Here is a 57,671-nt window from a genome sequence, read left to right on the forward strand (position 1 = left end):
GAATTTAAACAGAAAGTGAATGCGTTTTTCGTATCACAAGGGCTAGAGGGTATAAGCGGTTGGTCATTGGCTGCAACCAATGACCAACCTAAACCCCAGCAAGAAGAAATCAATCAGGACATCGAACTGGAGAACCAAATGCTAACACAAGAAGCCATGAAACACTTCAAGCTATTCAGAAACCCGTTTATCAACGACATTCGCGCGGTTCGTGACATCTTCATGAACGAAGATACCCGTTACGTACTGGCAGCAATGAAAGACGTGTCGCGTAATCAGGGCATTCTAGCGGTTGTGGGCGACTCAGGCGCTGGGAAAAGTGTTCTACGCCGCCTATTGCTGGATGAATTGCACAATGACGGAGATATCTCTGTTATTCAGCCCAAAATCATTGATAAAACGCGTGCCACGGCAGCGGGTATCTGTGATGCCATCATTAACGATATCAGCAGCGAGACACCGAAACGCAGCATGGAAGCCAAAGCACGACAGGTTGAACGCCTCTTAATGACGGCCTCGAAAGGTGGTCAACGACATGTACTGATTATTGAAGAAGCGCACGATTTGACTATCCCTGTGATGAAGTACCTTAAGCGTTTCTGGGAGTTAGAGGACGGATTTTCTAAACTCCTTGGGATTTTACTTGTGGGTCAAACAGAGCTGTTTCACCGCCTTGACGAACGCCGCCATTATGAGCTTCGAGAGTTTATCCGCCGTTGTATGGTGGTCGAAGTCCCACCACTGGAACATGATATTGAAGCCTACCTAAGACATAAGTTTGAACGTGCTGGCTGCGACTATAACAAGATCATGGACAGCAGCTCAGCCCCTGCCTTAAAAGAGCGCTTAAAGACTCGACGCACCAACTCAGGGAGCCTTGTGTACCCTCAGATTATCAACAACCTCATCACCAAGGCGATGAACCTTTGTGCTTCTTTAGGTGAAGACAAAGTGACTGACGATATCATTAAGGAGCTATAAGCATGAACATTCAAAATCAAGAAGGTGTAAGAGCAGTCTTGCTCACTGAGTGGAACGCTGTAGACATTGAAGAGTATGCGTTCGGTAACATTGAACTCGTGACTCAACTCATCAATAAATGCGAAGACCTGCATGAAATTGATGCAAAAGACTTAGGCCACGCTTTGTCTGCGAGCCTAGAAATCATCAACGCAGTACGTCTGACTAAGGAGCAATAAGTATGGATACGCAATCAAACAAAACAAACGTTGATATAGACCTCAGTTGGACGCAGCTTCACCAATATTCAGACGAGCTGCTATTGGGAAGTCCTACATCGATGATTGAGGATGGAACGGCAATACTGACTTTGTTACAGGATTACTTATTGCACGTTCATGCTGCAAATCAACTCCAACACACCCCTATCGAAGGGCTGACAGGCTGCTTGCAAGTCGCTGAAGGTTTGATTCGTATGGGGAATGAAATTCGATGCTATCAAGACCGCACGGGAGAGGTTTAAAATGAAAAAGCCACTTCTTAGCGCCGCTGAAAGTCACGAACTTGCTTGTCGTGTGTCCGCTCTGGGAGCTAAGCAAGTGCTTGAGCTTTTGCGCGAACTACAAAATCAAGCATTCGACCATGAAAATAAGACAAAGCAATCATTGACACATTAAATTAGCTCAAGGAGATATGATGAGTAATCCAAATGCTAAGCTCCACTCTTTAGGTACGGCTGAATATTCATTTAACGAAGCGGATTTAATTGAAGCAAAAGCTAGCTTTGATAGAGCTAAGTTGGCTTTTACTCGCGCACGGAGTGCATTTAAGAATGCTTCAATCGCTCTTGAGCGTTCATCTGCAACTCTGGCTCTAGTTGGCTCAGAAGGAACAAAAGCTATGCGAGAGCAACAAGCCGCCGCTAAAGTTGAACTTGTAAAAGAATTGCTCGTTAGTGACCGAGCGATATCAGTACCAATCGATTTGCTTAAAGAGCTTGAACGATTTCTCAGGGAGAAAGTCGCCCTGAAATATCGTCACCCCAAAAAAACTCAGCAACCAAGTACTTGTGATTTTGAGATCCTGTATGCCAAATTTGAATCGATGTATGGTGAAGATTTAACTTAGTGCTAAATCTTCACTGATTACACCATCATGCCCTTTTCTCAAAAGGGCATTTCTCCCTCTACCGCGTTCTAAGCGTTTTTAAGCAACAATAAGAACATTCCCTCATCTAGAGTCACTTAAGCTAACAGTAGGCCATTTGAGCTGTGTTAAAATGCTATTCCTCGTCATTCGTTGGCTTTGATTATCTCCCTTTCGCCTTGAATTCAATATTCCCTACTTAGCCAATATAAAAAACCCGCGTTATTTTCACTCATTCACCAAAGCGCATTATTGTGAATGTGTTGGTACATGAGGAGACAGAGTCTCCTTTGGTAACTGAGGGTGGATTCCTCTTATCTCTTCCCTCAGTTACCCATTATTAACGTAATAAGACAGCGGCAAACCACTGTATTCAATGCCGTATTTTAGAGAGGTAATCATGATATCTGTTGAGAAAGCAATGCCGCACATTGCAAAAGCTTTAACTGAAAACCCTGATCTATTTAGCTTTGATGAACTCGACGGGGGTGATGTGTCTTATCCCGAGTTGCTTGAAGGGCTTCATGATGTTTTTGAACATGTTCTACAAAAACACGGCATCGATAACTCTGGGCTTACTTTTCAACTTGTTTTTGAGTTGATGCAATACGGTGGTGGTGTCCAGCTGTATATCCCAAAACCAGATTCCATTGTGAAGACCATCCTGAATAAGCTGATCGCAAAGGAGTTCGATGGGAGTAACTTTAGTGCACTTGCTCGACGCTATTCATGCTCAACAAACCAAGTAAGGAGAATCGTCAATGCAACTAACCAATGAACAACACCAACATGCCGTGTCTTTATTATCACCAAGTTCTAGAGTGATGCTTCAGTGTTTGGAAGAAGCTATCAACAACAAGAAAAATAAGCCTGATGCACTGAGCATCTTAATAGATATAACCGAAAAAGTAGGTGGTTCAATTGATTACGTGGCTAGAGGTAGGAAGTTACAAGCTTACTTAAGAAATATCGCTTTAGTTAACGACTACCAATCAGGTATGACCGTCAATCAACTTTCGAAGAAATACAATCTAGCCTACAACACCGTGTACACAGCAATTCGAAAGTCTAATATCAAAAAAGGATAATAAGTGATGTCATTACAAGAACTGAAAACCGCTTTGCAAGAAGCCAAAAATGCATACACAGCGAAAGAGTCTGAAATTAAAGGTCACATCGATGAAAAGCGAACTCAAGAGTCACGCCTCAAAACACTAGGTTCTCAACTTCATTCAAAACAAACAGAGCTGCGTAACGCACTCTCTCAATCGAGTGCAGAAACGCTGACCACAGAACTCAATGCACTCGAATCACAAAAGCAAGCTTGTGAAACGTTGATCAACAACATTTCTAACTACCTAAAAGGTCAGGCTAATAATGAGAAAACTCAAGCGTCCGAGCGTATCGAAAGCGCAGAGAAGGCTTTATTACTTTTTGTCTACAAAGACATTAAAAGCCAATTAAATATCCTATCTGATGAGCAAAAAGAGCTACTGAAAGACTTTGTCGTGATAAGCACAACGCTTTCAAGCTCTCTTCCTGGCAGTCCTCGCCCATCCTACTACTTAGGTTCAGCTTTTGATGCTCTATATGGTCAATTAAAAGGCCCTGAATTTAGAGCGCATCAAGCCAAGATGTTAGCGAAATACGCGCTATAACTCGCCTCATTGTATGTTCACTTTGCTCTAAACCAAGGAGCGTACCATGAGAACCGAGTCAACAATAGAAAGCTTAAGTTACCACCATCAAGTCGGTAACCTATACACAATCAATAAGGCCGCAACATGAAGCATGAATTTCAACTTATAGATGGCATTATGTGGAACGAGAATAACTGTAAGCAAGTAACCTTACGCCCACTCGATGAGAACACACACAAGCAGATTCTTGACTTGGTAGATAACCAGCTCAGCCACTTAGAAACACAACCTGATTTTCACTTGGTTAATGATAGCCATCGCCAAGGTTTAAAAGGTTACATGACGTTAAATGAGTGCGCCGCCACTTCTATCTCGCATATTGGTAATGATGCGGTACAGATGACGTTTGGCGAGTTATGCCAACTCAACATCAGTGCGCAAGATTGGAATCGTATTTTGACTGCTAACCTTGCATTGGCTGAATTTTATGGTGAGGACGAAATCGACACCATGATGGCATAAGGGTTGAAGCTCAATGCGAGATTCAACCATTGACCATGACGTCCGTTTTAACTAGCTATTACTAGTTCGAGGCTTTTATGACCCAGAAACTGAAAACCGAAATTACGATAGACCTTGCAGGTAACTTATCGGATAAAGCAAAGCGATATGGTAACTCTATGTCCGACTTTGCAAAAAAAAGCGACAAGGCCATGGCTATGATGAATCAATCTGTTAGGGCTGCGAGTAAAGGTATAGATTCATTAGGTAATAGAACGATTATCGGCCTTGGTGCTGCGGGTTTTGCATTTGAGCGTACATTCATTAAGACAGCCGCTAATTTTGAAACCCTAGCCGCTTCAATGCAAAGCATTATGGGTTCAGAAAGTGGTGCTGCTAGTGCTCTAGATTGGATTGAAGACTTTACACAATCAACCCCCTACGCATTAGATGAAGTTACCCAATCTTTTATTCGACTAAAAGCGTACGGACTTGACCCAATGGACGGGACAATGCAGGCGATCGCTGACCAAGCCTCTAAAATGGGGGGAAGTGCTGAACAGGTCGAGGGTATCGCAACGGCATTAGGTCAAGCGTGGACAAAGGGGAAACTCCAAGCTGAAGAAATGAACCAGATGCTTGAGCGAGGTGTACCCGTTTATGAGTATTTGCAAAAAGCGAGCAAAGACCTAGGTAAAAATTTTGGGAAAGGCTTTAGTACCGCCCAAATTCAAGAGATGGCTAGCAAAGGCCAATTAACAAGGTCTGCAATTCAAGACTTGATACATGTCATGGGAGAAGAGACAAAAGGTTCAGCAGAACTACAAATGAAAACATGGAGCGGCATGATTTCAAACATGGGTGATCATTGGTCTCTATTTCAAAAAGATGTCATGAATAGCGGTACATTTGACTTGCTCAAAGATGAACTTGGGGAGTTCTTAGGTATGCTTGATCAAATGAAATCTACAGGGGAATATGACAAGCTTGTAGAAACAGTTGGTCAAAACCTAGTTGACTCGTTTAGAACTGCCGCAGAGGCCGCTAAGGGGTTAAAAGACGTAGGTGATGGTTTGTTACCAATATTAAAAGCCGTAGGGACAGGCGCACAAGCAATAAGTGATGCTGTAGGTGGTTACGGGAATTTAGCGAAAATCTTAGCGTCAGTATACGCGTTGAATAAGGCTATCTCGATAAGTGCACCAATCATCAAAGGTGGAGCTGCCGCAGGAGGTTGGATCTATGATAAAGCATCAGGTAAGAAAAAAGGCCAAGGGGTTTTAGCTAGTGGATTATCTAGTTTGAGTGCTACGCCAGTATTCGTTACAAATTGGCCTGGTGGTGGCGGCTATGGTACGCCTCTGATTCCAGATTTAAGTCCTGATTCTAATGACACTAAAAATACCAAAACAAATAAGTTTGGTAAGTTAATCGATGTGGCTGGTAAGGTTTTTATCACGGGCTATGTAATGGAAGAACTTTTCGGTGACACCGAAGTTGCCCAGAAAATGAAGAAAACCACTCTTGCTGATGTTTTTCCCAGTGTGTTCGATTCCAATACAAAAGAGCGAGAAACAACAGGTGATAAGGTAAGGAAGCAAATTGAGCAACAGTTACCTTCTTATGTAACGGGTAATTATAATCAATTCCAGCCTCAATCTAACTATCCAATGGGAGGAGATCTAAGAGTTAAAGTTGATGTGAGTGATGACCGTGTTAATACATCAATAGAATCTAGTTCTCCGTCAATTAAGATTGACCCTGATACTGGTACTAACTAAAGATACTAACGTCTTACATGGTGGGATTTACGTTTCACGCGGTAGGATTGTGGAAAATTCATTTATCTTGAAATTTTACGAGTATTATCTCGGCTCCGCACATCATGCACATTCGGCAGGTAACTGGTATGGGCCGTATACTATAAGCAGTGTTGGTAAAGTGATTGAAGGAATACACAAAGTTACCATTACCGTTAATGAACCTGTAAATACTGGTTGTGCTATCAACGATAGTACTAAAACGATGAAAAATGCATCCGATAACTATGTACACGTAGACGGAATGCTCTCTGTCTCTTTAGCTGCGCAGGCTCAAAAAAAGAAAGTGATGGTTTATTTTCCGAATTCCATCTGTTACCAATCAGGTTTAGATTTATGGGGAATTAAAGTTTTAACCGATTGAGTAAAAAATAAGACATGTCCCTCAGATTATATGTCTGAACTGTGGATTCTTTCTTAAATAATTAAGGCTTCGGTTAGAATCGAAGCCTCCCCGTATCCCAGGCGGGATTCGGGATTGTTGCAAAACCAGATTTTCTAATCCACTGCAGTACTAATTACGTGACAGTGCGACAACCTCTAGCTTCTTCCTGTATATGCTTATTGAATGGTCAGAGAGGAACTTTTTATAAGGAAGCTTACCTATTAAAACAGCTTTGAGCCTAAACAAGAAGGAAACTGAGTAAAGTAATTGTACATCTTCATATTCCCCTTTCTTGCAATTTGTCAGATAACGCATATTTCCACCGTGAATATATCCACTAAACTTAGCTAGCAAAAACTCTTTTGCTTTGGTACCTATCCATGGGATAAAACCAATTCCTGTACTCAATGCTCCAATTGCTACTCCATTAGGCGGCAACATTGTCACTGAATCCGCTGCATTAACAACACGATAAATAGGTGTTTTTATTGTGGAAATCCATTCTTTGTCTCCAACTCTCGGGGCTCCAAATGTATAACAGGCAGCAATACCATGGTTGAATTCTAATCTCTTTGCTGCGATGGTTGCTAGTGCTCCTCCCAGGCTATGGCCTGTAATAAAGAGAGGTTTATTGTCAGTTAGATTAAGAAGACCTGTATTGATTTCATCTTTTACAGATTCAAAAGCTTTATGAAAGCCTTCATGAACTCTACCTAAAGTCTTGCATTTTGTTATCTTGGCGTTGGCATCAGATTTTATATCGTTGAGGCTTGTTGCTTCGGTTCCTCTGAATGCTAATACATAAGAGATAGGAGTTTCTACCAGGATAGCTTGGGTTCCTAGCTTAGTATCAAATGTTTGTATTAGTTTTGATTCATTTAAAGTGTTTAACTCATTTACTAATCTGTTTTTTTCTTCCTCATGATCCCAAAGTAGTCCTTCCATTATAGATATTGCTTTTACTAAATTCGTATTTTTTGATTCATTAACAATATTCTTCAGAGCTTCCTCTAATCCCAACTTTTGTAACTTGCTTGGAAGGGCTGGATTAAACCTTATATATGCTAGCTCAGAAAAAGTAGCCATCAACCAAGCGGTTCGGTCACTGTACGCTTGGCGATAACTTGGTAAATTTAGACTCAATAAAGTAGCTTTTGTGTCTACTTCATTATTGACGTTGTTTAATATACTCATACTCAACCACCTGCTTTGCAATTACATTTACATTTGAGTAACATTTAACCAGTCATTAGGTGCTCTTGCAATTAATGAAGTAAATTAATCATTTAATATATGGAAGTAAATAAATGCGCATATTTTTAGCAATAGTCGTTGTGCTTCTCGTTGGCTGCGTTCAAGCACCTACTCAGTCCGTGGAACTTGCTGTAACGGTAGGACGTGATATTGAAAAAATGCATAGTGCTCATACACAGACTATCAGTATTTTGTATTCCCGAATGAGAGCTGATGTGAACGAGTTTATAGATGATGTTTATATGCCTTATGCCATCAAAGAAGCGATTAAGAAAGACCGTATTCGTCAGGCCAGTGGAAAAACGTCATTTATAGATATGATATCTAAGGGACTATCTGCATCTTCAAGCTCTAAACAACAAGAACTTGCTATTGGAGCAATGGAAGTGCTCGTCTCTCAAGTAACTCAGTCTGTTGATAGGCAGCGTAAGCTATTACTTGATAATCTTAATGGGCAAGAAAGAGATCTGTTGGCCTCAACTAATCGATCTTATTTAGCAATTCATCAAGCCAATTCAATTGTAACCGGCCATTTATCTTCTATAGCTAAAGTTCATGAAACTCAAAATGAGTTATTGAGCGAAATAGGGATTGAAACAGATGTAAATAACTTTATCGCAACCAAGCTGGCTATCGCTTCTGATGAAATAGCAGAGCTGACTAATAAAAGTCAGAAAGAACTAGATGATATTGGCGGTGTTGAAGGCGCAAAAGAAAAGCTTCAAAACGCTATCGAAAAACTAAATATCAAATAATAAAAGGTTTTAACATGAGTAAATTAGAAGAATTAGAAAGGTTACTTAGTGATGATTTCTCAGCTATAGAAGAAACGTTCAATGGAACATATGGCTCTGAACTTACCAAGTTATCTGGGCTTTCAATTTCAGATTTAAAAAAAATCAATCCAGAGATTAATGTTGTTGAATATGAAAAGCTAAAAGCGGTTGTGCTCAGAGCATCACAACAAAACCTGAGTCAGGCAGAGTTAAAAATGCGTATACAAGCTTTAGGGGAAACTGCAGTAAAGATAGCGAATATTGCTGACATCATTATCTAACTGTATTGAAATGTATGAAAAGTTGCAGCTAGAAGGTAATTAGTCATCGGATAAGGTCCCTTTCTCCAGCTATGTTTAAGAGTCTTTGTCGTTCTTAAACACAAAAAAACGCCTCACATTTGAGGCGTTTCACAGCTAATAAATAAACTGAGGGTTTATTTGAGTTTTATATGTTTGTAGGTCTACCCGCAATTCTTAACTTGAAATGTAAGGCTGAGTATTGATGGCATTTTGAACGTCTTTTCTTGTGATAATTACGGGGAAAAACCCCCCTTTTTTTTATGTCCCTTTGCCATGAACCCTTATGATAAAAGGGGCGATGACACTTTTTACTTTTGGGGAGGTTTCAACTGTTTTTACTCAGTTTTTGCCTGATGTACGACTCTATATCCTCGGTTAGTTCTTTCGGTAAGCGGGAAAATTCAAATGATTTTTTACGCCCGTCAGCACTGGTTTTTAATCGAGCATAAGTATTCTTGTTTCCGTAAATCGCTAACTCCTCAACCTTCTGTTGAGGCTTAGACTCATCATCAACCAAATGTTCTAATTTCGTCTCGTAATACTCAAGTAACTTAGCTTGAATATCAGAAACATCGGTAGCTTTGGTATTGAATGAGGCCAGTTCATTCTCAACAAAGGTTTCAACGCTGAGTTTCGTTTTGGCGAGGGTTCGTTCAATCTTTCCAAGTCTTGTATAGAACGTAGTCGGAATACCTTCGCAATCAGGGAATGATTCGATTAGTGCTTTGTTTAGTTTTGCAGCATTGAGTTTTTTTCGAATAGTGACAATGCTGACACCAAACTCTTTTCCGATTTGAACCAAATCATCAGAACTAATACCTTGTTCTTCTGCATAATTTAGGTATTTCATACCTACCTCACGCCATGAAAAAAATCTAACCTTTTGCGTTAGTTCAACATAGGCCGCAATGTCTTTCGCACTTGGCAGTTCATCCAGGACCCATAGTGGTAAATCTCGTCCTGCCTTGATTCCACAAAAACGACGACGTGTAGCATCAAAAAGTTCATACCGTTCTAGTTCTTTGTTGAAGTACGCTACACCCTCTTGTTTGATACCCTCTGCTAATACTTCTGGGTAAATGTCTCTTACGGCCTCCAATGTCAAAGACTCTTGGTGGCGGGTATTTAGAGGGTGAGCTATGGTCTTACTCTCAAGCTCTGCGGACGGAATGATTACATGACGAGCCTTATAGTCAGTCTGGCCAAACTTAATTGTTTTTATCATTGGTGCATTTTTATTCGATAAACTTAAACCAGAACCGATCGATAAATTGCCTTTCTTATTTGGACGTTTCATAGCTCTGCCTATTTAATTGCTAATTGAATCAATTCATTCTTGAACTGTTTATAAAATAAATTCACTGAGCTCACTGCCACATCAAATTGCTTGCTGGTACAGACTTCTTCTGACTTTTTTATATCTAAGACAGTTCGTCCAATGTTAGCTGTAGCGGTAAACGCATCACTGTGTGCAATGGTCGACGTCATCAGGTTGTTACGCACAGATCGCATGAGTTTTTGGAACGTGTCGTATTCGGGTTTGCTTGATTCTTGATAGTTTACTGCTGCCAGTTTATACCACTGTAAATTACTACCCATAGATGGGAGTGACTCTAGACGATCTGAAAGGTTGCTCATGAAATTCGTGGTTGAAGCATAGTCATAGTAGCGAGGTGTCACCGGAACAAGCAGCATTTCGGCTGCTTCTAATGCTGACCATGTGATAGGGCTATCTTGGGGTGGCATATCTACAAAGATAACATCAAATACTTCTTTTAGGATTGGCAGTACAACCTCTGAAAACTTACGTAATAAGCGTACTTGCTCATTTTCATCAAGCTGCCAATAAGTATCTACAAAGCGTTCATCGCTTGGGAAAGCGGTAATCACAGATAAATTACTAAGGTGTGTAGAAAACGCGCACTGCTTAATTATCTCTTCAATCGTATAACCATTTTTCAATAGTGCATTCACAGCATTATCTTCATTGTCTGGCTCAAACTCTGCTAGAAGAATATCTGTCATGGTAACGTAAATACTGTCTTCTGCGATTTGCATTGTGCCTTGTCCCGCAGAGCCTTGGGGATCAAGATCAAGTATTAATACGCGAGCATTTAGATCTAAATCCAATGCGGTGGCCGTTGCTAAGGCTAAAGTCGTACTCGTTTTACCGGTACCGCCTTTGTGGTTCGTGACAACGATTAGTTTACTGTCGTGGTGCTCGTGAAATTTAGGAACGCCAAAGTGTTCCATGAGTATGTGTACTTGATCATTAGTGTAAAGGTGTGCTTTTCCTTGTGATGTGTGCTCTCCAATTAATCCAAGTTCTTCTGCCTCAGTCAGCTTCTTTTTGAACGTCGGTTTAGTGGTGCGAAGCTGCTTTATAACTTCTGTTTTATTCAAACTGTGGTTGTAAATTAGACGGTCAACACCATCCACCAAGTCCTCATCTGTCACGTTAATTCTTAGTTGCGTTTTAAGCGCTTCTTCTAAGTGCGATTGCTCTTGGTTCATGTTTATTGCGGTTTGTCTAATTGACTGTAGGACGACGTTCATATCTATAACTCCATGAAAGATAAATCTATATACATACTAACAGTGTCTTTACCAATGTAAAGGTTGTTTTACCATTTTTGGGTAAATTATTTCTTTTGGTGTTTGTGGGGAAAAACCCCCCTTTTTTTATTTTTTAGCAATTCACTATCTTAAAAACTGTGGTGGACCTGGGCGTTACCCTTTGGGCAAGGCTTTTCGCTGGTATCTTTCACCTATGGCCTAAGAGTGGCATCACCCTGATGAGTCACTGCGTGCCGCCCCAGAATGTGCCTCTCTACAGACCCTAGCTAAAAGGATATCGCTGCAATCCTGAACGCCTGCGCCTCGTCATTCTTCCTCGTTGCCGCTTGTCGTGCCTCCTCACTCCTTTCACTGACATCCATTAAGTTCGAGTAAGGACTTGTTGTCTTATGTGCCGATTTTCCTTTCGACTCGCATCATTTGATGGGGCTCGCAGGCTGTTGACTCTCCTCAATCAGAACCTTCTCTGCAAGGGTAAATGAACGCTTCGCGCCCCTGCAGAGAAGAACCCTGTTTGAGGTAGGGACAGCCAAGCGGCTCCATAAAAGTGATACTCAAACAGAAAGGAAACTCCTCATGGCACAACGACATTCAAGCCCAACTCTCCCTAAATTGATGTTCAGCGACCAGCGTTTCGCCGCTGGGCACGAAAGCTCACCAAAAAATGATATCTCAAGTCCGATCGTTGAACGTACAGTTCGTTCGACCGTTTCAGCGACGGTTTCAAAAAGACTTATCTGGGTAAATTCCACTGACTTTAATTCGACTGTTCGAGCGGTCAAAGTGCATGAGATTTTACTTAAGGAGTTTGGTTATACCGACTCTTTGATCTTGGAGGAAAGCCAGAAAGGAAAAGGCGTGAGCATTAGCGTATGTGACCGAGTGACGACTGTGAAACAGATGCGAGAAGATTATGCCTACGCGAAAAAAGAAGAGAGAAACGTTGAAACGACCGCTAAGCATCAAGCCATAGCGACGGATCTTTTAACTAGCTTGTATGGCCAATAACACCAATTTGACGCCGCTCACCACGACTTTAAATTTTAAAAGGAAACGATTATGTCTGTACTTGCTAACTACTCTAATCACAGCCTCTTCTCAGTCGAAGAAAAAGATATCTTGAACCATGCCGCGAGCATTTTAAAATCTAAGTTGTTTGTGTCAGAGCAGACGCCACTCAATTCCCCTGAATTGGTGAAGTCATTTTGTCAGACTTCACTCGCTTCCAATGAAAGCGAAGTGTTTGGGGTGATCTTTCTTGATAGTCAGCATCGAGTTTTACGCACAAAAGAGATGTTTAACGGCACCATTGACGCCGCCTCCGTTTACCCGCGTGAAGTGGTCAAGGAGTCACTGGCCACAAATGCAAGTGCAGTCATTTTTTATCATAACCATCCCAGCGGTGATGCCACACCCAGTCAGGCCGATCGACGTATTACTCGACGATTGACCGACGCGTTAGCCTTGGTTGATATTCGAGTACTCGATCACTTCGTTGTGTCTTTTGAAGATGTGGTGTCGTTTGCGGAGCGTGGTTGGATATAGCCATTAGTTGGTGAAAAATGTTTCTCATTCACGCCTATTCTGGCGTGAATGACTTCGGTAACGTAATGCAGTAAACTAAAGACAATTAAATAAGGTTTCTATTATGTCTGAATCAAGCAAAGTCACATTAAGCGTTGAAGAGCTGATCAACCTAACCGCTCATGCTGCCACTCAAGAGCAGTTAAATGATACGCGTAAAGAACTCGATCAGAAGATCGAAGTGGTTCGGAATGAGGTCCTGGGGGTTCGTAATGAAGTGAGTTCCCTTAAAAACCTCATTATTGCAACAGCCTTCGCGATGATTGCGACGGTAGCCGGTGCCGCGTTTTGGGTTGGCAGTCATATCAATGTTTAATGTTCAAATATGTTTTCTGAAATGCCTCTTATCCTAGAGGCATTTTTTTTTGTCCTCGTTATGTCCTTCGATCGCTTCAACGCTCGCGCTAAAAGACGTTGAGCCAAAGGCTCGACCGCAAGCGGTCGCCAAACTGGCTCTCAGGAGGACTGTAGACCCATTAAATTGATGTTTGATTGTATTACAGTGTATTGATGTCAATTTGTGGTTGCGTGGCTGATAGAGCTTAATTGGCAAGTTTTTTATGATGATCGTTTAAAGCGGATTTTGAAGCACCGCGTCATGGTAAGGGGTTGGATTGGGCGTTACCCCTACGGGGCAAGGCTTTTCGCTTGTATCTTTCATCTATGGCCTAAGAGTGGCATCACCCTGGTGAGTCACTGCGTGCCGCTCCAGAATGTGTCTCTCTACAGTCCCTATCTAAAAGGATATCGCTGCAATCCTGAACGCACTTCTCTCACTGCGTTCGTTGCGCCTCGTCGTGCCTCCTCGTTGCTCTCCCTGCCTTTGAATAAGTTCGAGTAAGGCTTGTTTTCTTATGCGCCGATTTCCTTTCACTCGCATCATTTACGGGCTCGCAGGCTGTTAACCGTCTCTCCCCACAACCTGATTTGCAAGGGTAAATGAACGCTGCGCGCCCTTGCAAAGCAGAACGATGGTGAGAGAGCGGACAGCCAAGCGGCTCCGAAAAGTGATACTCAAACAAAAGGAAAATCCTCATGGCGCAACAAAATTCAAACCTAACTCTCTCTAATTCAAATTCAGTGACCAGCGTTTCGCCGCTGGAGCACGAAAGCTCACCAAAAAATGATATCTCTAAGCGCGTGCAACCAGTAGGGCTAAGTCGTGATATTGCCCTATCAGAATTAAAGTCTGTGGAAGATATAGTCGTGATTGCCGCTCATGTAAAAGCAAGAGCAAGACATTCAAGTGTTTGGCAAGAACTGACGGTTTTGTTCCCAGAAACAGAACTCAATAAGCCGTACTGGGGGCAAGGCATCGCGAGAGGTCATGTGATTACTGAGACGAATAAAGTAGGGCTGAATAGTCGTGCTGTCGTCATGGGGTGGGTGACAGATAGCCATCAATATATCGAAGTATAAAGAGTTGATACCCCCTAATTATAAAATGGAGACTTAAATAATGAAATATCTCTCACACTATATTCAAGACAAACAAACTCAGGCTTTTAATGCGGCAGGGGCGTTCTTTGCTTTTTCTAATCAACAGTTCGATGAGGGAAAAAAAGAGGGCGTGAAATACGCGTCGCTAGGTATGGGGTTAATTTGCCCCACCGATAACGCGAAGCAATTAATGACCCGTTTAGATTCTATCGCTCAAGAAGGGATCGCCGAAGATATCAAGGAGAACGGGAAAAAGGCGATCATTCGCCGTGAGTTATTTAATCATGAGTGTTTCTACACCAATGATATTTGTGATTGTGTGGAAAAGCTCGAAGGGTATGGCATCACTTACGATGAAATTCATGAAGTGTTTAATCATATTCGTAAAACGGAAGACGTTTATTAAGCGTGAAAATTAAAGCGCCTTGATATTTGCTGTCTCAAATATCAAGGCATGTTTAATTACATCGGAGTTAGATTTAATGAACATTCTGAATGCTACACAAGATAGAGAAGAAACGAAAGCAAAATGTTACTTTTGTACGGCCGTGCCGTTTTCGTTGGGTAAAGTGGTCTATACGCAAGGTATTGAGCAGTTATTAGATAATAATGTCGGTGCTAACTTGTCGATTTATTTGCAGCGTCACCAAAGTGGCGATTGGGGAGAGACTTGCATTGAAGATAAAATCACCAATGACGAAGCAACCAAAACAGGCGAGAGAGTGATATCGAATTATACGATTTGTGATCAATCGGTTTGGATAATAACTGAACGTGACCGCAGCGTGACCACAATTTTATTACCTTGTGAATATTGATATCTCAATGGGATGGCATAAAATGAGAGTCCTATTATTAGGGCTCTTTTTTATGATGAAACCATTACTTTATCTTTCGTTGTTATCGCCGTGTTTCAGTCGGGCTTTTTGCTTTGATGAGGCAGGACGATTTTATAATGTCGATCCACAGCTTTTAAAATCCATTGCAACGGTAGAGAGCAGCTTAAAACCGAACGCGTACAATGAAAATAAAAATAGAGTCGGTGAGGTGGTTAGTCGTGACTTTGGATTGATGCAAATTAATTCCCATTGGTTTGATCGACTATCCGAATTTAATGTGAATGAAACAAACATCTATAATCCTTGCTTTAATGTTCATCTTGGCGCGTGGGTATTAAGTTCTAATTTTTCTAGTCATGGTTATAACTGGAACAGCGTCGGCGCGTATAATGCGGGTTTTTCCAAACGCACCGAGAACGCCAGAAAAATATACATCCAAAAAGTCCAATCGGTTTATTTTAAGATGAACGTTCAATAAAAGACCTTGCACCATAACGGTGCAAGGTCTTCAGCTTTTCCTCTCGCTTTCTTCCTTCAATTTCCAGAACCCCCGCATCCCTCGTTCGTCAGATTCATTCGCCACCTGGTCGGCTTTTGTCTTTCGCTGTCAGTTTTTCCCGTCGCTTTGATTAAGGAACTCAGATCATTCGTTCTGAGTTGTTGGTTAGTTGAGTTGGTTACCACACACCACGGCACATTGATTTCAATGTGAATGGTTGTCTGTGAGAAATATAAAGACAATAAAAACAATAGCTTACAGTTGGTATTGGAGGCAAAGTAGAGCGTGAAAAAATTTTCAAAATCTCAACTAATTAGCCGCTAAAATCCCAGTGTAAAAATATGTAATCACATTGAATTGTCATTGACGCCTTTCTGTGTAAGGGATTGTGGTGATTTCAATCTAAATTCAATGAGATTTAATTGAATTGTTATTTAACCCTTTAGCAGTAAGGTTGTAGCGGTTTTTTTGAAACTAAGTACAATGGGTTTACATTAAGAATTTATTGGATTTCATTGGGGCTTAAAGGTGGGCTTCATTGACATTCATTGAGGAGGAAAAGCTAAATTATGTCACGTTCTTACCCTTTACAAAGCTCCCTTCGAGGGAAGCTAGAGCAAGATTTTAAGAAATTCAGAGACAGAGAAAAGCTAAGTGATGCCGAGGCAACTCGTCAGCTTTTTACCTTGGCGTTGCGCATCAAACTGAATGACAGTGACGATGAGCGGCCGTCGAACCGTGAGTTGATGGAAGAAACGTATCGTAGGGTTAGGCAGGTACAAGGCGTGCTAAATTTAAATTTGGCGCATAGCTTTGATGGGGAGGGATATTATAAGAATAAAGCGGATTCGATTGAGCAAAGAAAATCCAACACCGCTTTGGTTGATAAAAGCGTCGACGAGTATCTTGAAGGCGAAAAAAAAGGGTAGCCACTGGCTACCCTTATATTATCGCTCTAACTCTCTGTCGATTTCTCTGTCTTCCCAATGGCTCTCTTTCTCTGAGTGATTCAATGCCATCTCTTGTTGAGGTGAATATTCTTTTGGCTCAAAGTGGTCGAGTGATTGGCTGTCGGTTTCTTTTTTCTCATTATAGTTGAGGGTGTCTAATTCGCTCTCTTGATGAGAAGTGTACGTCTCACTTAATTCAAGGCTATGTGCGCTGTTATCTCGCTCTAGTTTATCAATACACGATTTAATGTCCTCTTTAAGATTATCATCTGACATGAATTGAATGTCTCGACCATTAAAGTTCTCGACGATTTTTTCAATGTTGTTCGGGTTTAAATCGTGGTTGCCGTGATTTAATACAATAATGATGTTCTGTCTCAGTTCATCGGTAGAGATGTTTTGAATATCGTTCTTATGATTGACGTTGATAATATCAATTTGTCCTTGGGTTTGGTCTCGAATTAAGAAAGAGTTCTCAATCGAGGTACTGATGATGGTGGTGTTTAAATTCTCTCCTTGATGGAATTGGGTTAATTGTTTGGACTTTGTGCCTAGGGTTCTTGGGTTAATATCTAGGGAGGTGTCTTTATTTCCTTGAGTGTCTAAATAGGTCACTTCAATGGCTTTAGTTTCACCTTCTTTATTGTGGATGTTGGTTAACATCGCAGGATGAAGAGATCTATCTTCGGATGAATAGACCGCTGGGTGGAACTTAACCTGGTTATTTTCAATGTTATTGACACCGAGCTTGTTTAAGTACGTTTGGGCCAACGTGTTATCCATCGGTAAGCTTTGATTGATATAATCTTTAGCCCGTTCTTCAAACTGCGCAATATGCCTTGGGGTGGTGCTCAGTAATTTGTCGTGTTTATTGTTTTCCTCCAATTGATATTTATCTGGCTCATTGAGCATCTTGTGCGCTTCATTCATCGCGGCTTTATAATTCATTTCCTTATGACTCATAATAAGGTTAATCAATGCGCCTTTTTCGCCTGTGGTGTAGTCTTTGAAATACCCACGATGCTCTCCGGTTAAGGTGACTTTAATGGCGGATTTTCCAATGCCAAAGGTTAAATAATCCCGGTCTGATTTGGATTGATTCGGCTGGCCTAATAACTGAATGGCGAGGCTTTCGGTGTATTTGGGTAGTTGCGTATTAATGTGCTCCCTAAATGTGTTGTAGTCAAAGTCACCGCTTTTATTTTGGAATCGGACGTCCTCATGAGGCAGAGCATTACGGTTAAAGTAGGTGGTGTCTTTGGGGGGCGTTTGGTTGAGGGTTTCTATCGCACTGGCTTTATGGCTCTCTTTAGAAAGCCAGCTTTTGACCAATTGTTTGGTGTTGTCGGTATAGAGCCGAATGTGCTGACTGGCACGAGTCACATCGATACCGGCGCGTCTTAAGTTGGTCAGTGCGCCTTTGCTTTGTATCGCGCTAATGACGTGTTGATAGGTGGACCCTTGCGCCATGTCTGCGGTCCGACTGTAAGCGTAGTCCCAGTGCCCGTCTTTAAGCGCATTAGGGTTAAGGTTGAGTGTTTGTCCTGTCTTAGATTGAGCGATAACATTGTCTGTAGTCGCTTGCGTGATGCGGTACTCCACGTTGGCTTTAATGCCGCGCTCTTTATCGGTAAAACGGGTGATGATTTTATCGCCGGTTGAAAGTGGCTTTTCTGACGTAGAGAACAGGGTGGTGAAACGGTGGTCACGGTTACGCGGTAAGAACGGCCTTGTCTTACCTGTACTCGCGTCTTGAAGTGTTACTACGCCATGCTCTGAATCTACGTGAGTAATGGTGGCGTACTCACCGGGCTTGGTGCTCAGTATCAAGCCTTTTTGATACGGCATCATGGTGGTGAGCTCTTCCCCGGTCGCGCCGATTGAGCGTAGCCTCGTTGCGATGACGTTCTCTTTGCCTAACTCACTCTTTTTCATCAAACCGACACGGATGTGTTCGGTGATGGTGTCTCGCTCCTGGTTGGTGTACGCGATAATCAGTGTGTTGTCTCGCGTGTCGGGCGTGCGCTCTAAATAGTCTTTGGCGACCACATAGGGCAGTTTCTCTGTGGCGGTGAGCTGCGCTCTGCGTCGGTCTTTGTCGTTTTCATCCAGCGTAGAAATGACATGTTGACTGTTGCCTTGGGTATCAGGGGTTTGCTGCTGGAGCTTATCCAGGGCGCTCTGTGGCTGCTTATCAATGGTGTTTTGCGCTGCATTAAGTAAGGTGTCGTTTTGCTGACGGATGATGTCGGTCATGTAAGCGGTATCGATGCGGCCTTGGCTCATGGCCAGCTCAAAGGGTTTGCCGGCACTGAGCGATAAAAGCTGCTCTTTATCGCCCAATTTGGCTGTTTTGGACTGACTGTCATTGACCAGCTTTGTGAACTCATCGGCTTGCTTGTTGCTGACCATGGAGCTTTCATCGAGAAAGAACAAAGTGTGTTGGTAGTCGTTGGCATCGCGGTTTCCTTGTCGGATGTCAGAGAGCAAACTTTCCAGGGTTTGCGCTTTCACGCCTTTGCTTTCGAGCTCTGCTACCGCTGCGTGTGTGGGCGCAAGACCGATGACACTTTGCTCTGGTTGCTGGCTGGCTTCTTTCACTAACTGGATAAGTTCAATGTTGGATTCAAGCATGGTGGACTTACCTGTACCGGCTAACCCTTGGATGGCCACAAAGCTGTCTTTGGTGGTTGAGATAAGGGTGATGGCGTCCTTTTGCCCTTGAGTTAGGCGAGGCTTGGTGTCGAGAAAGTCTTGCACCTGCTTAGGCGTTGCAAAAGGTTGATGTTGGCCTTTACCATCATCGATGTTTTGCAGGATACGCTTTTCAGTTTCTAGCGCGGCGTGCGTCGTCCAGCGTGTGCCGTCACTGTACTCTGCAGAGAGGGTGTCGCTGCGTTTAGTCAGCTCTGTTTCAACCAGCTCTTTGGTAATAGAGCCACCGGCTTCTTCAAAGGCGTAACGCACCGCTTCCACCACTAAGGCTTTTTGGCTAAACGCCGCTTCTCGCTCTGAGAGGTGGTTCAGGGCAAAGCTGACCGATTTTTCGATGAGTGGGGCGTTTTGCGCGTTGGCCAGTGCTGACAGCGCTTGACTGACATCCTGCTTTAGTAAATCTTGGGTGGCATCGTTTAGGTAGCGGTCGTTGACGTTTTGCGTCTGCAGTACACGCTCAATGGCTGACGGGGAAACCTGCTCTTTTTCAAGTGCGCTTTGGGCTTTGTCTGGTTTGTCGGTGAAGATATCAAGGCGCTCTGTTTTTTCAGTCAGGTCGTTTATCAGGGGCTTAGATAGGGTAAACGCTTTGCCAGACAGTAAAGTATGGGCTTTTGGCTCAATATGGTGGGCGCCGTGAACGTAGTCGTATTGCAGCGGCGCGTCTTTTAGGCTCTCTAAGTTGACGCGCTGCGTTTCCCCTTTGCTCTCAAGCGTGAGGCTTTCTTTGTCAATGTGAGTGACAAGGTAGCTTTGGTTCGCGTCCAAGCCAGCAGGGAAGTGTTTGCCTAACGTTCGAAGGCGTTCGCCTTGGGCGATGTTGAGACTTTGCGGTTTATTGATTTGCATCTTCATGAGCTTAAAGGCGCGACTGGACGGGTCAAAGGTGTGTGACTGTCCATCGCGTTTACTGAGTGCGGTCATGGTGTTGCTCTCTTTATCGATACTGGCGATGACAAAACTCTGAGGTTTGTTTTTCTCCCAATGGGTGAGTGTCATGCCAGGTTTGTAGTGTTGAACGAGGGGTTGCTGCGCTTTAGAGAGGTGGTGAGGGGTTTGAGTGAATAGGGTGGTTTCGTATCTGGCGAGGGCGCCGGTATTTTTGAGCTGGCCCCGTATCGCTTCGGTTAACCGCCGCTGCTCGACGCTGGAGGTGGCAATCACTTGCGTGTTGGCTTTATCGGGGAGGTCTGAGTACACCCGCGCTATCCTATCGGTATCATTGTCATGCAGTTTTACGCTGGTATGACTGGCTCGCTTGCCAACCCAAGAATGACTCTCCACATTGCCTTTTTGATACAGCGAGATAGCGTTATTGGCTTTAAATCCCTGACGGCTTGATACGCGGTTAAGCATCACTACTTTACTGCTCGATTGTTTGGCTTTATCGGTGAGGGCCAACAATTCATTGGCGCTCATCTTATTGGCGTCATCGATGAGCAAGACGTCTTTATTGGTCAGCGGCGTATCGCTTTGCAATAAGCTGTGGGTGGTGTGGCGCTGCTCTGGTGAAAAGAGCTGACCGACCCAGGCGCTGAGAGTTTGACTCTTACGCTGGACGCTCTCCATACCCTCTGTCTTGGCTTTCACGCTTTGGGAGACCAATTGGACACGTTTACCACTGTGATTGCCTACATTGAGTAGCTGCTGTGCAATATCTTGTGATGAGCCATGTACATTCACCACATGGAACTGTTTGGTGGAGTGGTACAGGTCGGTCAGTATACGCTGCTGGTTTTCAGGGATAGCGAGCTTGTTGAGCGTGCTGGATTCAACGTGGGTGCGCATGTGATGCACCCGGCCTTGGGTGCTGTCGATAAGCGCTTGTTCGTTATCAATTAAGCCTTTGGTGGTGTATTGCCCTTTGTGATTGAGTCCTATCAAGTCGCCTTGTTTAATCATTTCATCCGCGACTTTTTTGATATCAAGGGCGTTGAGTTGCACGCCGCCTTTGGTGAACTCTGAGGCGGTGAGTTCAATGATTTTTTCTAGGTGTAACGCTGTGCTGTATTGCCCTAGATGGTCAATGGCTCTACTGATGGCGGCTTGGGTTTCACCAAGTGGTGGGGTGTTTTGCGCTTCTTTCACTTGTTGCGCCATGGTGACAAGCTCTGCGGGCTCATACCCTTGCTCTTTTACGGTGCTTTGCCACTGTTTGTTGAGGCTGTCACTGCTCTGGTAGGTTTTGCTTTTACGAGTATCGAGGTTTGCTACGTCTTTCGCCGCGCGCGAGTCAAAGCCTAAATCGAGTGTGCGTTGGTCAATTTGTTGTTTGCGAGTGGACGACGCATCAAGAATAGGCTGAGGGACACCGCTGATTTCGAACTGACCGTTACCGACGCCTCGCGTGGAATAACCGAGGGTTTCTGCCTCTTTAGCTAATTGGCTCTGGTACAAGATACCGTAGTATTTTTGGAAGTTGTAAATGCGCTCACCAGTGCCGTTAATCACGCCCCCTTTTTGTTTTAGGCTGGATGCAAGCGTGCGAAGTTTTCCTTCTTGATCGCGCGTCATGTTAGCGGCTAGCGCGTGAGAGTGGACCTGTGGGTCGTTTTCACGGCTGGTCTTATGGCGCACGACTGCGAATATCATCGAGTCGGTGTTGTGAAACTCGCGTGCTCCCTCTTTGTTGATGGTAGTGAATTGTGCCACGTCTTTTTCGAGCTCTGTTAAGGCGAACTTCACTGCGTTATTGTGCGCTTCAATAAGTCGATGGTCGCCACTGACAAGCGCAAGAACGCTGACGGTTTTAGGTGCAGAAAAGGTCAGGTCGAAGCCCGATTTATGATCATTTCGTTTCCCTTTAATGGTTTCACCACCCAGGTTGCCAGAGAGCACCGACTCTAGGGTGGCTTGCTCTACGGGCTTTCCCGCCAGTCCCGCTTCGATGGCCAGCTTGCCATGCCAGAAGGTGTTTTCTCCCTGGCCTTTTTCCTTGAGGTAATAGTTATCGCCCACGTCTTTTTCTAAAGAGACGTCAGGTAGGTCTTTGGGGTTTTCTTCGGTGAGGTAATATTTGGCCGCGCCAGAAGCGGATTTCAATGGGCTAATAGAAAGCATGAGTATTTTCCTTGTGCAACGCAAATCGCCGCTAGCAGCAAAACTGAGCGGTGGTAATAACGGGAGACGGAATTACAAAGCCTTGCCATGCAAGGCTTTGAATAGTGATGATTCGAGATGATAAGGCTCTATGTATGTTTATAGTGCACTATAACTAAATGTTTAGTAGTAACTAAGATTGAGTCAGTGCACTTTTTGACACGATGAGTGCCAAGTATAGGCAAGTCAGGCCTATCGAATGCAATAAACCAAATAACGAGTACTCCATGCTGATGCTCAGGAGTAAAGCGAATCCTGCAGAGGTGAGTACAATGTAGTGAGGCGTGTTTTAACAAAAACCACCACGAGGCGCTTCAAACCATACAGTAATAAAGAGCCCGTGGTCGCGATGAAAAGTTGCGTCCATTGAAATGGACTCTCGGTGATCTGCATAAGACAAAGTGCGGAAAATAAGAGCGAGACGACCAAGGTCTCGAAGATAAATCTAGACAAACTCGGTAACATGAAAATATCTAATAGACTTGGGATGCAATGACCTATTTCTGTCTTGTGTGGCTATCGACTATTTGGTGCGCTATTCAACCATATCGCCCGCTTCCATCTCTATTTCCGGCGAGATGGCTTGCTCTTCAATGGTGCGTTGCGCTTGCTCCTGGTACTCGTGATTGTCTTGAGCCTTTGACTCGACCATCGCTTGCACGGTGTCACTTTGCATCGCTTCTTTCATTTGGCTTGCCTCGTTGAGCATCTCTTCTTTTGAATCGAACTTGGCTTGTTGCAGGTCGAGAAGGGGTTGCTGCTCTTCTTTAGATAGGTGAAGGCTCGGTGCGACGCTTTCGTAGTAGGTGGCTTGGGCATAGGCCTCCTGCATAGGCTGTGACAATGTCACGCTTCTTTTGTTGAATGATGGGCAGATGTCTTTCATGACATCGAACTCCAAGTCCAGTTTGGTGATGAGGTCAACGCCTGGTGTGCGTAGGTAACACTGCAAATCGTCCAGGGCTTGTATCTCACTCGGCGAGACCACCGGTCTTGTAACCGTTTGGTGGCCCAGAGAGACGCCATCACGCAGCGTGTTCGCGCCATACGACACGTTTTCTTTAGAAATATCGACTTCTTGCTCCCCCAAGTCTTTGGAAGAGATTTGCGCCATTTGTGCGGAAGGAGCACGAAAGAAAAAGCGCGTGTTCAACAAATCAAACATCTCATCGGCGGCGTTCTTGCCATAGGTTTTCACCAACTGCGCGTACGATTGGATACCAATTAAGTAGCACCCGCCAAATTTTCGCACTTCGGCTATGATGGAACCCAATTCTGGCAGTTTGTGAAGGCTGGGCATTTCATCCATCAAGACCCAAATGCGGCGGTCTTCATCGGCTTCTAATCCTAAAATGGCGTTGGACGCGATAGCCAACCACATGGAGATGAGCGGCCTAAGTGACGCATGCTGCTGCGCGTTACTCGATAAGAACAAAAAACCGGTCTGCTTATCGTCTTGTACCCAGTCTGTAATAGAAAACTTCTTCTGCAGCGCTTGGTCTCGATGCTCATCATCAAGACCGTCTAAAAAACGCATGCTTTTCATGTAGGTGGCCAACACCGATTTGATGGAAATCGCGGTTTTCTTGATGTCCTTCGATGCCAAGGCCGCCGCCTCGGTGCCTTCAAGAAAATTACCCAACGCTTCAAGCTCACTGGTCAAAATTAAACTCAATAGGCGTGCGGTCGTCGCGGGTTTATTGTCCTGGCTCATGCGAAAGGCGGTGGATGAAAAAATGGTGCGCGCTGAGTCAACCCAAAATGGATCGCCATCGCCGTGTTGTGGGATGAGGGCCGCCGCCATGTTCTCAAAGTCAGGGGCGTCTTTCGCGTCGCACCACACGTCCCAATTCGCGCATCGAGCATCAAACGGATTCAATATGACGTCGGTCTCAGGGCGGTAGAATTTACTGGTGAACACACACCCTTTGTCGTAAATGATGGCTTTGTCGCCACGCGCTCGTATCCATCGCACCAGTTTGCGGATCATCACTGATTTACCCGCGCCCGTGGTGCCATCAATGAGCAGATGTTGCACCTCAAACGATTGTTTGAGCAGCGCATGGCCATCAATCTTAAATTTAGAAATGGTGCCATCGCCATAACCGCGTTTACGGTTCACTTTCGCACGCTTAATTTGCATCTTAGTTAAGACTTGTGGCTCAACCAGGCGAAAACCACGCACATGAAAGTCTTCACTCTGTTTCTCGCCTTGCTCTTTGAAAAAACGCTGCAGCAGATAAAAGATGAAGAATCCGACCAACATCGAAATGAGGTAATAGACTTGGAAGTTTCGCCACACCTCGGCGTGAATATCGAGAAGCACGACATTTTCAAGCTGAGACGCGAGCGTGGACTGGTAGCGCTCACCGTCCCACACCGTGGTCACCAAGCTGTCTAATGGTTTGCCGAACTTAGCGTATAAAATGTTCCGCCAGTAATAGAACTCCCCCCAAAAGGCGTGACGCGGAGCTTGCCACAGTGTTAGTGCGAGGGTAGCCAATAACATCCCAAAACCAATGAACTTGATGAGGGTGTTGTTGACTTGAAAGAACATTCGAATGGAATGGAAGGTGACTTGGCCACCTCGGGTAAAATGGTTACTTTTCTTACGGGTACGCATCGTCGCTCCTTATTTAAGAGTTGGCGTTGAAGGTAAAGTGGTGAAATGAACGTGTTCACTGCCATTCAAAGGAAAGGCCGCGCTTACGCCATGATTTTCATTGGGGATTTGATACACTGTGCGACTGATTGGATAAACAGAGCGCTTTGATGAGTCAAAATTTAAAACACTACCTAGCTCTGGATGAGCTGGTTACCCATTCACTGCTGACGCTCTATTGCACTATGAGTCAGCAAGGCGGGTTTTGGACGGTCAAGAAACGCAATGCCTTCTTGGTGAAATACCTCAAACCGAAAGTAAAGCAGGCTCAATTCTCTGTGTGCAAAAACGACCTAAAAACCATGCTCACTATTGGTCGCCAAACCAGAGGCAATCTTGAGCAAAAGTTGTGGACGGTCAATCAACTGAACCTTGAGTATCAGGCTAGATTGTCACAGGCGGATGAACTCTATCTCATGCTGACAGACCTCAATGAGCAGCACCAGTTTCCTTCCAAGCTCGACCATCCCGACAAAGCGAGCGAGGAGGAGATCTTGTACATGACCCAGTCAGAAATTGAAGAAGGGTTTGATAAAGACAATAACCAAATCAAACCCTTGGTGATGACTGTCAAAACGACGCGCCTCAAAGCGCTGATTGAGGCCGTGCAAGCCCAAGGTGTCTATCGCGTAGAAATCAAGCATGTGGATGATCATGAAGTGATTCACTTACTCTTGCATCGCATTTAATCGCATGAACGTAAGTCGTGCGAATGTAACGCCAGTCATTGCCTTCCAGCATGTCCAATACTATGCGTTTGTTAGGAGGATAGAGTCGGCTCGTATTCGGAAAGTGAACCCTCTGAATTTATTCCTGTTCATGTCTATTAACACCCGAAACCCGTATTTAAAAAATCGAGTTAACACTAGGAGTCTCATTTGACCAATAGTAGAAACAAAAGGATCCCGTTTTTTTATCGCATTGTTAAAGCTGTTCCACTTGAGCACCATGAGGTGCTCAAAGGTGATTACCTGAAAGTTCAAGAAGCACTAACAACACTCAAAAACACGTCCATCTCCAAAGTCAGTCATAAAACTAAAATGGAGGCGTTGGCATCCAAGTACAACGTAGATCTCACTAAAAAGAAGTCTCAACTAGAGTCTCAATCCAAGAAGATAGAATCTATAGACTCTCAACTTAAAACATACATTGAGCTTGGTAAAAAGTACGGCCTTGACCTAAAAGATTTAAACCAAAAGTTGGTATCTAGTAGATACAAAGGTATTCCTGTCGTCCCTCCTCAATCATTGGAAGAAATTGACTTCTTGGAAGAAAAGATTGCAGCGTTCAAAAGAGACAAGGATAACATCAACAAAAAAGAGAAACTTAAAGCTCCTGAAGAGCAAGAAATGATTTACATGAGTAAAGAACAAGAAGTCATGGTGTTCTGTAACAACCGTTCAGCATGCGTGGTTGCTGGCGCTGGCTCTGGTAAATCAACAACGCTAGTGCTAAGAGTGATTTTTTTGCATTATTACTTAGATATTCCCTTTAGTGAAATCACGGTATGTACTTTTACTAGAGAGTCTAGGAAAGACTTTATCAAAAAATTACTTTCTCGCTGTGAGCAGTGGGGCATCCGAAACTTTAATGAAATAAACGCAGAGTCAATTGTAAGAACGTTTCACTCTTTAGCTTATGAAACGAATAAATACTTAAACCCTTTTGAACAAGAAATTCTGTTCGACAAAGCTGAAGAAGACGACGAAGAGCGGTGCGATACTGACGATTTAGATATGTACCGCATCCCCAACGCTATGGAGTTGGCAAAAAAAGAAACTAATCACCCTAGCAAGACTGAGTTGATGCAAACAGAGCTAGCTAAAGAGCTCTATACAACGTCAGAAGAATTCCGAGAAAAGTTCAACAACCTTTACGTGTACTCATTAAGGCTTAATAGAAAAACAACGAAAAAACATTATTTTTCAAACAAATTTGAGTCACAACTCACCCAACATTGCCTCAATGCATGGTTTAAAAATTATCCTTATGACATTAAAAATATTTGGGATAAATTTTCAAAAAGTGGCTCAATTAAAGTCGAAAGAAATACACAGCTGAACTACCACCTCTATTTGCCTAACATCAAACTTAAAGTTTTCTTAAGCCTTACGCCCGAACAATGTAAGGAAGAAACCATTTCCCCTAATGACAAGAAAAAAATTAAAAACATCATAAAAGAACGGAACGCGCTGATAGCACGTCAAGTATCAACCAGCTATTGCACTGTAGACACACTAATTGAATTAAACACCCTTATTGCCCTTAACGAAAGCAAGCGTACTGAACAAATACCCTTATATAACTCTATTCCTAGTTTTAATTTTTGCTGTCAGGGCGATTTCATTTCAACTACTCGAAGTGGGAGTAATCTGATACATAAGCAGTTTGAAAGTATTATCGATTTTTCTTACTCCATCGGAGTGCCCCTCTATACCCTTACACAAGAGAGCATTGATAACTTATGTGAACACTCAAACTGCAACGCTATCGACTCTCAGTTTATATGGCTAGCTTGGTCATTCCATAGAAGTTGGAAGAAGAAATTGAACATGAGTGGGTACACAACTTTTAATGATGTTTTTTATGACTTCTCTGACCCTAATCATCCTGCATACAATAGCCGAGACACTCAACGGCTACTGAAATATAGCCATTTACTAATAGATGAGTTTCAAGACATATCACCCAATATTATTGGATTTTTTAGGCAAATAAAGAGACACCTTTATTCTAATCAAACAAGACCGGGCGGTTCGCTCATTTGTATTGGGGATGACCTTCAATCAATTTATGGTTGGAGAGGGAGTTCTGCGCTGTACATTACGCATTTTGAGCGCTATTTCACAACAGACCATACTCATGAAAGCATATCACTAGAGGCAAACCATCGAAGCCACTCAACAATACTGACCAAAGGACAAACTTGCGCTGATAAAGTCAGAAATAAGTCCTCAAAAAGTTACAAAGTTTGTGTAAATGAAGAAAGACATGTAGACCCTGGATTGTAGTGGTCAAGTAAAACTGGCCACAGTTTTATAAGGGAACCAAAACTGTCGTTCCGACTCATTTGGTGTTAATCCACCATTGTATTGATGTGGACGATGCTGGTTGTAATAACCAACCAAATAATCCGTTATTGCTTTCTGTGCCTCTGTAAAACTTCTATAGCCATTCTTTGGTACCCATTCCGTTTTTAAACTTCTGAACACTCGCTCCATAGGACTATTATCCCAACAGTTCCCTCGACGACTCATACTTTGAGTGATTCGATATCTCCATAGCAACTGACGATATTTTTTACTCGTATAGTGGCAACCTTGATCCGAGTGGAACATTACACCAGACGGCCTTCCGCGGCTCTCATTGGCCATGGTCAGCGCCTTGCCAGTCAATACACTATCTGGTGAGTTAGACATTGCCCAACCGATGACTTTTCGTGCGAACAAGTCAATAACAACGGCTAGATAAGACCATCTCTCCCCCGTCCAGATATAAGTCACATCGCCACACCAGACTTGATTCGGCTCAGTCACCGCGAACTGACGATTTAACCGGTTAGGTATATGAACATGTTCCTGCTGTGTTTTTTTGTACGTATGTTTTGCTAGCTGGCAACTGACTAAGTCTAGTTCTTTCATGAACTTACTTGCTCGGTAACGGCTAAGTCGAATACCTCTTGCTGTGACTATGTCAGCAATGGTTCTCGCTCCAGCGGAACCATTGCTCAGCTCATAAGATCGGCGAACTTCGGCACGAACAAGCACATGCTCTGACGACAGAGATTTATCTCTATTTGCCCAATAACGATAACTACTGCGATGAACCCCGAACACTTCGCAAAGCCGTTTCACAGCATAACTCTTCTTGAGTTTCTCGATCATCGAGAACCGTTCAGGGAGTCTGACATCAAGAGAGCCGTAGCCTTTTTTAGAATTTCCTTTTCTTCTTCAATGCGTTTGATTTTCTTTTTAAGGTCACGAATTTCTCTTTGCTCTGGAGTGAGTGGTGATGAATTTGGTGTCTTACCAGCTCTTTCAGCTTTGAGTTGCCTTACCCAGCTTTCTAACGTAGTTTTTCCAATCCCCATTGCTTCGCAGGTTTCTTTATAGGAACGTCCCTGGTCAAGCACTAGCTGAGCGCATTCAAGTTTAAATTCTGGGTTAAAAGTGCGTCTTTCACGCTTAGTCATAATGTCACCTGTTTTAGTATCGAGATGATCATACATCACCTCTTAATCAGGTGGCCAAATTAACTATGCCACTACACATCGGCGATACGTTCTCACGTCAATTTGAACCTCATGGCAAGCCTGCTCTAAGCGGCAACCACTTTGCCTGGCATCATGAATAAGCTTAATTAGATGTTGCCTTTCATCGGTTGAGGTTAGTCGTCCTCTGGCTCTTCCCCGTAAAAGGCTCTGAGCTTTTTTCGTAGAACCAACAGGGCAGCAGTCTCAGCCAACGCCTTTTCTTTGTGGCGTAGCTCCTTCTTAAGTTCTTTGATTTCAAGCTTATCCGCTTTGGCCTGCTTCTTTGCTTCAGCTTCCCGTTCTTTACTCGACATGAAGCCTTGCATACATTCGCTGCGCCAGCCTTGGACTTGCTCAGGAAACAGACCTTTTTCACGACAATATTGGCTGAGTTCATTCTCGGTCATCGAGTAAGTCTCAGCGACGATGGCAAGTTTAGTTTGAGCAGACCACTGCTCTGATGAAGTGTTGCTATTTGGCACTGCGGCTCCTGAACGTCTGAGTTGCTGCCGCCAATTATACAGAGTCGCAGTGCTAATGCCTTCTTCTTTTGATAGTTGGCTCACTGACATTGAGTATGGAGGCAGTAGCTTCTTCAATATGGCTTCTTTTCTTTCTGCTGGAATACGAGACACAAATTATTCTTACCGCCCTAAACTGGTTAAATTTTAGCAGTGACAACTATCCTGCCAGAGAGGGACCACGGGCGATTTAAAAGATATTTTGTTTTGTAGGTACGCGAATGTTGGCATGCTCTTATCCAGAGTGATGAACATCACCATTTACTTTCTAAAATTGTGCCCTCTGGATTTGAGTGATTGTAATTGTCGTCTAGGGCCTATTGATACCCACCTTTTACACCAACAAAAATCTGAGGAGATTCCGTCGCAGTAAGTACTGGAAAGATCGACATTTAAAGCTTAGTTCACTGGTTTTTCGTCTACAATAACCTCACCATTCATCGAGTTATAATTGATGGATAGCCCTGGAACGACTCTGTAGTGATAGGTGCATTGATCGGTCTGAATGTATTCCGCAATGTAGTTGGTTTCTTCTGGTGAATTGAAACTAGAAACACTAGGTGGATCGAGGAGCAGCGCGCCCCATACCGAAATGCAGTCTTCAGCGTTATTTAATCTTGGCGATTCTTCAGGTAAGTGCCATTGTTGGGCCGGATATCCCCATTCATTGAAGTCAAGTTGGCCAGTAGCGGAGTCATCATAGATAGGGACATTCGTGGAAGCACCACCGCCGTTTGAGGTTAAATTTTTTGAATAGGCAAGATCGACACCTGTTTTAAAAGAAGCGCCGGTACTTTTAACAACTGCAATATGAGAATCGGTACTTACGTTGAGGAACCTTGGAGCAGCGGTTACTGCGAGTATTCCAAGGATCACAATAACGACAATAAGCTCAATAAGTGTAAAACCGTTCTGTTTCATTTAGCACCTCTTTTAAAGGCCGTCATTATGCATTATCAGTCACTCTTACTAAAGGTAATGTCCTTGAAGGTAAGGAATCTGAATGTTTCCTTACAAGAACGGTAGCGGTATAACTCACGTCAGAGTGAGTGCCTGGCTGATCTAATTACTGCTCTACAATCTCAACACGGGGGTGTTGAACACTTTCATGCTGTTTTCGAGATTTTAGATACTCCCATCCTGCGAGATGTCTAGATTGACCTTGTTTGGGCTTGAACCAGAGCGTGATGGACCAACTCTGACAGCGCATCTACGCCCCTAAAGCGAAGAAACGTTAAGCGGTGACCACAAAGAATGCATTCAAACGGGGCAACCTTCACATAGCCTTTCAGCATGGCGGCGTAACCGGGCATTTCAGGTGAGTCTTTAGTAAAATTACGTAAAATGAAAATTTTAGCCTAACTGGTCTTCGAAAATAATTGTTGTATTTTATATTGTAACTTAGTGATCCGCTCTATTGCAGTCGGGTTACCTGAATTAAAATCAAACGGCTTATCATTCAACGCACATACAGTACCGACAATATCACCTTGGTATTCTAATGGAAGGCCAAAATAAACACCCAACCCAACCCAAACTTCACTAAATCTTCATTTCCAGACCACTCTTCATTGGAACCTGCATCAGAAACCAATAGCGCTTTTTGAGTGTTGACAACTCGCTCACAATACAGCTCATGACACCCAGCATTCGTACTCTTTGGGCCTGCATCATTGATGTTATAAACTGGTTGTTCATTAGCAGCAAAGACAACCATGGTTTCATGAGTTGATTCCATAATTAATAATGAATGCAATTGAAACTCATTAGATATAGCGTTTAACTCTTTCACGAGAGTATTTCTATGATGTTTTATTTTTTTGAATGGCATATTTTTACCTGTTAACTTTATTTTAAGAGCTATGCTGATTTCTGGTGTATGGAAGAGAAAGGAAGTTGCGGTGTAATCTGTTGATGTAGTTCTCGCCAGAACAATTAACAGAAAGGTACACCGCATGACTGATAATACTGTTGTTTCACTGAATACACCAGAAGACCCACTTACAGAACTGATACGTCAAGGGGCTAGAGATTTGATTGCACAAGCTGTTGAAGCTGAGCTTCAACAATTACTAACCCAACATCAGAGTGTAATGGTTGATGGCAAACAAGCCATTGTTCGCAATGGTTTCTTACCTGAGCGAACCTTGCAAACAGGTGTCGGTGATGTCGAAGTACAAATTCCTAAGGTACGAGATCGCTCAGGGAATGGCGTCAAATTTAATAGTAGTTTGATACCACCGTATCTCAAGCGAACGAAGAGTGTAGAAACACTGCTTCCGTTACTTTACCTCAAGGGGATATCTACGGGCGATATGCTGCCCGCTCTTGAATCTTTGCTTGGTAAGGATGCGAAAGGACTCTCAGCCAGCAGCGTTTGTCGTCTCAAGGAGCAGTGGTCTACAGAATACGAACAGTGGCGTAAGCGTGACCTCGGTAAGCGTCGCTATGTTTACGTCTGGGCTGATGGTGTTTACTGTCACGTTAGGATGGACGATAAGCTCTGCTTACTCGTCATCATCGGCGTGGATGACACAGGTCGTAAAGAGGTTCTTGGCGTTCTGGATGGTCACCGAGAGTCAGAAGCCAGTTGGACGGAGCTCATAGAGCAGTTACGAGCACAGGGATTACAGTTAGCACCTAAGCTTGCCATCGGAGATGGCGCACTTGGCTTCTGGAAAGCCGTGGCTAAATGCTGGCCGCAGGCTGACCAGCAACGTTGTTGGGTACATAAGACAGCAAATGTGCTGAACAAGGTGCCCAAAAGCGTACAGCCACGAATGAAGGAAGCGCTGCAAGATATTTGGATGGCAGAAACGAGAGATGACGCTTATCAGGCCTTCTCAACCTTCCAGAAACGCTTTGAAGCTAAGTATCCAAAGGCAACCGACTGCTTGGTGAAAGATAAAGCTGAAATGCTGGCGTTTTACGACTACCCAGCAGAGCACTGGGTTCATATCAGGACAACGAACCCAATAGAATCGATGTTCGCTACAGTTCGCTTACGCACTAACAAGACGAAGAACTGTGGAAACAGAAAAACCACGTTGATGATGGCTTACAAGTTAATGCTAAGTGCTGAGACGAAGTGGCGTCGCCTACGAGGTTTTAAACTCCTCGCAGATGTAGTGAAAGATGTTCGCTTCATCGATGGAGTGAAAGAAATAGAGACTCATCAACAGGCTACTGCATGAACTCCATACACCACATTTGACAATAGCTCTTATTTTAATAGCATATCTTACACCATGAAACCATCAAAAATTCGTGTTTATGGTATTGAGGACTTGCCTTGCACCTGAGATAGCAAAGCGTGGGCGTTAGCTCTATACAGCACTAGAAGCAATCTACAAATATCCTCACAGCTAAACCATTACTGAACGTTTAACGAATGAAGAGTGTAACCATTGTTTGAGAACTTCTCTAGAATCAATAATCACAGCCTCTTGATATTGTGTAAGGTATTGAGATTGACACTTCACAGCAAAGTACAGCCGGTAAATACTCCTTTCTAGTTTCTTTTCTAACACTGATTCCCGTGGTTCTAGGTTAGAAACAGCCAATCTTGCAAATATTGCAATCTGAATAATGTCATAGTTTGGCACTGATGTTTGCGCTAAAAATCGCGAGATATCTAATAGAAAAACCTTAGCTTTAGAAGAGCTATATTCAATGTTCATTTATCTGCCCTTAGATATGGCTGAGTGCTAAAAATCCACATACTTAAAGTTATCCTTACCTTATCAAAAAAACGTTGGTGGTAGATAGTAGTTATATTGGAGCTCTGCGCTTACTTTTTTGACACTGATAAAGTGCTGTTATTATTAATCCAACAAACCTGACGCCGCTTTGCTCTGTCGGCTTCGCACTGAACAAAATATGTTCTCTCGCCTAAGGCTCGTTTCTTATATTTCCTTCAGCACGAACCATGTTTTAACCTTTTCCTCATTTTTGGTTATATTTGTTTGCATGTTAGTTGGTTTGTTTGTTTGTATTATAAGGGTGTGCAAACAAACATTAAACGTGACAAAGGAACCTAACATGGCTAGAGAGAGCTTTTTCAGATCAGCAAGTCATAGAAGCTGCAAATGCGCTTTTAGTTGAGGGTAAAAACATCAATGGAACGTCACTGCGTAACAAGATTGGTACAGGCCGCCCGTCTGCCTTAATGTCTGCGTTTAAGGAGCTTGAAGGCTCTGGCCAAATCCTAGCCCCTATGCTTCCAGACTCTACGGAACAAACCATCACTCATCAGGAGTTACCGCCAGAAATCGCAGAGCGTTTATCAGTAATGCTTGGTGATGTTGAACAGCTTGTTCACCAGATCAACGACCACGCTCATTACACTGTTGAGCAGCGTCTTAACCAAGCGATTGCAGAAGCAAACGAACGTGCCGCTAACGCAGCAAAGCGTGAAGCGGAATCGATTCAAGAACAAAATAAAGCGTTCGAGCAGCTAGAAGATGCGCTTGAAACGAATACTGATTTACAAGAACAATTAAAGCTGGAGCAAAAAGAGAGTAGTCGTCTCAATGCTGCGTTGAATGTTGCTCAAAGTGAAACTAAAGCTGCGCTCGATACCGTTGCTGAGCGTGATGGACGACTCGCTGAGATGCAACACAGATCGCATCAATGCAAAAGCAGCTAAATACAGCTGAATCGGACAAAGCGAAAGCTCAATAGTGGCTTTGCACTGTCTCTACATGCAAGCATATAGCAACCAGCACAAATCTATCTTATTGGATTTGAACTTGAATATAAATGAATGGGTGTGTACCGAGGACGGAGAGGGTGATCACGTGGTCGATCGTTCTGAAGTTCGAGTGAAAGGGAGAAAGCCATTAGTGAACAATAATCCGTTTTTTTCGAAACTGATCTTTGTCACCCAACAATATCTCAATTGCTCTCTTAACATCACCAAGGATCTCATTAAGCGAACCGTTTTAAATTTGTCAGAACCATTCACCATTTCAGCAGTCAGGCCATAGTTTGCTCTCTAGCCAGATTCTGTAAGGGCTAACAGGTTTCTGATAACATTGCTCTATTCTCAACCTCTAAGTATAAATATGAGTCGTAAGCTGAAATATTTCCAAGCCTTCAATGAACTCGTGACCAACGCGCTTCTTGCTTTGTATTGTTCGATTAAAAACGATGGTGGGTACTGGACAGTAAAAAAAAGAAATGAATATTTGGTGAAGTTCATCAAACCTAAAGTTAAACAGACCCAATTTGCGAACTGTAAAAAAGAAATTAAAACGATGCTGAATATTGGCCGACATGCCGGCGGCAACCTTGAACAAAGGTTGTGGGAGATGAATGACGTTAATTTGAGCTATCAAGCCCGTTTTTCGCAGGCTGATGAGCTTTACATCATGCTGACCGATATTTTTGAACAACACCAATTTCCCTCTATGCTAGAAAACACGAATGAAGCAATGGAAGTGGATACCCTATATATGACGCAGGAAGAAATCGAAAAAGGATTTGATGCTGAAAATATTCAAATCAAACCGCTGGCAATGACCGTGAAAACTCACCGATTAAAAGCTTTGATTGATTCAGTACAAAGCAAAGGCACTTATCGCGTCGAAGTCGATTTTGTTGATGAGCATGAAGTGATTCATTTGTTGCTGCATAGGAAGGAATAGTCACTTGATAGATCAACCAAAAATTAGAGAGTTAATCCAAGCTCAGTTAGTAGAGGTAGGCTCTACAACGGCTACACATGACTTAAGCTACGTGATGAAAGTCGTTGAGGAGCTTCTTATTGACGAGACGGTTATACATACGAGAGGAAATATAACCAAAGCCGCAAGGTTCTTGGGAATGAACAGGGGAACATTGAGTGCTAAATATGAGCGGCTTCTGCAATCGAGAAGGGATTTACACCTCAATTCGTCCCGTAAGGAGATGTAGATATGGCTTTTTATAACGTTAAGCTTTCTATTGGTGATGTTGTACTCAACGAGTACAGTGGCTATATGAAAGGAATGAAAGGTGTAAAAACGTCGGCATCTAATGCCGCTCAAACTAATGACTCAATTCTTATTCAGGTATTTGATGTGGCGGGCATTCTTGTTGCCCAAAAAGTTAACGGGTCGTGGGTTAATATCAATACTTGAGATTGTTAGCGACAAGCTTATTGTATGGTCGAAGTTCATAAAAATAGACAGATATTTATTGCCTACGATAACTTGTCGCCAGCATATACTGACCGTGTTTTTCACTATCTTGTGCTTTATCCGTTTTCCCCCAAAGCCAGTAATTCCAATCCTTAGATCACTGATTTCTAAACTTGTCACTGTTAGCGTGTGTGTTTATTCATGCAAAACAGGAAAATGCACACATGGCACTACCAACGCTCATCGAGGACAAAGACAAAACTTGGATCTTTAAAGTCATTACACAGACACCAGAGCCAGAGCTTAATGCGTGTCTAATGGGATTTTTCTTGGGTAGTGGAATGACAACACTAGAGGTATGTCGCATCCAAGTTCGAGACATTGTTAAGAAGAACGGACACCTAACAAAATGCTTTGCCATTAAAGGCGATGTGAATCGAGATTTTTATCTGTCCAACATTAAGCTACAGAATCTTATCAAGAACTACATTGAGCAACGGCTAAAAGATGGTGATCACCCCGATCAATACAATGCTTTTGATGCTGATGAACCATTCTTTAAGCGTAGGAATGGCGACCATTTTAAAATCAAGCATAGAACCACAGAGAAAGGTAATACGACTTACCACTGTAATGCTTTAAATAATCACATCAAACGATTGTTGGCTGATTCTGGTATTGATCAGCCTAGTATTCTAAGCGGTAGACGCACGTTTGCTGTAAGGCTTAAACGTCATGGAGTAGACGTTCCGACTATCCATTTGATGCTTGGAAATAAGAGCCTTGAAACCACGTTAAGACTTATAGAGACAGATACTGTGAGTATGCTAGCAATTGCAGATATGGCTTTTTAAAATATGCTAGACATATATGACGGGTGTATGTAGTGTGCTTTTATTAGCTACAAACAAGTGAGCCACCCTCGAAAGGGTGGCTCTTAAACTCGCTACCTGTTGTCAATACTGTTTCCAGCGGAAGAGGACAGGGCTATCACAACAAGAGGATTAACCTCAGTTGTTTCTAATAATACACAACCTTGATACAGAGGGCAAATAATTTGGATTTGGAAGAGATCAAGCAAGGACTTTCTACAGAAAAACTAGAGACCTATCGTCAGGTGCTCGACTGTAAATCTGATAGTGAGTTGATAGCCGTTTATATGGCGATGCAAAGTATAATGTCTCAGTTTTTCTCAGTAGTTCAGCTACTTGAAGTGACATTGAGAAATTCAATCCATAAATCAGCAACAGAATGCTTTGAAGATGATGAATGGTATAAGCGAATTCCTCTAAGTCAAGAGTCTCGAAAACAAGTCGATTTTGCAGAACAGCAGTGTTTAAAGGATGTAGGCGCTCGATATACCAGTAACGATCTTGTTTCTCGATTACCGTTTGGATTTTGGGTTCACATGTTACACCGAGACTACAACAACCCTCGCAACAGAGATCATAACCTATGGCAAACACAGTTGGATAAGTGTTTCCCGAACGCTAGAGAGAAGAGAGTTAAACTCAATACATTATTTCAGAAAATGGGAGCATTAAATAAGTTCAGGAATCGTTTATTCCATCATGAGCCAGCATGGAAAGGTAGATCCACTCGAAACCGAGTTGATGCTATTGAGTTTCTTCTAAAAATGTTCAATGAGCACACGGACGCTATTTACTTACTATCCACTTCTAAACGAGAGCTTATTACAGTGTTAGGGTTTGAAGAAAAATTCAATCAAGAGTGTAATATCAAAAACTTAGAACGTTTTGAGTCGTTGTTAGCTCCTGAGAGTCGAAATACTGGCGATTAGTGAGCTAGACATATTTGACAGGTAATTAAATTGGAATATACTAGACACATATGACAGGTAGAAATATTACAGAGTTTCAGCTTATAGCAAACGCTAAAGGTTGGAAGTTTGAAGAAATCGCAAAACGTTGGGGTAAGTCCGAACGCCAGTTATCACGGATAGCAAAGGCGGGTGAACAGCGTGACTTAGACGCTGTGAATGGCCTACCAAACAAAGACAACGAACAAAAGGGATAAAAAGACATCATGTTTTTTGAGTTCTTTGATTGGAAAATTAAAGCAGGAATAATTATTACCGTTGCTCTTATGTTGGGTAGCGTAATCAGCTTCATTGTTGCGTGGACAGCACCAGTACCAACCGATGCATTATCAGCCGTAACCAAATATCTAAATTATCGTTGGTTTGCTTTCTTTGTTGTAAGTACTTTCTCTATAGGTGCGGCAACCATGAAGTTGTAGTGGCATAGTTAATTTGGCCACCTGATTAAGAGGTGATGTATGATCATCTCGATACTAAAACAGGTGACATTATGACTAAGCGTGAAAGACGCACTTTTAACCCAGAATTTAAGCTTGAATGCGCTCAGCTAGTGCTTGACCAGGGACGTTCCTATAAAGAAACCTGCGAAGCAATGGGGATTGGAAAAACTACGTTAGAAAGCTGGGTAAGGCAACTCAAAGCTGAAAGAGCTGGTAAGACACCAAATTCATCACCACTCACTCCAGAGCAAAGAGAAATTCGTGACCTTAAAAAGAAAATCAAACGCATTGAAGAAGAAAAGGAAATTCTAAAAAAGGCTACGGCTCTCTTGATGTCAGACTCCCTGAACGGTTCTCGATGATCGAGAAACTCAAGAAGAGTTATGCTGTGAAACGGCTTTGCGAAGTGTTCGGGGTTCATCGCAGTAGTTATCGTTATTGGGCAAATAGAGATAAATCTCTGTCGTCAGAGCATGTGCTTGTTCGTGCCGAAGTTCGCCGATCTTATGAGCTGAGCAATGGTTCCGCTGGAGCGAGAACCATTGCTGACATAGTCACAGCAAGAGGTATTCGACTTAGCCGTTACCGAGCAAGTAAGTTCATGAAAGAACTAGACTTAGTCAGTTGCCAGCTAGCAAAACATACGTACAAAAAAACACAGCAGGAACATGTTCATATACCTAACCGGTTAAATCGTCAGTTCGCGGTGACTGAGCCGAATCAAGTCTGGTGTGGCGATGTGACTTATATCTGGACGGGGGAGAGATGGTCTTATCTAGCCGTTGTTATTGACTTGTTCGCACGAAAAGTCATCGGTTGGGCAATGTCTAACTCACCAGATAGTGTATTGACTGGCAAGGCGCTGACCATGGCCAATGAGAGCCGCGGAAGGCCGTCTGGTGTAATGTTCCACTCGGATCAAGGTTGCCACTATACGAGTAAAAAATATCGTCAGTTGCTATGGAGATATCGAATCACTCAAAGTATGAGTCGTCGAGGGAACTGTTGGGATAATAGTCCTATGGAGCGAGTGTTCAGAAGTTTAAAAACGGAATGGGTACCAAAGAATGGCTATAGAAGTTTTACAGAGGCACAGAAAGCAATAACGGATTATTTGGTTGGTTATTACAACCAGCATCGTCCACATCAATACAATGGTGGATTAACACCAAATGAGTCGGAACGACAGTTTTGGTTCCCTTATAAAACTGTGGCCAGTTTTACTTGACCACTACAATAGATGCATGGCGATGCCAAACCCATCATGGCAAGCGTGGTAGAGGCTTTCAGTACTCTGATACAGCGATTGAAACCACCTTGATGATTAAGGGAATATTCTCTCTACCATTGCGTGCTCTTCAAGGTTTTATCGATTCAATCTTTGAGCTATTAGATGTTCCACTGACGTCCCCTGATTACACTTGTATCAGCAAACGCTCGAAGACAGTTTAGGTCAAATATCGCAATAAATCCAGAGGAGCTATTCGCCATATAGCCATTGACTCGACTGGTCTTAAAGTCTTTGGCGAGGGTGAATGGAAAGTCAAAAAACATGGTGTAGAAAAACGTAGAACATGGCGCAAATTGCACTTAGCTGTTGATGTAGATACTCATGAAACTATTGGGGCAGAAGTTAGCCTTGTAAGTGTTGGTGATAGCGAAGTGCTATCAACATTACTTAACCCCTTGCGTAGAAAGATCCAGACTGTATCTGCTGATGGAGCATATGACACAAAAAGTTGCCATGAGACTCTGAAAAATAAGGGCTGTACTCAGTTGATACCACCTCGAAAGAGTACGACCTTTTGGGAAGATGGGCATCCCAGAAATGAAGCTGTAGAGGCTCTTAAAAACGGAACAATAGCGGAGTGGAAATCTGGGTCTGGTTACCACTATCGCTCAATATCTGAGACCGTAATGTCTCGATATAAAGGACTAACCAACGGTAAATTGAGCTTGAGGTGTTACAACGCTCAAGTGGGCGAAATCATGGCGAATGTCAAAGCTATAAACAAAGTCATAGGACTAGGTATGCCTGTTAGAAGCTAGCGGCTAGTCAGATATGGCATCGTTGATCTTCGAGCTGATTTGATCAACAACGCCGCTGTTCGTTGGTATTGTAAATACGGAATAAGCTATCGAGAGCTCGAAGAGATGCTCTGTGAACGGGGTGTCAACGTAGATCACAGTACGATTTATCGTTGGGTTCAACGTTATGCGCTTGAAATTGAAAAACGCTTACGATGGTACTGGAAACCTAAAATGGGGTTGAATTGGCAAGCGGGTGAAACCTATATCAAAAGGAAAGTGGGTGTACTTGTATCGTGCTATTGATAAGAAAGGCCATACCGTCGATTTCTATTTGTCATCTAGACGCAATGCTAAAGCGGCGAAACGCTTTTGGGTAAGGCGTTGAAAGGACTCAAGTGCTGGGAGTAGCCTTCCGCCATCAATACCGACAAGGCCGCTTCCTATGGGGTCGCCATCACGGAATTAAAGAAAGAAGGTCAATGCCCTGAAGCACTTGAACATAGGCAAATTAAATACCTGAACAATGCCGTAGAAGCCGATCATGGAAAACTGAAAAGGCTCACCAATCCAGTCAGAGGATTTAAATCAATAAAGACAGCTTATGCCACTATCAAAGGATTTGAAGTGATGCACATGTTTAAAAAAGGGCAGTTCAATATCTGGTTATCCGGTCAAGGAATAGCAGGAGAGATCCGTCTAATCACCAATGCATTGGTGAACTATTAATCATAATTCAGATAACCAGAGCACTGTCGGGTTAGGCTCAATCTTTGCAACAGAGCCCTCTATGCTCTAATACTGGTGTAAATTTGATAACCCAACGATTAATAATAGCATGATCCACAATGACTCCACGCTCTAATTATATCTCTTCAATTTCACGATAACTTAGTTTATAGGCGAGATAATAACGTACAGTTTCGAGAATAACCTCAGAGGAAAAGTGGCAGCCTTTAAACATTAAGAATCAGTATCATGAATAGAAATTAAGCAAATCTTAACTTAAAGGCTCAAAGTTTGCGAAAGAACCAAAACGACTTATCCACCCTGTCCGCGGATTTAAGGCCATGAAAACGGCGTATGCCACGCTGAAAGGTTTTGAGGTGATGCATATGTTTAAGAAAGGTCAATTCGAAATGTGGCAATATGACCGAGGAATAGCAGGAGAGATCTGTCTCATCACTAATGCACTGAGGAGGGGATGATGCTACTTTAGAGGTTCTATTCACTCACGACACTTATTTGCAACAGAGCCGTCCTCTGTAACCCTGAACCACTATTTCCAATTAACAACCTGGTTTCTGAGACTGAACTGTGGCAGCTTCCTTTCAGGAATCAAGTGCTTATTTATCTATATAATCTTTAAAGGAAAAACTATGTTTAATAACGTTTCCATACGAAATATGATGTTTGCTATCTTTGGGGCTATCATTATTTTTCTATGTATCATCGGAGCATCGGTTTATAGTGCGTTTCAAACCGCTGACAGTCTTGACGAAGCACAGAGTTTACGTCGTAAGTCTCTTGAAGTTGGCGCCATGTTTGTTGACTCATCTGCAGAGCTTACAAATAGTGCTCGGCAATATTCCGTGCTTGGAGCTCCGCGTTTTAAAGAACGCTATCACCATATATTAGCCGTACGAAGTGGTAAGAAAGAAGGCGAAGATGGACGAGTTATTTCAATCCAGCAGCGTATGAAAGAACTCCACTTCAGCCAAGAAGAGTTTGGCTATATTGCTAAAGCAAATGAATTATCTGAGACTTTATCTCAGCTAGAGGCTGAGTCGATAAAAGCGGTTGAAATGGGTGATAAAACGCGCGCCCTACAGTTGCTTTTTTCTGATGCGTATAGTGAAGAACTGAATAAGATACGTGCTGAAGTCAAGAAATTTGAAGCTGCGCTTGAAAATCGCTTGCAGCATTCTGTTAATACGCTGCGTGATGATATGACGGCAGCTGAATACCAAGTGTTCGCATCCATTGTTACATCGCTCGCTATTATCTTATTCGCTTTGTTTATTGTGATGAATCGTATTTTAACACCACTAGCAACTTCTGCGGACTTGATTAGGGGTATTGCGATTAGCAATGATTTAACGATAGAACTGCCTGAAGGACAGAATGAAATTGGTCAAGTGGGTGTCGCATTCAATTTATTTCGTCAGACTCTCATTGATGGTATGGCAAAATTCACCAGTGCTGTTGAAGAAATGAAAACTACCGTTGCACAGGTGAATGATTTTATTCAATCTTCTGAGCAGAAAGGAACTGAGCAAAATCACCAACTGACGATGGTCGCCACTGCAATGGAAGAAATGGTGGCTACATTAAGGGAAGTTGCCTCAAATGTTAGTGATGCAGCTCAGGGCGCATCGGAAGCTGAAGAAGCCGCTATGCAAGGCAAGGGAACGATGGATGAAACGAATGATAAATTCGAAGAGCTGTTTCTGTCGTTTAATCAGTCTGCTGAAACCATTCGAGCACTCTCTGAAGAGAGCAATAACATGACGCAAATGCTTGATGCGATTAAAGGTATTGCCGAACAGACAAACTTACTCGCTTTGAATGCGGCGATTGAAGCAGCACGTGCTGGAGAACAAGGTCGTGGATTTGCGGTTGTTGCAGATGAAGTCCGTTCGCTTGCTGGACGCTCTCAAGAAAGTGCAAGTGAAATTGAAAAGATGCTTGGTAATCTTCAAGCGAAAGCCCAAAGTTCCGTTGATTCTATTGAGCGCAATACTGCAGATATGCGAGAGACAAAAACGGTGATTGAAAGCGCAAGTGACACTTTAAGTGACATTGCTCAATCATCGGTAAATGCAAACCAGCTTAATAACTCTATTGCAATCGCAACAGAGGAGCAGCAGAGTGTGTCAGAGGACATCAATATAAATATAAGTCAGTTACATGAAGGTTCACAGGAATTGGTTGAAGAAATGAGAGATTTTCTAGCAGCAGCGCGTCGTTTGGATACTGTAGCGGAAAATGTCGATAAGGTTACGAAACAGTTCAATATTCACTAATAAGCCAATGTGCACTTGCAAACGAAGTAATGGTGTTTAGAAATCTGTGTCATTTCAGTAAGATATATAAAACAGGAATGACACAGAACCAAAACTATTGAGCGACAATTAGATTGGCCGGTTGATCTGTTACATTTGGACAAACTCTCTATTGGGAAGCTTTGTGCCAGGAAAACGAATTACAGATCAACAAATCAGGCTCTGTTGCAAAGTTCGTCGAATCAGCTAATTTTTTTATTTTTAGGCTAGCTAGCTCATGACACTCTTTAAGTATCGACAATTTTCCTATGACATTATCATTTGAGCTGTTCGTTGGTATTGTAAATACGGGATAAGCTATCGAGAGCTCGAAGAGATGCTCTGTGAACGGGGTGTCAACGTAGATCACCGTACGATTTATCGTTGAGTTCAACGTTATGCGCCTGAAATTGAAAAACGCTTACGGTGGTACTGGAAACCTAAAATGGGGTTGAATTGGCAAGTGGATGAAACCTACATCAAAGTGAAAGGAAAGTGGGTGTACCTGTATCGTGCTATTGATAAGAAAGGCCATACCGTCGATTTATATTTGTTATCTAGACGCAATGCTAAAGCAGCGAAACGCTTTTTGGGTAAGGCGTTGAAAGGACTCAAGTATTGGGAGTCCTTTCAACGCCATCAATACCGACAAGGCCGCTTCCTATGGGGTCGCCATCACGGAATTAAAGAAAGAAGGTCATTGCTCTGAAGCACTTGAACATAGGCAAATTAAATACCTGAACAATGCCGTAGAAGCCGATCATGGAAAACTGAAAAGGCTCATCAATCCAGTCCGAGGATTTAAATCAATGAAGGCAGCTTATGCCACTATCAAAGGATTTGAAGTGATGCACATGTTTAAAAAAGGCCAGTTCAATATCTGGTTATCCGGTTAAGGAATAGCAGGAGAGATCCATCTAATCACCAATGCATTGGTGAACTATTAATCATTATTCAGATAACCAGATCACTGTCGGGTTAGGCTCAATCTTTGCAACAGAGCCGGTCAGAGAGCCACGGTTAATGAGTGATTGGTTGTGTTGCTTCCAGTTGGTTGTTTTGTAACGAGGTTTAGGCATAGAGCTACGAGTGAGAGTAGCTGATCAGATCGTAGGTTCTTGATTTAGTTCCATTGAATTACGCAACAAAGCCGTGATCATAACCTATCCCCCTTGTTTGCAACAAAACCTTGAATGTAGGTTTTGACTTGCCAATGAAATTCAAGCTCTCATCGGGGTTTGAGCTCAGAGACTCTTAGCATATATACCCATTATTTTTACCCGTACTCCCGCCCGATAGGGCGGGAGTTCACAGCAAAATTACTAATCATCAATATGCCAGTAAGAGCGTGTTAAGCGTTATGGATTTAATACTTCTTTTAATTTCTTACCGGCTTTAAATTTTGGACTTTTTGAAGCGGCAATTTGAAGAACTTCACCTGTTTTTGGGTTGCGGCCTTCACGTGCTGCACGATGAGTTATTTTGAATGTGCCAAAATCGACCAAAGCCACATCATCACCCGCGGCCAATGTGGTGGTGATGCCTTCGATGAGGGCTTTGAGTGCGGTATCGGCTTCTTTTTTGGTTATATCTGCTTCTTCTGCGATATGATCAACTAATTCTTTACGGTTCATCTCTTTTCCTTGTTCTCTGGTTGGTTTTTCTTCTTCATCCCATTTGCTGGTCGTATAACGAAAGGCTAGGGGTTTATAGACAATGTCGCTAATTTCTATTTTAAACGTGTTTTGAGTCGCGTGTGTGGTGGCACTGGCGGCAGCTAAAGAGCGCATGTACACGGTTTCGAACTTAAGCGTATTTCTTTCTCTATCCAAATAACAGATGCTAAAGACAGCCATACTCTTCCTGCTATATAAAAGTCAAAATTGTCATCAAAAATTACTGTGTTGTAATTTAAGATGATCGAGGTAGGCATTATAACCCTATTTTTGAGCCGCCTAGCTAACCTATCATATTGTTTTTCCGTATGTTAAACATTTTGATTTTGACTGGTATATAAACCTGATCTCAAATATTTAGAGGGATCCATCGCGTAGTTAGAAAGACGGAAATAGTTTAGAGCGCAGACCAATAGTGTTTATGTCGTTGAGTTTTATGGTTTGGATGAGAATTGAGCGTTAACGAATCTCAATTAGTAACGGTGTAAGGAAGAATTATGAGAAAGAGCTATTTATTTTGTTTGTTGTTAGTTATCGCTGGTTGCACCGCCTCTGTGGAAAAAGAACATTCATATGAAGGGCATTTTACTTATGGCCATGAAGTATCTGAATTTCGGGTTCTGTCGCAAATCTAGTTAGAGGCGTGATACACCCACCCTATAGATATAATTATACTGCGAGTGCGTAGAATCGCTCAAAGACCGTCTGGCCTTCAATATCTATCTGATCTTGTTTCAACATCGTCCACACTTCCCGCCCATGCAAACTGGCCAAAGCTCCTTCCGTTGACTTCCAACCTAGAGCTTGACGTGTTTTCTGATTCACCCAACGGTGGCTCTGCTCAACGATATTGTTGAGATATTTAATGTCCAAAATCTCTACCAGTGAGAGCATAAAATAACTCGTCAACCAAAGCTGAACATTCATCGAATCAATGGCCGCGTAGTTACTCCTACTTCCACCTATGATGATTTTGCTTGGTAAACCATTTTGTGACATAGCCTTATTAAGAAAGGCTTTAGCAGCAGCCTCATCACGGTTCGGGCTAAGATAATAATCGTTCACATTTCCAAATTTATCGGCGGCTCGGTAATAGAAGACCCACTTACCCTTTACTTTGATGCAAGTTTCATCCATACACCACGAGTGAGACACCGGCTTCTTTCTACGCCTGGCTCTATGCTCCAATACTGGTGTAAATTTGATAACCCAACGATTAATAGTCGTGTGGTCTACTACGACTCCACGCTCTAATTGTATCTCTTCGATTTCACGATAACTCAGCTTATAGGCGAGATAATAACGTACGGTTTCGAGAATAACTTCAGAGGGAAAGTGGCAACCTTTAAACATTAAGAATCAGTATCATGAGTGGAAATTAAACAAATCTTAACTTAAAAGCTCAAAGTTTGCGACAGAACCCATAAATGGCCTTTGTTTATGGAGTGTTCAAGTAGTCTATTTGACTAATCCATTGAGCAGAAAGCAGGTCATACTTTGTTCCAGAAAGACAAGAAAAGGCAATGCGGGCCTGTTGCCATTCTCTTAGCTCAAATTGACTAATAGCCGAGAGTAGTAGGTAATAATGATTGCTCTTTTGACTCGGATCTAAATCTTTGAAAATATTGATAACCTGTTGCCATTTCCCTTGCTGATAAGCAACCATACCACGAGTAAACTGCGCGCCTTTTGATTCGGATTGTTTTAACCAATATTCAGCTTTTTGGTGGTCTCTTGCGAGCAGAGAGCTCTGCCTTAGAATGCGAGCATAGAGCGGATTGTTAATTAGCTCGGGGTTTTGCTCAAGGACACTTATCGCCTTTTGAGGTGCTTGAAAGGTGACAAGTAGTTGCGCATAGATGAGTATGGCTTTTTTCGGTAGGCGTCGAGACTTGTATGCACTACCTAAGGTCCCCAACGCTAGATTAGCGTCTCCAAGCTTTAAAAAAGAATATGCATATCTCTCCCAGTAATTTGGGTTTGAACTGTACTCTTCTACTAGGGAGCGAAGAACCCGATTAACATTTTCCCAATCAGATTTCTTCTGATAGAGGCTAAGGATAAACAGTTGGCGAGGCTCTGTTTTTTCTATTTCAATTGCACGCCCCATAGAGGATATGGCATTGTTGAAACTCTTGAGGTGGTAGTGCGCATACCCTTCAAGAGAATAGATTTCGGCTGAATCTTTTGTTGAGGGCAGGGGAGTGACCGATGACGTTGCTTTCACCCACTGTTTTGCCCGCTCAATGGTCAGTGCGTAATTCTCGTTTTGGTAGTGGAGTTGAGTGGATAGCTTTAATAACTCTGGTTTCTTGTTCAAATCTGAAACCAATGCAATGATTTTATCCACCGCGAGAGCGGCGCAATGGTAACGATTTAACGCGATACAAGCTTGCAGATGCAGGTAGCTGGCCATCTCTTTAGATTGGCGGTCAGCTTGCTGAACTTGGCTATTAAACAGTTCTATTGCTTCCAAAGTACGGGCGGGATCTTTGTGTAACTGCATTTGTAACCTTTGATAGGTTTGGTAATGCGCAGTATTAGTGCTTGCTTGAGTGGTAAAAGCGACTAAGCAAGTCATGAGTAAACTACTTTTCCAGTTCATAACGTATTGTAATCCTTTGCCATTGGGTGTCCTCGGGAGCGACAAAGCGCCAGCGAATTACTGCGCGTTTGGCTGAACGAGTAAAGACACCGCTCGGGCTCTCTTTCACGACTTTAATTTCTTGAGCGCGCCCGCTCTGGTCGATATGTAAGTCTAATATCACATACCCCTCTATAAGATTCTGTTTAGCCTTGGCTGGGTATTGAGGCGGAACTTGAAACACGGGTTTAGCTCTGGCGATGGAGCTACTCATGACGCTACCAAACTCTTTACCGTTGGGACTAAATGTCATGGTAATGGGCTGAAATTTTTGTGTTTTGTTATCAATTGGAATGTTGACCGTTGGTATAGATACGGAAGAATCAAACTCCAATGCTGTCAAATTGACGGCTTGCGGTGGCGGAGGCATAGAGCTGCTCTGCGGCGCTTGGCTCATTTCAAAAATCTGTTCGATTTTAGGCTCTAACTGCTGCTGTTGTCGTGATTGAAAAACCGCTGATAGGCTCACCGTATTTGTTGGCTCTGGCACATAGCTTTTTAAGGTTAACCCATACATTAGCCATACTAGGCTTGCGTTTACGGTAAGAGCGAAACTAATGAGTATTGGTTGCTTGTACCAGACTACATCGGTATCGAGTTGGTTTGGGTTAAGACTCTGTAGCAACGGCGACATTGTTTACTCCGGCAATACGTACTTGATCGATAACTTGAATGAGCAGGCCACTCTCAACCGATTTATCGACATCAATGATCACACTCACGTTGCTCGCTTGTGCAACTTTTTGTTTGACGCGACTTGTTAATGAAGCAACCTCTACGATCTTGTTATCAATCCAGACCTGCTTTTGTTGGTCAATGGCGACAGACAGAGACATACTTGAAGTCGCGTCTGTTACCTTACTATTTGGTCGCTCAACATTAATTTGATTATCTTGTTGGAATGATGCGGAGAGTATGAAGAAAATGAGAAGAATAAAAACGACATCTATCAGCGGCGTCATATCAACATTCGCTTGCTCTGAAGATTCTTCATTATGACGAAAGCGCATTGTTTACCTCAATTTTAAGTCGCAACGTCGCAAGGCAGCGACGTTTACGTTGTTGTAAGTTATGAACAAAGTACAAGCCGGATAGAGAAGTCACGAGCCCTGATAAGGTGGTCAAAAGCGCCTGAGATATACCACCAGAGAGCTGACGTTGAATATCCCATTGGTCGAGCTGTTGAAAACTACTGATCATGCCATCTACTGTTCCGAGTAGGCCCAACAAGGGAAGAAGTTTTACCAGCACCGACACCCAGGCGATGCCACTATTAAGCCGCTGCTCTGATTGGTTGAGAAAGGTCCGACACACATGACGATATTCTTTTTCGTTCAAGCTATGGACGGCGGACAATTCAGGAATACTATCGGTGCTTATCTTATGGAAGCCGCGAGATTGATTGGTGTAGCAGCGTGCTATCATCCACCACATCACTATCGACGTTCCCATAATCCCCCAAACGAACGGGCCAGCAGTGAAAAGGAAGCTGAGCATCTAGGCCCCCAACTTCTCGGATTTTTGCCTTAATACAATCAGTCCGGCACTTTGTTGCTCCAATATTTCAATCAGTTGGGTACTCTGTGCTTTTAGACCACAATGAAGTAGCAATAGAGGAACCGCGACCATTAACCCTAACTCGGTTGTCAGAAGTGCTTGGGAAATGCCGCCAGAGAGAAGTTGGCTGTCGGCACTGCCGTGCTCAGTAATAATCCGGAACGTCTCGATCATCCCACCAACAGTGCCTAACAAACCAAGCAAAGGTGGAATGCTTGCAAATACCGCTAAGCTTCCGACACCAGACTTAAAACTAGGTACTTCTTTAAGTACGGCTTCATCTATAACTGCTTCTAGCTGAGCATTGCAACGATCGAGTGTTGCAGAGATAACACGACCAAGAGCATTATCTTGACTGACCGTAGTCTCTTTCATTTGTGCGTAGATACGACGTTTTTCTTGGCGCAAGGCAAAACTTCTGACAACCGCAATGCCAAAGCCAATAATGCCGACGATAGCGATTAATATGCCTACGATCCCAGCGGGAGCAAGTTTCTCAAGAAGAGTAGGGGACTGAGCGTTTTGCTCCAAAAGTGCACCAAAGCTCGGGTCGACAATCATCTCATTTTTCTGCTGACTGACAATGGGTTGGGGACTCATTACCATCCAGGAACCTTGTGCTGGCAGGTAGGTCAACCAGCTATCTTTCGCCAAGGCGGCTTTAGCATTAAAAGGTCCAAACTGAGTGACATTAGTTGAGTTTGGTTGTCCATCACTCAATATAATTTGTTGGTTACTTGAGATCGCCTTGCCGCTCAAAATCGTCTGTTCAACCATCGCTACCCATAGTTTTTTTATATGAGCGATGTCGACATTAGACTCGTCTAAAGCAACGAATTGAGATTGGTCGAAAACCCAAAGCCCGTGAGGTAATACTCTTTCAAGCATAAGATCCCCATGCTCAACAACATGCTTAAAAACAGTATCTAAAGACTGACGCTGCGATTTGTACTGTGCTCGTTTGCTTTGCAGTGACTGTTGAAGTTGTAGGATTTTTTCTTCGAGTGCAGCATTGGCTTTTTGAGTTTTATCTAATTGACGCTGTGCTTTCTCAAAGTTAGCTTGAGCTTCTTTCAACTCATAAGACTTATTACTGACGTGTTCGTTAGAGAGTTGTTGATCTTGCAATGAGCCACTTTTGACCTGTTCTAGTACCTGATCCAACTCTGCATTTGCAGCGTGAGAGGTTGAGCTAAGGCTTTGTTGACGCGCTCATTAAATCGTCAATTTTGATTTGAGCGTGTCTTCCTTTACCCTTGCCATCTATCTTCGTTCCAGTTCAAAAATCATGCCTAACAAATACAACGAATCCAGACGTCATCACTTCAAAAAGCCTACCTATCGGCAGACCAATTATGCCGAATACAACCAAAGTCTTCGTTATCGTGGGCGCATTGATATCTGGTTATCTGACGACATCATAGAGAACTGGCAAACTGAGCAACGCTCTTACGATGGCACAGGGTCATCACCAAAATACCCAGACAGTACACTCATGGCGTGCCATTATTTGAGACTCGTATTCAAACAACCTCTCCGCCAGACTCAAGGCTTTCTGGATAGTCTCCTCAAGGAAATGGGCCACACCAACCTCTCCTGTCCTGACTTTTCGTGTCTATCAAAGCGTCTCTCTAAGCTTGGATTTAAGACGCCAAAATTCAAAAAAACAGACAAACCCGATGAAGATTTAGCGGCGATAGCCATTGATTCCACTGGCCTTAAAGAATTTGGTAAGGGTGAATGGCACCAGGAAAAACATAAAGTTAACGCAAAGCGCAGTTGGAAAAAAGCGCACTTTGCCGTTGGTGGTGAACATATTATTCATGGCGCGATATTGACGAAGAAAGACACCATGGATTTTCAGGTTATCGAGGAATTAAGTGAGCAAGTTGATGTGGAAGTTGACCATGTTTCAGCAGATAAAATGTACGATACCGATGACGTCTATGATGCCTTAACGAGCAAATTTCCAGAGAGTGACATAGCCATTCCTCCCAAAGAAAATCTGTATGCAGACGATGCTCATAACCCTAAAAGGATGAGCAATTTGGTGGCGTATTCTGCCTTAGGTCCCATGTGCTGGCAAAAGATAAATCAGTATGGGAAACGGAATGTCTCAGAGAATGCGATGCACCGTTATAAAACCATTATAGGCCCCAAATTACACAGCAGAGACTTTGAAAATCAACAACAAGAACTGATGTTAGGCGCATCAATATTAAATCGATTTACCCAGTTTGGTATGCCCGAGAGCTACCGAGTCGCCTAATGACATCAAAAGACAGAGTGGATTGAGTACGGAAACAAAGCCCTGTATTGCTTATCAATTCCCAAAGAATCAATAGTTTAAGCATATTTAGGTTGTTCTAGCTACAGCAATGTTACCCGCTTAGGTATGAATGAAGATCATTCTCTTAATATCCGCAAAGCTTGGCAATCAAGTGGTGTAAATGTTCAATTAGTACGTCGTAAGGAAGGATCTTGGAGCTTAGAAGTTTCTGACTACAAAATTTAGAACATAACAGATAAGGATTTAACATTGGCGACGTAACGCTTAATCCTTATCTGTTATGTGCATTTATTTTAAAGCTTCTTTTGGGGGAAGTTCAAAAGGGGGGTGAGGCGTGAGGTCTGCTACGTTAATATGGTTATCTGCAAACTTTTGGTAATGAATTACCCATTGGGAAGTCAGCTCACCATTTTTGGACACTTCATAACCTTTAAGATCATAACCAAAGTCATAGAAGCCAACATGAAAATGCCAGAGAGAATGCTGCTGAGCAAACTTAACCTTTGCGATAAAATCAGGGTCATTTGTGTCAACATCATCTGAAGCTTTGTTACGGACTTTGTGACCCTGGACAAAATAGTTATCAATTGCAGTAAAACCACCTTGTTCGAAAGTCTGAAAAAACTCAAACATTTTCCCCTTTTCGAACTTACCTAGCTTTTTGACCTTGTCCTTGAGCATTTCTGACGTTTCTAAAATATTTTCAGACATTAATACTCTAGCTCTCCAACCACTTCTCAAAGTCCTCAAATGATTTCATTTTTGGTACTCTTGTGCACTTACTGTGAACAGCTTTTTCCATTTGTTTTAGGTCGTAAGTAAAAGGAATTTCACGAGTTTTACTTTTTTGACTAGTTTGAGATCTCATAAGAACCTCCTGCATAACCTACCTCTACATTCAAGCTAATTGCTTGCATAGCACAAATATACGCCATTACTGTCCAAACCTCAACTGAAGTAGCATTATTCACATAACGCTCGCGGATTTCAGTCGCCAGTGCGACACCCGTTAATTATGCAACCAATCATAACGCTTGTGACACTCAATCGAATGCCCGCATCTGTGCATAGCGTCTAGGATGTGAACTTAAGAAATTGGCGAAAGTTTCCGTATAACTTAGGCGGATTCTGAGTAGTACGATTATCAACCTACACACGACCGAAGTGAGCATGGTCTTACCTTCTTTCATCGGATTAGATTTGGTAGGGAAAACACATATGAACAGCATATGAATAAGTAAAAGGTCTATCCAACAATGGGGCGTGCGACGTGAAGTCGTATGAAGCGCTGTTCACCGCTAAACGAGTGAACCATCTGTATCACCAGATGAACCTAGGAGCCTGAATAAAGTAGCGGCTTTGACAATGTAACGAAGGTTGGTATTTTCCAATCGGGATTGAAATCGTGAGATAACGATCCTCCTGATAACCACAACATCGGGTGAGTGCTAGGTAGTCAGCATGATGAACATAAGTGAATCCGCGTAAGGTGCGTTATGTTGTGAAACAGCGGAAGTGGTTAATACGCTGTAGCCAAAAGGCACGAGAGTCGGAAAGAGATTGCCCCATGCTCTTTCGTGATCATTGAACTCTCCGCACCATAGCGGGCATCTAAACTGACATTGCGTGACATACGGAACACGGTAAGCCTGTATCTCTCCCTACGGGAAAGCCCCTGTGGCCGATAGTGATGCGGGTAGAGGAGGTTGGAAAAAGCAAAGGCTGCATTGTAATGACGCAGATACAGGTTTGTGCCTGATCACGAAAGTGAGCCCACTTCCAACTGGTCTCTCGTTGCGAGAGAGTTTGAAGAACTTTATTAAGGAAGAAAAGCAAATGACGATTTCGAATGAGATTAGTGCATCTTCTGACAGTGCACTGTGGCAATCCATTAACTGGAAGGCCGTAGAGGCGAACGTCTTAAAGCTTCAAATGCGTATCGCAAAGGCAACTAGAGACGGTAAACACGGCAAAGCAAAAGCATTGCAGTGGATACTGACTCACTCTCGCTCAGCAAAACTTCTTGCTGTTAAGCGAGTTTCTCAAAATAAAGGCAGTAAAACGCCTGGAATAGACGGCGTTGTCTGGAATACAGACACGCGTCGTATGAAAGCAGTAAATCAACTGAGTCGGAAAGCTTACCAAGCGAAACCACTCAGGCGTATCTATATCCCCAAAAAGAATGGCAAGCTTCGACCTCTGGGCATCCCATGCATGATAGACAGAGCACAACAAGCGCTACACCTATTATCGCTAGAGCCTATATCAGAAACAACTGCCGACCCGAATAGTTATGGCTTTAGAACAAATCGTAGCACGGCTGACGCTATCGACCAGTGCTTCAAGTGTTTGGCTTTAAAGAAATCGGCTAAATGGGTTCTTGAAGGAGATATTAAAGCTTGCTTCGACAAAATCGGGCATCAATGGCTTATGGATAACATCGCCATCGATAAACGGATGTTGGAGCAATGGCTAAAGTCAGGCTTTGTAGACAAAGGGCTGTTTTACGACACCGACGAAGGCACTCCTCAAGGCGGAATTATATCCCCCACCTTGATGTTGATGACGTTATCGGGTCTCGAACAGCGCATTAAGTCTACCGCGCTTAAGAAAGGAGCAAGAGCTAACTTTATTGGATATGCCGACGATTTCGTCGTCACTTGCGCTTCAAAGGAAGTACTCGAGAACGATATCAAACCGTTGATTGCTGATTTCTTAGCGGAAAGAGGCTTAACATTATCCGAAGAGAAAACGCACATTACTCATATCAACGATGGCTTTGACTTTCTTGGGTTCAACCATAGGAAGTACAAAGGGAAACTGCTCATCAAGCCGAGTAAATCCAATACGTTGATGTTCTTAAGCAATCTGCGTGAACTCATCAAAAAGCACGTAACCCTTCCAGTGAATGATCTTATCAAACTGATAAATCCTAAACTCAGGGGATGGTCGAACTATTATCGGCACTGCGTAGCTAAACAGGTATTCGGATATGTAGGTCACAAGTTATTCCATACGTTATGGCACTGGGCTAAAAGGCGTCATCCAACAAAGTCTAAAACTTGGATTGCCCTAAAATACTTCATCAACCGAAAAGGCCAATGGCAGTTTCACGGTTGGCAGAAGGTCATGGATATGGATTGCCAGTTCAATCTCTTCCAAATAGCCAAAGTGCCAATAGAAAGGCATGTGAAAATCCGAAGTGCAGCGACACCCTTTGACCCTCTTTACCAAGAATACTTGGTAAAGAGAAAATCTAAAAGGCTAGCTCGTAACTCTTGGAACGAACCTGCTTCGACTGCTTTATAAGTTGTTGGGTATCAAACGATGCCTTCGTGGAGGCTTGAGCCTAGTGCAGTGAAAGTTGCACGCTGGGTTCTTAGGGAGACGGCACTTGGTAACAAGTGTCGTCCACCCGACATTTATCAGTCAGAGTAATCATTCTAATAATTGTGATCACAAATGTTTTTGTAAGCTCTATTCACAAATCAACCCTTAAGCTCTTCGCAGAAAACCAAGACGGTTACCTTGTCACTTTTAGTAACATGAGTCGCTGCGCGACGAATACCAGAACGCGCTCACGCAGTGAGTAAGATAAGGACAGCTCTCTCTAGAGAATATTTAGTGGATAGATAATATAAACGGTACGAATATTGCTTTCCCCCTTGCTAGAATGCGCGAGCGAAGCGAGTAAGAGATGCGTTGTTGGTTGATTTATTGATTAGTTTTTGTGGTGGTTCCACTAGACTTTACGTATATGCTCAGGTGGTTCCTGTCGAATGACAAAAGAAAGATCCAGCGTAGCCAGCGATGATGTTGTTTCCTTTAGTGAGTTTGACCTAATGCTGGCTGTAGGTACCTTGGAGCGAAGCGACGGTTTTTAAAGGATCGATTAAGTAAGACATCGGGATGAGACTGACGCGCTATCGCTTGTCGGCTTCACACTGGCTCTACATACAAGTATGTATGTAGTGGCATAGTTAATTTGGCCACCTGATTAAGAGGTGATGTATGATCATCTCGATACTAAAACAGGTGACATTATGACTAAGCGTGAAAGACGCACTTTTAACCCAGAATTTAAACTTGAATGCGCTCAGCTAGTGCTTGACCAGGGACGTTCCTATAAAGAAACCTGCGAAGCAATGGGGATTGGAAAAACTACGTTAGAAAGCTGGGTAAGGCAACTCAAAGCTGAAAGAGCTGGTAAGACACCAAATTCATCACCACTCACTCCAGAGCAAAGAGAAATTCGTGACCTTAAAAAGAAAATCAAACGCATTGAAGAAGAAAAGGAAATTCTAAAAAAGGCTACGGCTCTCTTGATGTCAGACTCCCTGAACGGTTCTCGATGATCGAGAAACTCAAGAAGAGTTATGCTGTGAAACGGCTTTACGAAGTGTTCGGGGTTCATCGCAGTAGTTATCGTTATTGGGCAAATAGAGATAAATCTCTGTCGTCAGAGCATGTGCTTGTTCGTGCCGAAGTTCGCCGATCTTATGAGCTGAGCAATGGTTCCGCTGGAGCGAGAACCATTGCTGACATAGTCACAGCAAGAGGTATTCGACTTAGCCGTTACCGAGCAAGTAAGTTCATGAAAGAACTAGACTTAGTCAGTTGCCAGCTAGCAAAACATACGTACAAAAAAACACAGCAGGAACATGTTCATATACCTAACCGGTTAAATCGTCAGTTCGCGGTGACTGAGCCGAATCAAGTCTGGTGTGGCGATGTGACTTATATCTGGACGGGGGAGAGATGGTCTTATCTAGCCGTTGTTATAGACTTGTTCGCACGAAAAGTCATCGGTTGGGCAATGTCTAACTCACCAGATAGTGTATTGACTGGCAAGGCGCTGACCATGGCCAATGAGAGCCGCGGAAGGCCGTCTGGTGTAATGTTCCACTCGGATCAAGGTTGCCACTATACGAGTAAAAAATATCGTCAGTTGCTATGGAGATATCGAATCACTCAAAGTATGAGTCGTCGAGGGAACTGTTGGGATAATAGTCCTATGGAGCGAGTGTTCAGAAGTTTAAAAACGGAATGGGTACCAAAGAATGGCTATAGAAGTTTTACAGAGGCACAGAAAGCAATAACGGATTATTTGGTTGGTTATTACAACCAGCATCGTCCACATCAATACAATGGTGGATTAACACCAAATGAGTCGGAACGACAGTTTTGGTTCCCTTATAAAACTGTGGCCAGTTTTACTTGACCACTATAGGGGGATCAGGCTTAGACTCTGGTAAACACGAAGAATACTGGTGGATATTTAACCAAAAATAGGCTACAGACGTGCAAAATCCTCCGCCGTTAAGCGGATACTTCTCTATAGCTAGTGTGGGGAAGGGGAATAGTGAGGCGTTGCTGTGAACAGGTTAGCCACGTTCTTAGCAAAATCATTACAGCGCGTCGCGTTGTAGATCTCCTGAATACCAGAAGCAATGGTACGAAAGTTTAGCCAGTCAAAACGCAAGCCTTTCTTTTCCATACGCTTGCGAGAAGCGATGATCAACTCACAGATATTAGGATAGCGAACCACTTTAATGTCTCTAAAGAAAGCTTCGGTAAATTGCTTGTAAGCCGCCGCGCTGCGCACCTTACCTTCGGCATCATCGACGCACACATTAATGCGCTCGCTGTACAAGTAAGTCGCCCGTTGCAAGTATCGAATCACCTTAGCGAACGACTTCGGTGAAATATACTCGCCCCAACGCAACGCGTAGTCTTCCTGAAGTTGGTCATAGCTGATGGTTTTCAAACCGGCTTCGGTCGGCACACCGATACGGCCACCAATCAAATCCGTGTTAGGTAAGATACAAGCTAAGACTTTGGCAATCAGCGTTCGGCACTGGATGTTATTAATCGCCGCGCCGCCCCAAGCGAACAGCGCAGGAAAGCGTTGGGGATTATGGATAAACTCTTGGCAGGCTTTCAAGATAAAAGCGTACTCGTGGGGAAGATTGACCACCTCGCCACTACGAAGCAAACGTCGAGCCTTAAAGCCGATCGCGTAATCGTCCTGGTCAAGCTCTGTCTCAGATTGAGCGGGCTTAGGATTGAGCACTTTGTGGTGCATATCGATGAGTTCACGCTTACGCG

The 57,671-nt window shown here is 43.1% G+C and carries 57 protein-coding genes and 6 pseudogenes (2 of these 63 running past the window's edge); 41 read left to right on the top strand and 22 right to left on the bottom strand.

Annotated features, from left to right (window positions below):
- The 11 genes from M4S28_RS26065 to M4S28_RS26115 form a co-directional block, all read left to right on the top strand.
- A protein-coding gene (locus M4S28_RS26065; protein WP_249633095.1) for an ExeA family protein crosses the window boundary here: on the top strand, nt 1-981 show its 3' portion. Its footprint begins 132 nt before the window's first position; only the last 981 of its 1,113 coding nucleotides appear in the window; its start codon lies beyond the left edge, outside the window; the stop codon is at nt 979-981.
- Between the two features lie 2 nt (nt 982-983).
- A complete protein-coding gene (locus M4S28_RS26070) occupies nt 984-1,199 on the top strand; it encodes a hypothetical protein (RefSeq protein WP_249633094.1) in 216 nt (71 codons plus the stop codon).
- Between the two features lie 2 nt (nt 1,200-1,201).
- Complete coding sequence (locus tag M4S28_RS26075) at nt 1,202-1,483, top strand: hypothetical protein (RefSeq protein ID WP_249633093.1); 282 nt, start codon at nt 1,202-1,204, stop codon at nt 1,481-1,483.
- A gap of 1 nt (nt 1,484) precedes the next feature.
- Nucleotides 1,485-1,637: a hypothetical protein gene (locus M4S28_RS26080; protein ID WP_249633092.1), complete on the top strand. Its 153-nt coding sequence runs from the start codon at nt 1,485-1,487 to the stop codon at nt 1,635-1,637.
- A gap of 19 nt (nt 1,638-1,656) precedes the next feature.
- A complete protein-coding gene (locus M4S28_RS26085; RefSeq protein WP_249633091.1) occupies nt 1,657-2,088 on the top strand; it encodes a hypothetical protein in 432 nt (143 codons plus the stop codon).
- Nucleotides 2,089-2,506: 418 nt separating this feature from the next.
- The gene (locus tag M4S28_RS26090; RefSeq protein ID WP_249633090.1) at nt 2,507-2,884 is read left to right on the top strand and encodes a Mor transcription activator family protein; all 378 of its coding nucleotides are present in this window, start codon (nt 2,507-2,509) and stop codon (nt 2,882-2,884) included.
- On the top strand, nt 2,868-3,194 hold the full coding sequence (locus M4S28_RS26095) for a Mor transcription activator family protein (RefSeq protein WP_249633089.1): 327 nt from the start codon (nt 2,868-2,870) through the stop codon (nt 3,192-3,194). Before M4S28_RS26090 ends, M4S28_RS26095 begins: the two co-directional genes overlap by 17 nt.
- A gap of 6 nt (nt 3,195-3,200) precedes the next feature.
- A complete protein-coding gene (locus M4S28_RS26100) occupies nt 3,201-3,764 on the top strand; it encodes a coiled-coil domain-containing protein (RefSeq protein WP_249633768.1) in 564 nt (187 codons plus the stop codon).
- Nucleotides 3,765-3,890: 126 nt separating this feature from the next.
- Nucleotides 3,891-4,268 (top strand): 6-phospho-beta-glucosidase, encoded by a 378-nt coding sequence (locus tag M4S28_RS26105; RefSeq protein WP_249633088.1) that lies wholly within the window; start codon nt 3,891-3,893, stop codon nt 4,266-4,268.
- A 77-nt stretch (nt 4,269-4,345) separates the two neighbouring features.
- Nucleotides 4,346-6,028 carry a tape measure protein gene (locus M4S28_RS26110; RefSeq protein WP_249633087.1) on the top strand — a complete coding sequence of 561 codons (1,683 nt, stop codon included), beginning with the start codon at nt 4,346-4,348 and terminating at the stop codon, nt 6,026-6,028.
- A 49-nt stretch (nt 6,029-6,077) separates the two neighbouring features.
- Nucleotides 6,078-6,431: a hypothetical protein gene (locus M4S28_RS26115; protein ID WP_249633780.1), complete on the top strand. Its 354-nt coding sequence runs from the start codon at nt 6,078-6,080 to the stop codon at nt 6,429-6,431.
- Nucleotides 6,432-6,581: 150 nt separating this feature from the next.
- Here M4S28_RS26115 and M4S28_RS26120 read toward each other — a convergent pair whose 3' ends face one another.
- Nucleotides 6,582-7,646, bottom strand: coding sequence for a lipase family protein (locus tag M4S28_RS26120; protein ID WP_249633781.1), 1,065 nt, complete (start codon nt 7,644-7,646; stop codon nt 6,582-6,584).
- A 113-nt stretch (nt 7,647-7,759) separates the two neighbouring features.
- Here M4S28_RS26120 and M4S28_RS26125 point away from each other — a divergent pair, with 113 nt between their 5' ends.
- Together M4S28_RS26125 and M4S28_RS26130 are read left to right on the top strand one after the other, a co-directional pair.
- Entirely contained in the window at nt 7,760-8,461 is a 702-nt protein-coding gene (locus M4S28_RS26125) for a hypothetical protein (RefSeq protein ID WP_016767520.1), read from the top strand.
- Nucleotides 8,462-8,475: 14 nt separating this feature from the next.
- A complete protein-coding gene (locus M4S28_RS26130; RefSeq protein ID WP_016767519.1) occupies nt 8,476-8,763 on the top strand; it encodes a hypothetical protein in 288 nt (95 codons plus the stop codon).
- 346 nt (nt 8,764-9,109) lie between these two features.
- Here M4S28_RS26130 and M4S28_RS26135 read toward each other — a convergent pair whose 3' ends face one another.
- Both M4S28_RS26135 and M4S28_RS26140 read right to left on the bottom strand, forming a co-directional pair.
- A complete protein-coding gene (locus M4S28_RS26135) occupies nt 9,110-10,081 on the bottom strand; it encodes a ParB family protein (RefSeq protein WP_249633782.1) in 972 nt (323 codons plus the stop codon).
- Nucleotides 10,082-10,089: 8 nt separating this feature from the next.
- The gene (locus tag M4S28_RS26140) at nt 10,090-11,340 is read right to left on the bottom strand and encodes a ParA family protein (RefSeq protein WP_016767517.1); all 1,251 of its coding nucleotides are present in this window, start codon (nt 11,338-11,340) and stop codon (nt 10,090-10,092) included.
- Nucleotides 11,341-11,937: 597 nt separating this feature from the next.
- Between M4S28_RS26140 and M4S28_RS26145 the strand changes: the two genes are divergently transcribed.
- The 8 genes from M4S28_RS26145 to M4S28_RS26180 all read left to right on the top strand — a co-directional run bounded on the left by M4S28_RS26145 (nt 11,938) and on the right by M4S28_RS26180 (nt 16,652).
- On the top strand, nt 11,938-12,369 hold the full coding sequence (locus M4S28_RS26145) for a hypothetical protein (protein ID WP_249633783.1): 432 nt from the start codon (nt 11,938-11,940) through the stop codon (nt 12,367-12,369).
- 51 nt (nt 12,370-12,420) lie between these two features.
- Nucleotides 12,421-12,906, top strand: coding sequence for a RadC family protein (gene radC / locus M4S28_RS26150; RefSeq protein WP_016799664.1), 486 nt, complete (start codon nt 12,421-12,423; stop codon nt 12,904-12,906).
- Nucleotides 12,907-13,009: 103 nt separating this feature from the next.
- The gene (locus M4S28_RS26155; protein WP_249633784.1) at nt 13,010-13,261 is read left to right on the top strand and encodes a DUF1640 domain-containing protein; all 252 of its coding nucleotides are present in this window, start codon (nt 13,010-13,012) and stop codon (nt 13,259-13,261) included.
- A gap of 719 nt (nt 13,262-13,980) precedes the next feature.
- Nucleotides 13,981-14,364 (top strand): hypothetical protein, encoded by a 384-nt coding sequence (locus M4S28_RS26160; RefSeq protein ID WP_249633785.1) that lies wholly within the window; start codon nt 13,981-13,983, stop codon nt 14,362-14,364.
- Between the two features lie 40 nt (nt 14,365-14,404).
- The gene (locus tag M4S28_RS26165; protein ID WP_249633786.1) at nt 14,405-14,791 is read left to right on the top strand and encodes a DUF7659 family protein; all 387 of its coding nucleotides are present in this window, start codon (nt 14,405-14,407) and stop codon (nt 14,789-14,791) included.
- A gap of 76 nt (nt 14,792-14,867) precedes the next feature.
- Nucleotides 14,868-15,203, top strand: a complete 336-nt coding sequence (locus tag M4S28_RS26170; RefSeq protein ID WP_016786841.1) for a hypothetical protein — start codon at nt 14,868-14,870, stop codon at nt 15,201-15,203.
- Between the two features lie 55 nt (nt 15,204-15,258).
- The gene (locus M4S28_RS26175) at nt 15,259-15,702 is read left to right on the top strand and encodes a lytic transglycosylase domain-containing protein (protein WP_445329549.1); all 444 of its coding nucleotides are present in this window, start codon (nt 15,259-15,261) and stop codon (nt 15,700-15,702) included.
- A gap of 590 nt (nt 15,703-16,292) precedes the next feature.
- Complete coding sequence (locus M4S28_RS26180; RefSeq protein WP_016790675.1) at nt 16,293-16,652, top strand: hypothetical protein; 360 nt, start codon at nt 16,293-16,295, stop codon at nt 16,650-16,652.
- 18 nt (nt 16,653-16,670) lie between these two features.
- On the opposite strand, the gene traI is transcribed toward M4S28_RS26180, so the two are convergent.
- Together traI and traD are read right to left on the bottom strand one after the other, a co-directional pair.
- Nucleotides 16,671-22,448 carry a conjugative transfer relaxase/helicase TraI gene (gene traI / locus M4S28_RS26185; RefSeq protein WP_249633788.1) on the bottom strand — a complete coding sequence of 1,926 codons (5,778 nt, stop codon included), beginning with the start codon at nt 22,446-22,448 and terminating at the stop codon, nt 16,671-16,673.
- A gap of 574 nt (nt 22,449-23,022) precedes the next feature.
- A complete protein-coding gene (gene traD, locus M4S28_RS26190) occupies nt 23,023-25,110 on the bottom strand; it encodes a type IV conjugative transfer system coupling protein TraD (RefSeq protein WP_102537212.1) in 2,088 nt (695 codons plus the stop codon).
- Nucleotides 25,111-25,259: 149 nt separating this feature from the next.
- Between traD and M4S28_RS26195 the strand changes: the two genes are divergently transcribed.
- The gene (locus M4S28_RS26195; RefSeq protein WP_249633789.1) at nt 25,260-25,838 is read left to right on the top strand and encodes a DUF2913 family protein; all 579 of its coding nucleotides are present in this window, start codon (nt 25,260-25,262) and stop codon (nt 25,836-25,838) included.
- Nucleotides 25,839-26,027: 189 nt separating this feature from the next.
- Nucleotides 26,028-28,160 carry a UvrD-helicase domain-containing protein gene (locus M4S28_RS26200; protein ID WP_249633790.1) on the top strand — a complete coding sequence of 711 codons (2,133 nt, stop codon included), beginning with the start codon at nt 26,028-26,030 and terminating at the stop codon, nt 28,158-28,160.
- 3 nt (nt 28,161-28,163) lie between these two features.
- Here the strand turns inward: M4S28_RS26200 and M4S28_RS26205 are convergent.
- The 5 genes and pseudogenes from M4S28_RS26205 to M4S28_RS26220 all read right to left on the bottom strand — a co-directional run bounded on the left by M4S28_RS26205 (nt 28,164) and on the right by M4S28_RS26220 (nt 31,753).
- Nucleotides 28,164-29,341, bottom strand: a protein-coding gene (locus tag M4S28_RS26205) for an IS3 family transposase (RefSeq protein WP_249631935.1) whose coding sequence is annotated in 2 segments (ribosomal slippage) — nt 28,164-29,083 and nt 29,083-29,341 — 1,179 coding nt in all. Because the reading frame shifts where the segments join, the coding sequence is not laid out codon by codon here.
- 194 nt (nt 29,342-29,535) lie between these two features.
- Nucleotides 29,536-30,036 carry a transposase gene (locus M4S28_RS26210; protein ID WP_249633791.1) on the bottom strand — a complete coding sequence of 167 codons (501 nt, stop codon included), beginning with the start codon at nt 30,034-30,036 and terminating at the stop codon, nt 29,536-29,538.
- A gap of 285 nt (nt 30,037-30,321) precedes the next feature.
- Nucleotides 30,322-30,843, bottom strand: a complete 522-nt coding sequence (locus M4S28_RS26215) for a type II secretion system protein (RefSeq protein WP_249633792.1) — start codon at nt 30,841-30,843, stop codon at nt 30,322-30,324.
- A gap of 230 nt (nt 30,844-31,073) precedes the next feature.
- Nucleotides 31,074-31,241: pseudogene (locus M4S28_RS26650) on the bottom strand (IS91 family transposase); the annotation flags it as partial.
- A gap of 179 nt (nt 31,242-31,420) precedes the next feature.
- Complete coding sequence (locus tag M4S28_RS26220) at nt 31,421-31,753, bottom strand: hypothetical protein (protein WP_249633793.1); 333 nt, start codon at nt 31,751-31,753, stop codon at nt 31,421-31,423.
- Nucleotides 31,754-31,877: 124 nt separating this feature from the next.
- On the opposite strand from M4S28_RS26220, the gene M4S28_RS26225 reads away from it, so the two are divergent.
- On the top strand, nt 31,878-33,116 hold the full coding sequence (locus tag M4S28_RS26225; RefSeq protein WP_249633794.1) for an IS256 family transposase: 1,239 nt from the start codon (nt 31,878-31,880) through the stop codon (nt 33,114-33,116).
- A gap of 171 nt (nt 33,117-33,287) precedes the next feature.
- Here the strand turns inward: M4S28_RS26225 and M4S28_RS26230 are convergent, their stop codons facing one another.
- The gene (locus M4S28_RS26230) at nt 33,288-33,602 is read right to left on the bottom strand and encodes a hypothetical protein (protein WP_249633795.1); all 315 of its coding nucleotides are present in this window, start codon (nt 33,600-33,602) and stop codon (nt 33,288-33,290) included.
- 488 nt (nt 33,603-34,090) lie between these two features.
- Here M4S28_RS26230 and M4S28_RS26235 point away from each other — a divergent pair, with 488 nt between their 5' ends.
- From M4S28_RS26235 to M4S28_RS26505, 11 genes and pseudogenes are all read left to right on the top strand, one after another.
- Nucleotides 34,091-34,570, top strand: a complete 480-nt coding sequence (locus M4S28_RS26235; RefSeq protein ID WP_445329548.1) for a hypothetical protein — start codon at nt 34,091-34,093, stop codon at nt 34,568-34,570.
- 418 nt (nt 34,571-34,988) lie between these two features.
- Nucleotides 34,989-35,570, top strand: coding sequence for a DUF2913 family protein (locus M4S28_RS26240; RefSeq protein WP_249633796.1), 582 nt, complete (start codon nt 34,989-34,991; stop codon nt 35,568-35,570).
- Nucleotides 35,571-35,664: 94 nt separating this feature from the next.
- Complete coding sequence (locus M4S28_RS26245; protein ID WP_249633883.1) at nt 35,665-35,838, top strand: helix-turn-helix domain-containing protein; 174 nt, start codon at nt 35,665-35,667, stop codon at nt 35,836-35,838.
- 2 nt (nt 35,839-35,840) lie between these two features.
- Nucleotides 35,841-36,044, top strand: coding sequence for a hypothetical protein (locus tag M4S28_RS26250; RefSeq protein WP_249633797.1), 204 nt, complete (start codon nt 35,841-35,843; stop codon nt 36,042-36,044).
- A gap of 224 nt (nt 36,045-36,268) precedes the next feature.
- On the top strand, nt 36,269-36,898 hold the full coding sequence (locus tag M4S28_RS26255) for a tyrosine-type recombinase/integrase (protein ID WP_017086664.1): 630 nt from the start codon (nt 36,269-36,271) through the stop codon (nt 36,896-36,898).
- Between the two features lie 203 nt (nt 36,899-37,101).
- Nucleotides 37,102-37,845: a hypothetical protein gene (locus M4S28_RS26260; RefSeq protein ID WP_102258076.1), complete on the top strand. Its 744-nt coding sequence runs from the start codon at nt 37,102-37,104 to the stop codon at nt 37,843-37,845.
- 50 nt (nt 37,846-37,895) lie between these two features.
- Nucleotides 37,896-38,081: a hypothetical protein gene (locus M4S28_RS26265; protein ID WP_017086662.1), complete on the top strand. Its 186-nt coding sequence runs from the start codon at nt 37,896-37,898 to the stop codon at nt 38,079-38,081.
- Nucleotides 38,082-38,090: 9 nt separating this feature from the next.
- A complete protein-coding gene (locus M4S28_RS26270; protein WP_249633798.1) occupies nt 38,091-38,303 on the top strand; it encodes a hypothetical protein in 213 nt (70 codons plus the stop codon).
- 71 nt (nt 38,304-38,374) lie between these two features.
- A protein-coding gene (locus tag M4S28_RS26275; RefSeq protein WP_249631935.1) for an IS3 family transposase occupies nt 38,375-39,552 on the top strand; the annotation gives its coding sequence in 2 pieces (ribosomal slippage) (nt 38,375-38,633 and nt 38,633-39,552; 1,179 coding nt in all).
- A gap of 5 nt (nt 39,553-39,557) precedes the next feature.
- A pseudogene (locus M4S28_RS26280) lies at nt 39,558-40,373 on the top strand (IS5 family transposase); the annotation flags it as partial.
- An 18-nt stretch (nt 40,374-40,391) separates the two neighbouring features.
- A pseudogene (locus tag M4S28_RS26505) lies at nt 40,392-41,081 on the top strand (IS6 family transposase).
- Nucleotides 41,082-41,145: 64 nt separating this feature from the next.
- On the opposite strand, the pseudogene M4S28_RS26290 reads toward M4S28_RS26505, so the two are convergent.
- Nucleotides 41,146-41,316, bottom strand: a pseudogene (locus tag M4S28_RS26290) (IS6 family transposase); the annotation flags it as partial.
- A 70-nt stretch (nt 41,317-41,386) separates the two neighbouring features.
- On the opposite strand from M4S28_RS26290, the pseudogene M4S28_RS26295 reads away from it, so the two are divergent.
- From M4S28_RS26295 to M4S28_RS26305, 3 genes and pseudogenes are all read left to right on the top strand, one after another.
- Nucleotides 41,387-41,560 (top strand): annotated as a pseudogene (locus M4S28_RS26295) (IS6 family transposase); the annotation flags it as partial.
- A 171-nt stretch (nt 41,561-41,731) separates the two neighbouring features.
- Nucleotides 41,732-43,378 (top strand): methyl-accepting chemotaxis protein, encoded by a 1,647-nt coding sequence (locus M4S28_RS26300; protein WP_139686249.1) that lies wholly within the window; start codon nt 41,732-41,734, stop codon nt 43,376-43,378.
- Between the two features lie 256 nt (nt 43,379-43,634).
- A pseudogene (locus M4S28_RS26305) lies at nt 43,635-44,292 on the top strand (IS6 family transposase).
- Between the two features lie 54 nt (nt 44,293-44,346).
- On the opposite strand, the gene M4S28_RS26510 reads toward M4S28_RS26305, so the two are convergent.
- The 8 genes from M4S28_RS26510 to M4S28_RS26340 all read right to left on the bottom strand — a co-directional run bounded on the left by M4S28_RS26510 (nt 44,347) and on the right by M4S28_RS26340 (nt 50,401).
- Entirely contained in the window at nt 44,347-44,475 is a 129-nt protein-coding gene (locus M4S28_RS26510; RefSeq protein WP_261900964.1) for a hypothetical protein, read from the bottom strand.
- Nucleotides 44,476-44,754: 279 nt separating this feature from the next.
- Nucleotides 44,755-45,030 (bottom strand): HU family DNA-binding protein, encoded by a 276-nt coding sequence (locus M4S28_RS26310; protein ID WP_139686250.1) that lies wholly within the window; start codon nt 45,028-45,030, stop codon nt 44,755-44,757.
- 711 nt (nt 45,031-45,741) lie between these two features.
- Nucleotides 45,742-46,425, bottom strand: coding sequence for an IS6 family transposase (locus M4S28_RS26315; RefSeq protein WP_249633799.1), 684 nt, complete (start codon nt 46,423-46,425; stop codon nt 45,742-45,744).
- A gap of 85 nt (nt 46,426-46,510) precedes the next feature.
- On the bottom strand, nt 46,511-47,677 hold the full coding sequence (locus M4S28_RS26320) for a tetratricopeptide repeat protein (protein ID WP_249633800.1): 1,167 nt from the start codon (nt 47,675-47,677) through the stop codon (nt 46,511-46,513).
- Complete coding sequence (locus M4S28_RS26325; protein WP_249633801.1) at nt 47,661-48,350, bottom strand: energy transducer TonB; 690 nt, start codon at nt 48,348-48,350, stop codon at nt 47,661-47,663. The genes M4S28_RS26320 and M4S28_RS26325 overlap by 17 nt, the downstream gene beginning before the upstream one ends.
- Nucleotides 48,325-48,726, bottom strand: a complete 402-nt coding sequence (locus M4S28_RS26330; RefSeq protein WP_249633802.1) for an ExbD/TolR family protein — start codon at nt 48,724-48,726, stop codon at nt 48,325-48,327. Before M4S28_RS26330 ends, M4S28_RS26325 begins: the two co-directional genes overlap by 26 nt.
- Entirely contained in the window at nt 48,710-49,150 is a 441-nt protein-coding gene (locus M4S28_RS26335) for a MotA/TolQ/ExbB proton channel family protein (protein WP_249633884.1), read from the bottom strand. Before M4S28_RS26335 ends, M4S28_RS26330 begins: the two co-directional genes overlap by 17 nt.
- A gap of 63 nt (nt 49,151-49,213) precedes the next feature.
- Complete coding sequence (locus M4S28_RS26340) at nt 49,214-50,401, bottom strand: MotA/TolQ/ExbB proton channel family protein (protein ID WP_249633803.1); 1,188 nt, start codon at nt 50,399-50,401, stop codon at nt 49,214-49,216.
- A gap of 112 nt (nt 50,402-50,513) precedes the next feature.
- On the opposite strand from M4S28_RS26340, the gene M4S28_RS26345 reads away from it, so the two are divergent.
- Nucleotides 50,514-51,542, top strand: a complete 1,029-nt coding sequence (locus M4S28_RS26345) for an IS5 family transposase (protein ID WP_249633804.1) — start codon at nt 50,514-50,516, stop codon at nt 51,540-51,542.
- A gap of 309 nt (nt 51,543-51,851) precedes the next feature.
- Here the strand turns inward: M4S28_RS26345 and M4S28_RS26350 are convergent, their stop codons facing one another.
- Nucleotides 51,852-52,274 carry a hypothetical protein gene (locus M4S28_RS26350; protein ID WP_139686297.1) on the bottom strand — a complete coding sequence of 141 codons (423 nt, stop codon included), beginning with the start codon at nt 52,272-52,274 and terminating at the stop codon, nt 51,852-51,854.
- A gap of 1,125 nt (nt 52,275-53,399) precedes the next feature.
- On the opposite strand from M4S28_RS26350, the gene ltrA reads away from it, so the two are divergent.
- Both ltrA and M4S28_RS26360 read left to right on the top strand, forming a co-directional pair.
- A complete protein-coding gene (gene ltrA / locus M4S28_RS26355) occupies nt 53,400-54,872 on the top strand; it encodes a group II intron reverse transcriptase/maturase (protein WP_249633885.1) in 1,473 nt (490 codons plus the stop codon).
- Nucleotides 54,873-55,606: 734 nt separating this feature from the next.
- A protein-coding gene (locus tag M4S28_RS26360; RefSeq protein WP_249633805.1) for an IS3 family transposase occupies nt 55,607-56,784 on the top strand; the annotation gives its coding sequence in 2 pieces (ribosomal slippage) (nt 55,607-55,865 and nt 55,865-56,784; 1,179 coding nt in all).
- Nucleotides 56,785-56,904: 120 nt separating this feature from the next.
- On the opposite strand, the gene M4S28_RS26365 is transcribed toward M4S28_RS26360, so the two are convergent.
- Nucleotides 56,905-57,671, bottom strand: the 3' portion of a protein-coding gene (locus tag M4S28_RS26365) for a hypothetical protein (RefSeq protein ID WP_249633806.1). The gene runs 73 nt beyond the window's last position; only the last 767 of its 840 coding nucleotides appear in the window; the start codon falls outside the window, past its right edge; its stop codon occupies nt 56,905-56,907.

Origin of the sequence: Vibrio sp. J383, from assembly GCF_023503985.1 — a bacterium.
GTDB classification, from domain to species: Bacteria; Pseudomonadota; Gammaproteobacteria; order Enterobacterales; family Vibrionaceae; genus Vibrio; species Vibrio splendidus.

Excerpts from the sequence above, each read along its gene's own strand:
- M4S28_RS26245 (WP_249633883.1), top strand. The coding sequence starts at position 35,665 with ATGAAAGTCGTTGAGGAGCTTCTTATTGACGAGACGGTTATACATACG.
- M4S28_RS26250 (WP_249633797.1), top strand. The coding sequence starts at position 35,841 with ATGGCTTTTTATAACGTTAAGCTTTCTATTGGTGATGTTGTACTCAAC.
- M4S28_RS26310 (WP_139686250.1), bottom strand. The coding sequence starts at position 45,030 with ATGAACCGTAAAGAATTAGTTGATCATATCGCAGAAGAAGCAGATATA.
- M4S28_RS26095 (WP_249633089.1), top strand. The coding sequence starts at position 2,868 with ATGCAACTAACCAATGAACAACACCAACATGCCGTGTCTTTATTATCA.
- M4S28_RS26170 (WP_016786841.1), top strand. The coding sequence starts at position 14,868 with ATGAACATTCTGAATGCTACACAAGATAGAGAAGAAACGAAAGCAAAA.
- M4S28_RS26225 (WP_249633794.1), top strand. The coding sequence starts at position 31,878 with ATGACTGATAATACTGTTGTTTCACTGAATACACCAGAAGACCCACTT.
- M4S28_RS26155 (WP_249633784.1), top strand. The coding sequence starts at position 13,010 with ATGTCTGAATCAAGCAAAGTCACATTAAGCGTTGAAGAGCTGATCAAC.
- M4S28_RS26085 (WP_249633091.1), top strand. The coding sequence starts at position 1,657 with ATGAGTAATCCAAATGCTAAGCTCCACTCTTTAGGTACGGCTGAATAT.
- M4S28_RS26195 (WP_249633789.1), top strand. The coding sequence starts at position 25,260 with ATGAGTCAAAATTTAAAACACTACCTAGCTCTGGATGAGCTGGTTACC.
- M4S28_RS26320 (WP_249633800.1), bottom strand. The coding sequence starts at position 47,677 with ATGAACTGGAAAAGTAGTTTACTCATGACTTGCTTAGTCGCTTTTACC.
- radC (WP_016799664.1), top strand. The coding sequence starts at position 12,421 with ATGTCTGTACTTGCTAACTACTCTAATCACAGCCTCTTCTCAGTCGAA.
- M4S28_RS26145 (WP_249633783.1), top strand. The coding sequence starts at position 11,938 with ATGGCACAACGACATTCAAGCCCAACTCTCCCTAAATTGATGTTCAGC.
- M4S28_RS26125 (WP_016767520.1), top strand. The coding sequence starts at position 7,760 with ATGCGCATATTTTTAGCAATAGTCGTTGTGCTTCTCGTTGGCTGCGTT.
- M4S28_RS26230 (WP_249633795.1), bottom strand. The coding sequence starts at position 33,602 with ATGAACATTGAATATAGCTCTTCTAAAGCTAAGGTTTTTCTATTAGAT.
- M4S28_RS26070 (WP_249633094.1), top strand. The coding sequence starts at position 984 with ATGAACATTCAAAATCAAGAAGGTGTAAGAGCAGTCTTGCTCACTGAG.
- M4S28_RS26135 (WP_249633782.1), bottom strand. The coding sequence starts at position 10,081 with ATGAAACGTCCAAATAAGAAAGGCAATTTATCGATCGGTTCTGGTTTA.
- M4S28_RS26325 (WP_249633801.1), bottom strand. The coding sequence starts at position 48,350 with ATGTCGCCGTTGCTACAGAGTCTTAACCCAAACCAACTCGATACCGAT.
- M4S28_RS26240 (WP_249633796.1), top strand. The coding sequence starts at position 34,989 with ATGAGTCGTAAGCTGAAATATTTCCAAGCCTTCAATGAACTCGTGACC.
- M4S28_RS26335 (WP_249633884.1), bottom strand. The coding sequence starts at position 49,150 with ATGTGGTGGATGATAGCACGCTGCTACACCAATCAATCTCGCGGCTTC.
- M4S28_RS26100 (WP_249633768.1), top strand. The coding sequence starts at position 3,201 with ATGTCATTACAAGAACTGAAAACCGCTTTGCAAGAAGCCAAAAATGCA.
- M4S28_RS26110 (WP_249633087.1), top strand. The coding sequence starts at position 4,346 with ATGACCCAGAAACTGAAAACCGAAATTACGATAGACCTTGCAGGTAAC.
- M4S28_RS26130 (WP_016767519.1), top strand. The coding sequence starts at position 8,476 with ATGAGTAAATTAGAAGAATTAGAAAGGTTACTTAGTGATGATTTCTCA.
- M4S28_RS26255 (WP_017086664.1), top strand. The coding sequence starts at position 36,269 with ATGGCACTACCAACGCTCATCGAGGACAAAGACAAAACTTGGATCTTT.
- M4S28_RS26105 (WP_249633088.1), top strand. The coding sequence starts at position 3,891 with ATGAAGCATGAATTTCAACTTATAGATGGCATTATGTGGAACGAGAAT.
- M4S28_RS26315 (WP_249633799.1), bottom strand. The coding sequence starts at position 46,425 with ATGTTTAAAGGTTGCCACTTTCCCTCTGAAGTTATTCTCGAAACCGTA.
- M4S28_RS26235 (WP_445329548.1), top strand. The coding sequence starts at position 34,091 with ATGTCTGCGTTTAAGGAGCTTGAAGGCTCTGGCCAAATCCTAGCCCCT.
- M4S28_RS26120 (WP_249633781.1), bottom strand. The coding sequence starts at position 7,646 with ATGAGTATATTAAACAACGTCAATAATGAAGTAGACACAAAAGCTACT.
- M4S28_RS26220 (WP_249633793.1), bottom strand. The coding sequence starts at position 31,753 with ATGCCATTCAAAAAAATAAAACATCATAGAAATACTCTCGTGAAAGAG.
- M4S28_RS26090 (WP_249633090.1), top strand. The coding sequence starts at position 2,507 with ATGATATCTGTTGAGAAAGCAATGCCGCACATTGCAAAAGCTTTAACT.
- M4S28_RS26265 (WP_017086662.1), top strand. The coding sequence starts at position 37,896 with ATGACAGGTAGAAATATTACAGAGTTTCAGCTTATAGCAAACGCTAAA.
- M4S28_RS26300 (WP_139686249.1), top strand. The coding sequence starts at position 41,732 with ATGTTTAATAACGTTTCCATACGAAATATGATGTTTGCTATCTTTGGG.
- M4S28_RS26160 (WP_249633785.1), top strand. The coding sequence starts at position 13,981 with ATGGCGCAACAAAATTCAAACCTAACTCTCTCTAATTCAAATTCAGTG.
- M4S28_RS26510 (WP_261900964.1), bottom strand. The coding sequence starts at position 44,475 with ATGCCTAAACCTCGTTACAAAACAACCAACTGGAAGCAACACAACCAA.
- M4S28_RS26165 (WP_249633786.1), top strand. The coding sequence starts at position 14,405 with ATGAAATATCTCTCACACTATATTCAAGACAAACAAACTCAGGCTTTT.
- ltrA (WP_249633885.1), top strand. The coding sequence starts at position 53,400 with ATGACGATTTCGAATGAGATTAGTGCATCTTCTGACAGTGCACTGTGG.
- traI (WP_249633788.1), bottom strand. The coding sequence starts at position 22,448 with ATGCTTTCTATTAGCCCATTGAAATCCGCTTCTGGCGCGGCCAAATAT.
- M4S28_RS26075 (WP_249633093.1), top strand. The coding sequence starts at position 1,202 with ATGGATACGCAATCAAACAAAACAAACGTTGATATAGACCTCAGTTGG.
- M4S28_RS26330 (WP_249633802.1), bottom strand. The coding sequence starts at position 48,726 with ATGCGCTTTCGTCATAATGAAGAATCTTCAGAGCAAGCGAATGTTGAT.
- M4S28_RS26080 (WP_249633092.1), top strand. The coding sequence starts at position 1,485 with ATGAAAAAGCCACTTCTTAGCGCCGCTGAAAGTCACGAACTTGCTTGT.
- M4S28_RS26175 (WP_445329549.1), top strand. The coding sequence starts at position 15,259 with ATGAAACCATTACTTTATCTTTCGTTGTTATCGCCGTGTTTCAGTCGG.
- M4S28_RS26270 (WP_249633798.1), top strand. The coding sequence starts at position 38,091 with ATGTTTTTTGAGTTCTTTGATTGGAAAATTAAAGCAGGAATAATTATT.
- M4S28_RS26180 (WP_016790675.1), top strand. The coding sequence starts at position 16,293 with ATGTCACGTTCTTACCCTTTACAAAGCTCCCTTCGAGGGAAGCTAGAG.
- traD (WP_102537212.1), bottom strand. The coding sequence starts at position 25,110 with ATGCGTACCCGTAAGAAAAGTAACCATTTTACCCGAGGTGGCCAAGTC.
- M4S28_RS26140 (WP_016767517.1), bottom strand. The coding sequence starts at position 11,340 with ATGAACGTCGTCCTACAGTCAATTAGACAAACCGCAATAAACATGAAC.
- M4S28_RS26350 (WP_139686297.1), bottom strand. The coding sequence starts at position 52,274 with ATGTCTGAAAATATTTTAGAAACGTCAGAAATGCTCAAGGACAAGGTC.
- M4S28_RS26215 (WP_249633792.1), bottom strand. The coding sequence starts at position 30,843 with ATGAAACAGAACGGTTTTACACTTATTGAGCTTATTGTCGTTATTGTG.